Origin of the sequence: Pyxidicoccus caerfyrddinensis (assembly GCF_010894405.1) — a bacterium.
Taxonomy (GTDB): Bacteria; Myxococcota; Myxococcia; order Myxococcales; family Myxococcaceae; genus Myxococcus; species Myxococcus caerfyrddinensis.
In genome coordinates this window covers 1-56,756 of record NZ_JAAIYA010000019.1, presented here as the reverse complement: position 1 = coordinate 56,756, position 56,756 = coordinate 1, and the positions used below count along the sequence as shown (strand labels likewise).

Annotated in this window: 47 protein-coding genes and 1 tRNA gene (1 of these 48 running past the window's edge); 24 read left to right on the top strand and 24 right to left on the bottom strand. The window is 70.6% G+C overall.

The genetic code is table 11. From position 1 onward, the window contains the following. Positions 1-1,031, bottom strand: the 5' portion of a protein-coding gene (locus G4D86_RS35760) for an endo alpha-1,4 polygalactosaminidase (protein WP_163998611.1). It extends 475 nt beyond the left edge of the window; the window shows 1,031 of its 1,506 coding nt (coding positions 1-1,031); its start codon is at positions 1,029-1,031; the stop codon falls past the left edge of the window. A 250-nt stretch (positions 1,032-1,281) separates the two neighbouring features. After that, positions 1,282-3,654: a serine/threonine-protein kinase gene (locus tag G4D86_RS35755; protein ID WP_240360643.1), complete on the bottom strand. Its 2,373-nt coding sequence runs from the start codon at positions 3,652-3,654 to the stop codon at positions 1,282-1,284. Positions 3,655-3,956: 302 nt separating this feature from the next. Here G4D86_RS35755 and G4D86_RS35750 point away from each other — a divergent pair, with 302 nt between their 5' ends. Continuing rightward, positions 3,957-5,291 carry a DUF2254 domain-containing protein gene (locus G4D86_RS35750; protein ID WP_163998609.1) on the top strand — a complete coding sequence of 445 codons (1,335 nt, stop codon included), beginning with the start codon at positions 3,957-3,959 and terminating at the stop codon, positions 5,289-5,291. 12 nt (positions 5,292-5,303) lie between these two features. On the opposite strand, the gene G4D86_RS35745 is transcribed toward G4D86_RS35750, so the two are convergent. Together G4D86_RS35745 and G4D86_RS35740 are read right to left on the bottom strand one after the other, a co-directional pair. After that, positions 5,304-5,492, bottom strand: a complete 189-nt coding sequence (locus tag G4D86_RS35745) for a hypothetical protein (protein WP_163998608.1) — start codon at positions 5,490-5,492, stop codon at positions 5,304-5,306. Positions 5,493-5,545: 53 nt separating this feature from the next. Next, positions 5,546-6,265: an alpha/beta hydrolase gene (locus G4D86_RS35740; RefSeq protein ID WP_163998607.1), complete on the bottom strand. Its 720-nt coding sequence runs from the start codon at positions 6,263-6,265 to the stop codon at positions 5,546-5,548. Positions 6,266-6,552: 287 nt separating this feature from the next. Here G4D86_RS35740 and G4D86_RS35735 point away from each other — a divergent pair, with 287 nt between their 5' ends. Next, positions 6,553-8,946, top strand: a complete 2,394-nt coding sequence (locus tag G4D86_RS35735; protein ID WP_163998606.1) for a glycoside hydrolase family 31 protein — start codon at positions 6,553-6,555, stop codon at positions 8,944-8,946. A gap of 44 nt (positions 8,947-8,990) precedes the next feature. Here G4D86_RS35735 and G4D86_RS35730 read toward each other — a convergent pair whose 3' ends face one another. Next, a complete protein-coding gene (locus G4D86_RS35730; protein WP_163998605.1) occupies positions 8,991-9,485 on the bottom strand; it encodes a hypothetical protein in 495 nt (164 codons plus the stop codon). Positions 9,486-9,494: 9 nt separating this feature from the next. Next, positions 9,495-10,418, bottom strand: a complete 924-nt coding sequence (locus G4D86_RS35725; protein WP_163998604.1) for a DUF2381 family protein — start codon at positions 10,416-10,418, stop codon at positions 9,495-9,497. Positions 10,419-10,636: 218 nt separating this feature from the next. Here G4D86_RS35725 and G4D86_RS35720 point away from each other — a divergent pair, with 218 nt between their 5' ends. Then, complete coding sequence (locus G4D86_RS35720) at positions 10,637-11,950, top strand: monooxygenase (protein WP_163998603.1); 1,314 nt, start codon at positions 10,637-10,639, stop codon at positions 11,948-11,950. Between the two features lie 25 nt (positions 11,951-11,975). On the opposite strand, the gene G4D86_RS35715 is transcribed toward G4D86_RS35720, so the two are convergent. The 3 genes from G4D86_RS35715 to xth form a co-directional block, all read right to left on the bottom strand. After that, positions 11,976-13,148 (bottom strand): threonine synthase, encoded by a 1,173-nt coding sequence (locus G4D86_RS35715; RefSeq protein WP_163998602.1) that lies wholly within the window; start codon positions 13,146-13,148, stop codon positions 11,976-11,978. Positions 13,149-13,239: 91 nt separating this feature from the next. Continuing rightward, complete coding sequence (locus G4D86_RS35710) at positions 13,240-15,255, bottom strand: PAS domain-containing sensor histidine kinase (protein WP_163998601.1); 2,016 nt, start codon at positions 15,253-15,255, stop codon at positions 13,240-13,242. A gap of 140 nt (positions 15,256-15,395) precedes the next feature. Then, entirely contained in the window at positions 15,396-16,166 is a 771-nt protein-coding gene (gene xth, locus G4D86_RS35705; RefSeq protein WP_163998600.1) for an exodeoxyribonuclease III, read from the bottom strand. Between the two features lie 198 nt (positions 16,167-16,364). Between xth and G4D86_RS35700 the strand changes: the two genes are divergently transcribed. The 6 genes from G4D86_RS35700 to G4D86_RS35675 all read left to right on the top strand — a co-directional run bounded on the left by G4D86_RS35700 (position 16,365) and on the right by G4D86_RS35675 (position 25,168). Beyond that, entirely contained in the window at positions 16,365-17,438 is a 1,074-nt protein-coding gene (locus G4D86_RS35700) for a tetratricopeptide repeat protein (RefSeq protein WP_163998599.1), read from the top strand. A gap of 121 nt (positions 17,439-17,559) precedes the next feature. Continuing rightward, entirely contained in the window at positions 17,560-20,193 is a 2,634-nt protein-coding gene (locus G4D86_RS35695; protein WP_205519992.1) for a penicillin-binding protein 1A, read from the top strand. Further along, positions 20,190-21,557: an FG-GAP repeat domain-containing protein gene (locus tag G4D86_RS35690; RefSeq protein WP_163998598.1), complete on the top strand. Its 1,368-nt coding sequence runs from the start codon at positions 20,190-20,192 to the stop codon at positions 21,555-21,557. The genes G4D86_RS35695 and G4D86_RS35690 overlap by 4 nt, the downstream gene beginning before the upstream one ends. Then, positions 21,554-22,924 carry a periplasmic substrate-binding domain-containing protein gene (locus G4D86_RS35685; protein WP_163998597.1) on the top strand — a complete coding sequence of 457 codons (1,371 nt, stop codon included), beginning with the start codon at positions 21,554-21,556 and terminating at the stop codon, positions 22,922-22,924. Before G4D86_RS35690 ends, G4D86_RS35685 begins: the two co-directional genes overlap by 4 nt. Before the next feature lie 10 nt (positions 22,925-22,934). Beyond that, the gene (locus G4D86_RS35680) at positions 22,935-24,614 is read left to right on the top strand and encodes an ATP-binding protein (protein WP_163998596.1); all 1,680 of its coding nucleotides are present in this window, start codon (positions 22,935-22,937) and stop codon (positions 24,612-24,614) included. Positions 24,615-24,748: 134 nt separating this feature from the next. Then, positions 24,749-25,168 carry a response regulator gene (locus G4D86_RS35675; protein ID WP_163998595.1) on the top strand — a complete coding sequence of 140 codons (420 nt, stop codon included), beginning with the start codon at positions 24,749-24,751 and terminating at the stop codon, positions 25,166-25,168. Between the two features lie 133 nt (positions 25,169-25,301). Here G4D86_RS35675 and G4D86_RS35670 read toward each other — a convergent pair whose 3' ends face one another. Both G4D86_RS35670 and hpf read right to left on the bottom strand, forming a co-directional pair. After that, the gene (locus G4D86_RS35670; protein ID WP_163998594.1) at positions 25,302-27,305 is read right to left on the bottom strand and encodes an MXAN_5187 family protein; all 2,004 of its coding nucleotides are present in this window, start codon (positions 27,303-27,305) and stop codon (positions 25,302-25,304) included. A gap of 143 nt (positions 27,306-27,448) precedes the next feature. Next, positions 27,449-27,808 (bottom strand): ribosome hibernation-promoting factor, HPF/YfiA family, encoded by a 360-nt coding sequence (gene hpf, locus G4D86_RS35665; protein WP_163998593.1) that lies wholly within the window; start codon positions 27,806-27,808, stop codon positions 27,449-27,451. A gap of 164 nt (positions 27,809-27,972) precedes the next feature. Here hpf and G4D86_RS35660 point away from each other — a divergent pair, with 164 nt between their 5' ends. Both G4D86_RS35660 and G4D86_RS35655 read left to right on the top strand, forming a co-directional pair. Continuing rightward, positions 27,973-28,368: a response regulator gene (locus G4D86_RS35660; RefSeq protein WP_163998592.1), complete on the top strand. Its 396-nt coding sequence runs from the start codon at positions 27,973-27,975 to the stop codon at positions 28,366-28,368. A gap of 85 nt (positions 28,369-28,453) precedes the next feature. Next, positions 28,454-28,903: a putative signal transducing protein gene (locus G4D86_RS35655; RefSeq protein WP_163998591.1), complete on the top strand. Its 450-nt coding sequence runs from the start codon at positions 28,454-28,456 to the stop codon at positions 28,901-28,903. Between the two features lie 7 nt (positions 28,904-28,910). On the opposite strand, the gene G4D86_RS35650 is transcribed toward G4D86_RS35655, so the two are convergent. Both G4D86_RS35650 and G4D86_RS35645 read right to left on the bottom strand, forming a co-directional pair. Then, the gene (locus G4D86_RS35650; protein WP_163998590.1) at positions 28,911-29,888 is read right to left on the bottom strand and encodes an N-acetylmuramoyl-L-alanine amidase-like domain-containing protein; all 978 of its coding nucleotides are present in this window, start codon (positions 29,886-29,888) and stop codon (positions 28,911-28,913) included. Next, on the bottom strand, positions 29,885-30,868 hold the full coding sequence (locus tag G4D86_RS35645; protein WP_205519990.1) for a HEAT repeat domain-containing protein: 984 nt from the start codon (positions 30,866-30,868) through the stop codon (positions 29,885-29,887). Before G4D86_RS35645 ends, G4D86_RS35650 begins: the two co-directional genes overlap by 4 nt. 151 nt (positions 30,869-31,019) lie before the next feature. Between G4D86_RS35645 and G4D86_RS35640 the strand changes: the two genes are divergently transcribed. After that, complete coding sequence (locus tag G4D86_RS35640) at positions 31,020-31,334, top strand: DUF4398 domain-containing protein (protein ID WP_163998589.1); 315 nt, start codon at positions 31,020-31,022, stop codon at positions 31,332-31,334. 32 nt (positions 31,335-31,366) lie between these two features. After that, positions 31,367-32,794 (top strand): OmpA family protein, encoded by a 1,428-nt coding sequence (locus G4D86_RS35635; RefSeq protein ID WP_163998588.1) that lies wholly within the window; start codon positions 31,367-31,369, stop codon positions 32,792-32,794. Between the two features lie 138 nt (positions 32,795-32,932). On the opposite strand, the gene truD is transcribed toward G4D86_RS35635, so the two are convergent. The 3 genes from truD to G4D86_RS35620 are packed head-to-tail and all read right to left on the bottom strand — an operon-like array spanning position 32,933 to position 36,329. After that, positions 32,933-33,970, bottom strand: a complete 1,038-nt coding sequence (truD, locus tag G4D86_RS35630; protein WP_163998587.1) for a tRNA pseudouridine(13) synthase TruD — start codon at positions 33,968-33,970, stop codon at positions 32,933-32,935. After that, on the bottom strand, positions 33,967-35,313 hold the full coding sequence (locus tag G4D86_RS35625) for a DUF4388 domain-containing protein (protein ID WP_163998586.1): 1,347 nt from the start codon (positions 35,311-35,313) through the stop codon (positions 33,967-33,969). The genes truD and G4D86_RS35625 overlap by 4 nt, the downstream gene beginning before the upstream one ends. Before the next feature lie 8 nt (positions 35,314-35,321). Next, positions 35,322-36,329 carry a DsbA family protein gene (locus G4D86_RS35620; protein WP_163998754.1) on the bottom strand — a complete coding sequence of 336 codons (1,008 nt, stop codon included), beginning with the start codon at positions 36,327-36,329 and terminating at the stop codon, positions 35,322-35,324. A 74-nt stretch (positions 36,330-36,403) separates the two neighbouring features. Here G4D86_RS35620 and G4D86_RS35615 point away from each other — a divergent pair, with 74 nt between their 5' ends. Beyond that, a complete protein-coding gene (locus tag G4D86_RS35615; RefSeq protein WP_163998585.1) occupies positions 36,404-37,465 on the top strand; it encodes an asparaginase in 1,062 nt (353 codons plus the stop codon). Between the two features lie 69 nt (positions 37,466-37,534). After that, a complete protein-coding gene (locus tag G4D86_RS35610) occupies positions 37,535-38,446 on the top strand; it encodes a GGDEF domain-containing protein (RefSeq protein WP_163998584.1) in 912 nt (303 codons plus the stop codon). A 63-nt stretch (positions 38,447-38,509) separates the two neighbouring features. Here G4D86_RS35610 and G4D86_RS35605 read toward each other — a convergent pair whose 3' ends face one another. Next, the gene (locus G4D86_RS35605) at positions 38,510-40,099 is read right to left on the bottom strand and encodes a HEAT repeat domain-containing protein (protein ID WP_240360641.1); all 1,590 of its coding nucleotides are present in this window, start codon (positions 40,097-40,099) and stop codon (positions 38,510-38,512) included. Between the two features lie 132 nt (positions 40,100-40,231). Between G4D86_RS35605 and rpsU the strand changes: the two genes are divergently transcribed. The 8 genes from rpsU (at position 40,232) to G4D86_RS35565 (ending at position 47,970) form a co-directional block, all read left to right on the top strand. Next, on the top strand, positions 40,232-40,426 hold the full coding sequence (gene rpsU, locus G4D86_RS35600; protein WP_002614080.1) for a 30S ribosomal protein S21: 195 nt from the start codon (positions 40,232-40,234) through the stop codon (positions 40,424-40,426). A 91-nt stretch (positions 40,427-40,517) separates the two neighbouring features. Further along, complete coding sequence (locus G4D86_RS35595; protein ID WP_163998583.1) at positions 40,518-40,976, top strand: GatB/YqeY domain-containing protein; 459 nt, start codon at positions 40,518-40,520, stop codon at positions 40,974-40,976. 343 nt (positions 40,977-41,319) lie between these two features. Beyond that, positions 41,320-43,131: a DNA primase gene (gene dnaG / locus G4D86_RS35590; RefSeq protein WP_205519988.1), complete on the top strand. Its 1,812-nt coding sequence runs from the start codon at positions 41,320-41,322 to the stop codon at positions 43,129-43,131. 92 nt (positions 43,132-43,223) lie between these two features. After that, complete coding sequence (gene rpoD / locus G4D86_RS35585; RefSeq protein WP_163998581.1) at positions 43,224-45,356, top strand: RNA polymerase sigma factor RpoD; 2,133 nt, start codon at positions 43,224-43,226, stop codon at positions 45,354-45,356. Between the two features lie 84 nt (positions 45,357-45,440). Then, a complete protein-coding gene (locus G4D86_RS35580; RefSeq protein WP_163998580.1) occupies positions 45,441-45,821 on the top strand; it encodes an MGMT family protein in 381 nt (126 codons plus the stop codon). 72 nt (positions 45,822-45,893) lie between these two features. Then, positions 45,894-45,966: transfer RNA gene (locus G4D86_RS35575), tRNA-Ile, on the top strand. A gap of 316 nt (positions 45,967-46,282) precedes the next feature. Further along, the gene (locus G4D86_RS35570) at positions 46,283-47,122 is read left to right on the top strand and encodes an SGNH/GDSL hydrolase family protein (protein ID WP_163998579.1); all 840 of its coding nucleotides are present in this window, start codon (positions 46,283-46,285) and stop codon (positions 47,120-47,122) included. After that, positions 47,119-47,970 (top strand): NmrA family NAD(P)-binding protein, encoded by an 852-nt coding sequence (locus G4D86_RS35565; RefSeq protein ID WP_163998578.1) that lies wholly within the window; start codon positions 47,119-47,121, stop codon positions 47,968-47,970. The genes G4D86_RS35570 and G4D86_RS35565 overlap by 4 nt, the downstream gene beginning before the upstream one ends. Before the next feature lie 4 nt (positions 47,971-47,974). Here G4D86_RS35565 and G4D86_RS35560 read toward each other — a convergent pair whose 3' ends face one another. Both G4D86_RS35560 and G4D86_RS35555 read right to left on the bottom strand, forming a co-directional pair. Beyond that, a complete protein-coding gene (locus G4D86_RS35560; protein WP_163998577.1) occupies positions 47,975-48,580 on the bottom strand; it encodes a TetR/AcrR family transcriptional regulator in 606 nt (201 codons plus the stop codon). A gap of 249 nt (positions 48,581-48,829) precedes the next feature. Then, entirely contained in the window at positions 48,830-48,976 is a 147-nt protein-coding gene (locus G4D86_RS35555; RefSeq protein ID WP_163998576.1) for a hypothetical protein, read from the bottom strand. A 249-nt stretch (positions 48,977-49,225) separates the two neighbouring features. Between G4D86_RS35555 and G4D86_RS35550 the strand changes: the two genes are divergently transcribed. Next, the gene (locus G4D86_RS35550; protein ID WP_163998575.1) at positions 49,226-49,486 is read left to right on the top strand and encodes a hypothetical protein; all 261 of its coding nucleotides are present in this window, start codon (positions 49,226-49,228) and stop codon (positions 49,484-49,486) included. Positions 49,487-49,539: 53 nt separating this feature from the next. On the opposite strand, the gene G4D86_RS35545 is transcribed toward G4D86_RS35550, so the two are convergent. The 5 genes from G4D86_RS35545 to G4D86_RS35525 all read right to left on the bottom strand — a co-directional run. Then, positions 49,540-49,698 (bottom strand): helix-turn-helix domain-containing protein, encoded by a 159-nt coding sequence (locus G4D86_RS35545; protein ID WP_240360663.1) that lies wholly within the window; start codon positions 49,696-49,698, stop codon positions 49,540-49,542. Positions 49,699-50,019: 321 nt separating this feature from the next. Continuing rightward, positions 50,020-50,481 carry a VOC family protein gene (locus G4D86_RS35540; RefSeq protein ID WP_163998573.1) on the bottom strand — a complete coding sequence of 154 codons (462 nt, stop codon included), beginning with the start codon at positions 50,479-50,481 and terminating at the stop codon, positions 50,020-50,022. A 484-nt stretch (positions 50,482-50,965) separates the two neighbouring features. Next, positions 50,966-52,672, bottom strand: coding sequence for a thiamine pyrophosphate-binding protein (locus G4D86_RS35535; protein WP_163998572.1), 1,707 nt, complete (start codon positions 52,670-52,672; stop codon positions 50,966-50,968). A gap of 25 nt (positions 52,673-52,697) precedes the next feature. Continuing rightward, complete coding sequence (locus G4D86_RS35530; protein ID WP_163998571.1) at positions 52,698-53,720, bottom strand: hypothetical protein; 1,023 nt, start codon at positions 53,718-53,720, stop codon at positions 52,698-52,700. Positions 53,721-53,728: 8 nt separating this feature from the next. After that, positions 53,729-56,756 (bottom strand): non-ribosomal peptide synthetase (locus G4D86_RS35525; protein ID WP_163998570.1); only part of this gene is annotated, 3,028 nt, incomplete at its 5' end.

Below are 56,756 nucleotides of genomic sequence, written 5' to 3'. Positions count from 1 at the left end.
CGGTCGATGCGCCCCTGGACGATGGGCCACCAGCGCTCGTCCCAGTACTTCACGTACTGCTCGTCCGGCCACCCGTCCACGGGGCCGAGCTTCAGGTCCGCGGGCACCTGAGACCACTCGGGACGGTACTCCTCGATTGCGCCAATCTCGAAGTACGCGAGCACCTGCTTGCCCGTGGCCTGAAGCGCCGCGATTTCGTCCGCGCGGAAGTAGTCGCTGTTCCCGTCGCGCGACAGCTCGATGATGGCCAGGTCGAACTTCGAGCCGGCAAGCTGGTTCAGGTTGCTGTTGGCGTAGTTGGTCAACTGGTACGTGAAGCTGCTGACGCCCTCCCAGGGCACGGGCGTGCCCGCGTCCCCGGGCGTCCCCGCGTCTTGCGGCGAGCCGGCATCCACGGAGGTGCCCGCGTCGGCGGGAGGAGTGCCGGCGTCCTGCGGCGAGCCGGCATCCGCGCTCGCGAGTTGCACGCGCACCACCCACAGGTCGAGCAGTGACGCGTCGGCGGAGGAGTCGGTGCGGTAGCGCAGCTTCACGGGCCCGCCGCTCAGGAAGCGTCCCACCGGCGCGGGCAGCGCCAGCGACGTCGCCGTCCACTTCCAGGAGAGGGCGAAGGTGTTGTCCCCCACCACCACCCAGGCGCCCGCCGCGTAGTCCCAGGCCTCGAACACCCAGCGCATCTCCGCCTTGAGGGGCCCGCGGTAGTTCACCCCAATCTCAGCGGCCTGCACCGTCGCGGCCGTCACTCCGGCGGGCAGCGGGTAGCTGCACGTGGCCGAGGTGTTGGGCGCGAACTCCACGTACTCCGCCCACCGGTCCTGCGTCCCCGTGAGCGTCTGCGTCGCCAAGCCCTGCACGCCCTGCCCCGCGCCGATGCTTCCGCGAATCACCTGCAACGTCGAGCACGTGAGCGTCTGGGGATTGACCAGCACCGCGCCCTGCTGCTCACCGAGCACGTCCGGAGGCGACGAACCTCCGCAGGCGGCGAGCACGGCGAGCAGGACCCATGACACCCGGGCGACGAAGACTTTCATGTGGGGCTCCCTGGAGAAAACGCACGCCGGGAATCCTTCCGGCGGGCTCCGCTACAGGGGCAGGCATAGAGCATCCACGCGCGGCGGCGGCAAGCGCTCATGCAACGCCGTTGTATCTCCGCGCACTTCGCGGCGCCGCATCCGCAATCACATCACAGAGGAACAGGCACATGGGAATGCTGACGGGCAAGGCGGTCAGCGCCACGCTGATGCTGAACGCGCGCTGAGCCACGTCAGACGGCGGCTCGCCTCACGCGGACCAGATGGCCTCGACGCGGGCGCGCACCTTGCGCCGGGCCTCGATGAAGCCGGGCAGGGCCCGCAGCGGCGTGAGCGCCGGGCAGCGGTCCAGCCACTCCAGGTCGATGAGCGACATGTCCGCCGCCCGCTGGAGGTAGCGCAGCGCGGGCTCAGGGGCCTCCCGCAGGCAGAGCTGCTCCGTGGCGAGCTGGCACAGCATCGACGCGAAGCGCGGGCTCAGCCGGCGGGACAGGAGCGCGTCCATCTGGGTCATCATGCTGGCGGGCTCCACCTCCCCCAGCACGACGGAGCAGTAGTTGGCCGCATGGTTCGCGATGGGGTCCAGCTCGTCCGACAGCAGCGTCCGGCACCGCCGGACCTCGTCGTGGTCTCCGTTCCACGCGGCCACGCGCATGCGCAGGGTGAGCGTGGCCAGCCCCAGCAGGGGCTGCGCCTGCAGCCGCGCCAGGGACGCGCGGTACCCTTCCTGGTCCCCGCGCAGCGCGCTGCAGCGGGCCACTTCAAGCAGGGCGACGACGAGCGCGGAATCCAGCGCATACGCGAGCTTCAGCCGCTCCATCCCCTCGCCGGCCCGACCCGCCTCGCACTGGAGGTTGCCGAGGCCCTGCAGCGCCGGTGCGAAGGTGGGTGCCTGGTCCAGCGCGCCGCGCAGCGCCACCACGGCATCGCGCCACCGGCCCTCGTGCGTGGCCAGGATGGAGCGCGCCAGCTGCGTCTCCACCAGCTCGGGCGCCACGCGGAGGGCGCGCTCCAGGCTGGCCCGGGCCACGGCCTCCCAGTCGCGCTCCTTGTCCGACACGCGGAGGAACCAGGCCCTCAAGGTAGACACGGCGTGCAGCGCCACCGCGGGCGGGAAGTCCGGTGCCAGGGAGAGCACCTGCTCCAGCGGCCCAACGAGGTCATCGCTCGGCCCCCGGGGCACGTGGCTCTGCCGGGACAGCACCTGCCGGTAGAGCGCCAGCGCCTCCTCGGGGACGGTGTCGCGGTAGGGCAGCAGGAGCAGCTCGTTGCGCAGCGCCTCCGCCATCCGCTGCGCCAGCCGGTCCTGGAGGGCGAAGACGTCGTCGTCCGTCTCGTCGAGCCGGCCGCTCCAGAGCTGGGTGCCGGACGCGCCCTCCACCAGCCGCAGCGTGGCCCGCACCGTGCGGCCCATGCCCTGCAGCGTCCCGTCCACCAGCAGCCCCACGCCCAGCTCGCGCCCCGCCACCCGTGGGTCTCGCTCCTGGCGGAAGCGCGCTGTCGCGCCGCTGCTCTGCACCCGCAGCCCGCGCGTGCGCGACAGCAGGTCGATGAGCGAGTCCGTCACGCCATCTCCAAGCGGGTCCAGCTCGCGAGCCCCCACGAAGCGCAGCGGCAGCACCGCCAGTGCCTGCTCCGCCTGTCGCAGCAGGGTGCGCGGCGTCTGGCGCTGCGCGGTGGGCGTCGAGGGTGTCACGGGCGTAAGCGCCCTTCCCGTGGACGTGGTGGCGCCGGGAAGGGGCGTGGCCATCACCTCCACGGGCTCGCCCACGGAGGTGAGCCAGTCCCGCAGCGCCGCCGCCACCACGAGCGCCCCACCGGGCCGCTCCGCGGGGTCACGGGCGAGACAGGCCAGGACCAGCGCCGCGAGCGCATCCGGCACCGGGGCGCGCAGGCGCGGGTCCGGCGGGGGCTGCCGCAGCCGGGCGAAGGCCACGGCCATGGCCGACTCCCCGGTGAAGGGCGGCTCACCGGTGAGCAACTGGTAGAGCACCAGCCCCACGGCGTACAGGTCCGCGCGCGCGTCCACCTCGCCGCTCTCGAGCTGCTCCGGCGCCATGTAGAGGGGCGTGCCCACCAAGCCCTGCGTGTGTGAGGCCGCCTCGCCCGCCACCGCCCGGGCGATGCCGAAGTCGGTGAGCACCACCCGGCCTCCGGACTCCACCAGGACGTTGGCCGGCTTGAGGTCTCTGTGCACGACTCCTGCGGCGTGCGCGGCGGCCAGCCCTTCGCAGAGCGCCAGCACGATGCGCGCGGCCCGTGCCGGCGCGAGGGCACGCTCGCGTTCCAGCAGCGCCTGGAGGTTCTCTCCCTCCACATACTCCATCGTCAGGAAGAGGCGCCCGGTGTGCTCGCCCAGGTCGAAGGTCCGCGCCACGTGGGTGTGCGAGATGCGGCGGGCGAGGCGAACCTCGCGGCGGAAGCGCTCCAGCCACTCCGGCGCCGGCGTGGGGCCCAGCTCCAGTACCTTGAGTGCCACCACGTCGCCCACCAGCGTGTCCCGCACGCGGTACACGGCGCCCATGCCGCCCCGGCCCACGAGGCCCATCATCGCGTAGCGCCCGGCGAACAGCTCCGCGTCTCCAGTCGCCTCCGGAACGACGGGCCGATTCGGAGTGAGCACTGTGGCATCGATGCCGTCTGGCGGCGCGGTGGGGTCTTTCTCCTCGGACAAAGCGGCCGGAGTGTATCCCCACCTGCTCCCTCGCGCGCGGCAATCTCCAGAGCAGGACTTCCGGGTTTCCGCCTGTGCGCGGCGCGTCGGGAGATGGGGCCGGTGCTCACCCGTCGGCAGGGTGAAATCGGAGCGCATGAGGCTGCCTGGTCGCTCACGGGACGGGCGCGGGGCGGGCTCCTCCTGCCAGGGCGAGCGAGCGGCCCTAACTTCATGGCGTGTCCTGGCACCCTCGTCTTTCATTGCTGGTCATGCGGGGCCGGGCGCTCGCCAACCGGCTCGGCGAGAGCCTGCTCCTCATTCCCGGCGTGATGGTGCTGGGAGCCATCCTCCTGGAGCTCGTCCTTTCGCGAGTGGACCGCTCGTTGGAGCCGGGCACGCTGCCCCGCATCCTGCGGCTGTCTTCCGAGGCGAGCATCCAGCTGCTGAGCACCATCGCGGGTGCCACCATCACCACGGTGGGCGTGGTCTTCTCGCTCATCGTCGTGTCCATGCAGCTGGCCAGCGGACAGTTCTCCCCGCGCGTGCTGCACACCTTCTTCCGCGAGCGCATGGGCAAGGTGGTGGTGGGCCTGCTCACGGCGGTCTTCACCTACTGCGTGCTCGCGCTCAGGGCACTGCCGGAGGACCTCGGCTCGAAGACGTCGGAGGTGCCGCACCTCACCGTCGACGTCGCGGTGCTGCTCACGCTGGTGAGCGTCCTGGCGCTGGTGATGTACCTGCACCGGATTGCTCGGCGGCAGTACGTGGGCGGCATCATCGCCTCCATCACCGGGGAGACGCTCCGGCGTGTGGACGACCTGTCCCGGGCGGGGCGCGCGCTCCGTGCGAAGGACGTCCCGGACGTGTCCGGGCTCGGGCCGCCGCTGGTGGTGAGCGCGCGGGACAACGGGTGGGTGCAGCAGGTGAGCACCCCGGGGGTGCTCGCGGCGGTGCCTCCGGGCAGCGTGCTGCGGCTGGAGACTCGCGTCGGCGCCTTCCTCGCGCGTGGAATCCCGCTGGCCACCATCTGGCCCCACCCCGGGAAGGAGGAGACGGTGTCGCGCGCGCTCCAGGCGGCAGTGGTGGTGGGCGACCGCCGGACGACGTACCAGGACGTGGACTTCGGGCTGCGGCAGCTCACGGACATCGCGCTGCGCTCGCTGTCTCCGGCGGTGAATGACCCCACGACCGCCATCGAGGTGGTGCTGCGTCTGGCGTCCATCCTCCGGCCGCTGCTGCTCGCCGAGCTGCCTGCGCAGGTGCTCGTGGTGGAGAACGGCTCCACGCTGTTGCGGCCGTGGGACCTGGACCATTCGGAGTACGTGCGCCACGCGTTCGACCAGCTCCGTCTCTATTCGGCTCCGCACCCGCAGGTGGCGGTGGCGCTCGTGCGCACCCTGCGGATGCTCTGGGAGGCGGTGGAGGGCATGGACCGCCCCGAGGCGCGGACGGAGCTGGAGCGGCAGCTCGCGCTGACACTTCAAGGCTGTGAGCGCGCGAACCTGCTCCCCGCCGACCTGGAGACGGTGCGCGAGGCGGCGGCACATGCGCAGAATCCCCTTCAACGGTTCGAGCACGGGCCCACGCTTCCGCAGCTGCACTGAGGCGACGGCGCGCTAACGGGCGGGGCTCTCCGCGGGACGGAACAGTGCGCAGGCGCGCACCGGCTGCGGCGGGTACTTCTGCGGCAGCAGCGGGCACATGATGAACGTGCTGGTCCGCGACTCCACATAGCGCGGCGGCGCGGCGCAGCGGTGGCAGATGCTGTCCGGGAAGGGCAGTGGCTTGGGCGGGGGTGTCGTCATGAGCGTTGCCCATGAAGCATCTCACGAGTCGACACGCCCGCCCTCAACCATCCTCACCGCCCGCCGACCGCGGACAGCCACTCCACGGCCTCGCGTGCCACCTCGGGCGGAATCACGTGGCCACCCTTGAACTCGTGGTAGCGCACGTCCAGGCCCGCCGCCTCCAGCTGCGGAACGATGCGCCGGCTGCACCGAGCCACGGGCAGCACCGCATCCTTGTCCCCGTGCGAGACGAACAGGCGCGGCGAGCCATGCGAGTCCCTCGGCGCCGCGAAGCCCGGCGAGAAGGCGATGACGTGCCGGAACAGGTCGCCGTTCATGATGCCCAGCGACAGCGCATACGACGCCCCGTCCGAGAACCCCGCGAGCACCACCCGCTCCGGGTCCACCGCGTAACGCTCGAAGACGTGCTCCAGCACCTGATCCAGGAACGCCACGTCCTGCCCGTACTCACCCATCACCAAATCCCACGAGGGAGCCCGCGACTCGGGCGCCAGGAGGAGGAAGCCGTACGCGTCCGACAGCTCCTGCATCCAGCTCATCGAGTGTCGGGCATTGCCTCCCGCGCCGTGCAGCATCACCACCAACGCGGCCGGCTGCTCCGGCCGGTAGCCCTCCGGCACATACAGGAGCCCATCCCGCTTGCCGCCCAGCCCCAGCGGGTGCAGCCCGCGCGGGCCCGGCTCGCCCTGGGGCGCGTGCGCCCTCACGCGCAGGCGTCCATCACTTCTCAGCGTGTGCAGGGCATCGCCCCGCGGTCCGTCGAATGACATCGTCTTGCGTCCTGTATCCCTGGTGCGTTCACACCCGGCGCCTGACAGGAGCACCGCCGAGACTCCCACCGCCCATCCAGCGCGCGGGAGCCACCACGGGCCTGCTCGGGAAGTCCGCTGCCTCACGCTTCCTCCACCACGCCCGCGTCCCTCGAAGGGAACACCGGCAGGGTCCAGGAAGCCGCATCGCGCGCGAGGGCAATCGGGTGTCCGCGAAGAACAATCTCCCAGGCGTCTGACATTCTTCGAGTGACGCCTGCTCGAATGCCCTCCGTAGTATCGGGCTCATGCGCATCGAAGACCTGGCCGTCGAGCCTGCCCGCCTGCGGCTGTGGGGACCTCGGGCCGCCCTGGAAATCACGTGTCCCCTTCCGGGCGTGCTGCGACTGCGTCACGCGCCGACCGCGTCCACCGTCGGCTTCCTGCACCCGGAGCTTCCGGCGAAGCGCTCGTGGGCCGTGGTGTCCGAGGACGGGCTCCGGCCGCTGGAGGTGACGCACGACGAGGGCCGCGTGCGCGTGCGCGCGGAGGGCGTGTTGCTCGAAGTGGCGAAGGACCGCGGAACGTGGAGCTTCCAGGACGCGCAAGGGCGCGAGCTGGCGCGCAGCACGCGCGTGGCGGGCGAGACGAAGTCCGGCTACCCGATGAGCACGCACCGCTCGTGGCTGACGCTGCACGCGCCCCCGGGCGAGGCCTACCTGGGCTTCGGCGAGAAGGTGGGCCCGCTGGACAAGCGCGGCATGCACTTCACGTTCTGGAACACGGATGTGATGCCGCACCACCCGGACACGGACCCGCTCTACCAGTCCATCCCCTTCTTCATGGGTCTGCGCGGCGGCGTGGCATGGGGCCTGTTCCTCGACGAGACGTGGCGCTGCGAGGTGGACGTGGCGCTGGCGGACAGCGAGACGCTGGCCTGGGAGTCCTGGGGACCGGAGCTGGACTGCTACCTCTTCGCGGGCCCAAGGCCTGTGGACGTGGTGCGGAGCTACACGGCGCTCACCGGCCGCATGCCGCTCCCGCCGCTGTGGAGCCTGGGCGCGCAGCAGAGCCGCTGGGGCTATGAGAATGCGCGGGACGTGCAGGGCGTCATCCAGGGCTACCGCGCGCGGGACCTCCCGCTCGACTGCGTGTACCTCGATATCGATTACATGGACACGTACAAGGTCTGGACGTGGGACCGGACGCGCTTCCCGGACCCGGCGGCGCTCGTGCGTGACGCCGCGGCCGAGGGCGTGCGCGTGGTCACCATCATCGACCCGGCGCTGAAGCAGGAGCCGGGGTGGTCCGTGTACGAGCAGGCTCGAAGGCGCGACTACCTGGTGCGCTACGACCGGGGCGACGTGCTGGTGGGCGAGGTGTGGCCGCGCCCCGCCGTCTTCCCGGACCTGACGCGCGACGAAGTGCAGCGCTGGTGGGGCGACCTGCATCGCGAGTTCGTGGCGCAGGGCGTGGCCGGCTTCTGGAACGACATGAACGAGCCGTCCTGCTTCGCGGTGCAGCCGGACGTAGGCCTCTTCACCATCTCCAACGAGCGCGCCGAGGGCGTGGGCACGGTGGAGGGCAAGACGCTCCCATACGACGCCCGGCACGGGGACAAGCGGCACCTGGAGGTGCACAACGTCTACGCCATGGGCATGGCGAAGGGGGCCTGGGAAGCACTGCGGGAGATGCGGCCGGAGGCGCGGCCCTTCCTGCTGACGCGCGCGGGCTCGGCGGGTATCCAGCGCTACGCGGCGGTGTGGACGGGGGACAACTCCAGTCACTGGACGCAACTGGAGACGTCCATTCCCATGCTGGTGGGGCTCGGCGTGTCGGGCGTGCCCTTCACCGGCGTGGACATCCCCGGCTTCATCGGGATGCCCAGCGGCGAGTTGCTCGTGCGGTGGATGCAGACAGGCACCTTCTACCCGCTGATGCGCAACCACGCGGGCAAGGGCACGCAGCCGCAGGAGCCGTGGCGCTTCGGTGAGCCGTACCTGTCCCTGGCGCGCGACGCGCTGAAGCGGCGCTACCGGCTGCTGCCCACGCTCTACACGCTGATGCATGAGGCCTCCGTGACGGGCCTGCCCGTGCTGCGCCCGCTGGTGATGCACGCGCCCGGGGACTCGGAGGCGGTGGCGGCGTTCGACCAGTTCCTCTTCGGGGAGGACCTGCTGGTGGCGCCAGTGGTGCGGCCCGGGCACTCGAAGCGGCTGGCGTACCTGCCGCAAGGGATGTGGCTGGAGTGGCCGGGACTGGAGCGCCCGGGGGCGATTCACGAGGGCGGGCGGCACGTCATCGCGGAGGGGCCGATGGACACGGTGCCGGTGTGGCTGCGCGCGGGCGGCGCGGTGACGCTGACGCGGCCGGCGAAGCACACCACCACGGCCAACTGGGAGGAACTGGAGTGGCACCTGCACGCGGCGCCGGAGGTGCACGGCCGGCTCTACGAGGACGCGGGGGACGGGTATGGGGACTCGCGCCTCACGGTGGTGGAAGGGACGCTGGGGTTGGGTGAGTTCAAGCTGACGCGGCGGATGGAGGGAAAGCTGCCGCTGTCCCGCACGGAGGAGACGGTGCGCGTGTACGGGCTGCCCTATGCGAGCGGGGTGAAGGGTGCGCTTTCGTTCCGGGTCGAACGCGGCGTGCTGGAGATGCGCGTGGCCGCGGACTGGTCGGAGGTGACAGTCGCCACGTGAGGTGATTCAGGCAGCGCGGGGTGAGTTCGGCTCGTGGCCGTTCCTCACCTGAAGCTGTCCACGATGTAGACCCCTGCCCGTGACGAGCCAAGGATGGCGGTCCCCGGCTTGGAATCAGGCCGCTTCCGGAGCTGGTTCATTCCGAGGCGGGCGACGGCACAGATGGGCACCTTGTCGCCCCCATCCAACGGCTGGGCCTCGTAATACCGGATGACGGCCTGCGGGCCGCTCGTCCAGACCCGCCCGTAGAGCCGAGCCGGTGCATCCAGCAAGCCCAGGTCATCCTCGAGAATGCTCTCGATGGGCCCTTCGTACAGGGTGACGGAATCCGACAGGCTCTGGTTCGCGTCGAGCTCGACCCACGCAGACTCTCCGACGAACAGGCGCAGATAGCGCATGACCTCGCGAGCCTTCTTCGAGCATTCCTCCGGCCCGGGAGTTCCGTCCGCCCGGAGGGCGACTCCACCGGCGGTCGTGCACCCAGAGGACGTCATGAGCAGGACGGCGCAGCACACAGGCGCAAGTCGCAAGGAGCGCATGCCCCGCTCTTACTCCCCGGTCAGTTGGTGAGCCAGTGGAACGAAGGCCTGTTGGGCTCCATCGTGGCGATAGACGTACAGAAGGAGGTTCGTCAGGGTGCCCTCCTCCACGAACGCGCTCCTGTCCGCGACGATGGCAATCGTCCCGGAGGAACCTGGGGTGATGGAAGAGGCTGTCGCGCGGAAGGCCACTGCCCGGTCGATACCGGTGGACTCTGTCACCAGGCGGACCGTCTTCATGCTCCACGATTGCTCCGGGTCGAGGTTCTTGACCTTGAGCACGACCGCCGCCTTGCCCTGGCCTCGGAACAAGATGACATCGAGGGTGGCACCGTCGTCCCGACCCGAGATGCGATGCGCGACCTTGAACGGCGTCTGCTTGACCGCACCCGAGGCCAGCAACGCGGCGAGAGCATGGTCTTCAGAGGTCTCTTCCTTGCGATAGCGCTCGACCTGCTCTTCCAGGCGCCGCTTGTCCTTGAGCGCATCGTTCAAGGCCGAGGAGACGGCGTCGTAGCTCCCTCGGTCCTTGAACACGTTCACCTGCTGGTCCGGCCACCGTCTCCCTTCAAGCGCCACGGGTCTCAGGAGGAAGGGAACCTCCATTCCATCCACGAGCGTGACGAGAAGGGGAATCGCTTCCTCGTCGGCAAGATCGCGGAGGGGCTTCAGGAGCACCATCCGTCCGACCACGCCCACCGGCTCGAACCTGCCTTCCCAGCCCAGCAGCTTCGTTCTGACCGGATCGCAAAGCTGGTCGAACTGCAGGACTGTGACCACCTGCCCCTTCACGTAGAGCCGGTGGGTGGCATCGTCCGGGTGCTCGGAAAGCAGCAGGGTGCGAACATTCGCCTTGTCCCGGTCCTGCGCGGACGCGACGACTGCGGCGAGGCACAGAAGAAGGACACAGCGACAGGTTGGGAGCATCCGCATCGGGCATCGAACCTACCAGTGGGGTCATCGCGCAGACAACCTGCTGGAGCAGGGACAGCCAGGTTCGATATCGATGAGGAACTGAAGCTCGGAATGGACAGAGAGAAGCTCCGGCGCTTCGCAAGCGGGCAACAGTCGCGGCGCAACCTGAACCAGGGAGCCGTGTTGAGGCATGATGCGGGGGCCTGTGCCCCGGGCCCCGCGTCCTCGAGGTCTCCATGCCCCGCCCTTCCCTCCTCCGCCTGCTCCCGGGCGCGCTCCTCGCCGCCCTCACCGCGTGCAGCGGCGACGACCCGACCCCCACGCCCACCGAGCCCGTGCCTCGGGCCACCTGGCACAAGGACGTCGCGCCCGTGGTGCAGGCGAAGTGCGCCAACTGCCACACCGAGGGCGGCATCGGCCCGTTCCCCCTCCAGACGTACGCCGACGTCTACGCCCACCGCGACGTCCTCAAGGCCGCCGTCCAGGCCCGCACCATGCCGCCCTGGCCCCCGTCGTCCGAGTGCAACACGTACGCGCATGACCGCTCGCTCGACGAAGCGCAGCAGGCCCTGCTCACGCGCTGGGTGGACGAAGGCGCCGCCGAGGGCGACCCGGCTACCGCCACCGCCATCTCCGCGCCCACCGGCGGCCTGTCGCGCGCGGACGTCGTCCTGAAGATGCCGGAGTCCTACCTCCCCACCCAGTCCCCGGACGACTACCGGTGCTTCCTCATCGACTGGCCGGAGACGCGCACGCGCTACATCACCGGCTTCCGCGCCGACCCGGGCAGCCGCGCCACCGTCCACCACGTCATCGCCTACCTCGCGACGCCTTCCGAGGTGCAGGGCTATGAGGCGCGCGACGCCGCCTCCCCGGGCCCCGGCTACACCTGCTTCGGCGGCCCCGGCGGGCCGGACGCCACCCGCGCCACGTGGCTCGGCGGCTGGGCCCCCGGCAGCCTCGGACAGGACTTCCCCGCGGGCACCGGCCTGCGCGTCGACCCCGGCTCCAAGGTCGTCCTCCAGGTCCACTACAACGACCACGGCCAGTCCGCCGTCGCCGACCGCTCCGCCGTCGCCTTCAAGGTCGACGACACCGTGAACAAGGTCGCCTACGTGCAGCCCTGGTCCAACCCCTCATGGGTGAATGGCACCATCCCCATGCGCATCCCCGCCGGCAACGAGGACACGAAGCACCTGTGGTCCATGGAGCTGACGCCCTTCCTGGGCTTCATCACCGGGGGCGTCCTCCATAACAACGTCCCCGTCACCATCCACTCCGCCGCCCTCCACATGCACACCCGGGGCACCCACGCCCGCGCGGAAATCCAGCGCCAGTCCGGCGCCCGCGAGTGCCTCCTCGAAATCCCCCGCTGGGACTTCCACTGGCAGGGCAGCTACAGCCTCCAGAAGCCCGTGCAGCTGTGGAACGGGGACAAGCTCAACGTGGAGTGCCACTGGGACAACAGCGCCCCCGGCTCCACCGACCGCGAGTGGGGTGAGGGCACCGACGACGAGATGTGCCTCGGCGTCTTCTACCTCACCCAGTAGCGCAGCCCGGCCGCACGGCCCCGCGTCACCAGAGCGGGGCCATGTTCTCCACGTACTTGAAGCCCGTGCCCGTGTTGAACACCACCACGGACTCGTCGGGCGTCACCTGCCCCGCGGCCTGGAGCTTGCGCAGCGCCGCCACACAGGCGCCGCCCTCGGGCGCGACGAAGAGCCCCTCCGCGGCGGAGATGTCCTTCACGCCCTGGATGATTTCCGCCTCCGTCACCGACACCGCCGTGCCGCCGCTCTCCTTCACCGCGCGCAGAATCAGGAAGTCGCCCAGCGCCTTGGGCACCCGCAGGCCGTGCGCGTGCGTCGTCGCGCCCTGCCACATCGGCGCGTCCGGCTTGCCCTCGGCGTGTGCCTTCACGATGGGCGCGCAGCCCTCCGCCTGCACCGCCACCATGCGCGGCCGCTTCGAGCCGATGAGACCCATGGTCTCCATCTCCTCGAACGCCTTCCACATGCCGATGAGGCCGGTGCCGCCGCCCGTCGGGTAGAGGATGACGTCCGGCAGCGTCCACCCGAGCTGCTCCGCGATTTCGTAGCCCATCGTCTTCTTGCCCTCCACGCGGTAGGGCTCCTTCAGCGTGGCGCACTCGTACCAGCCGTGCTCCTTCGCCAGCCCCGCGCAGATGCGGCCCGCGTCGGTAATCAACCCGTCCACCGTCTCCACGTGCGCGCCGTACGCGCGCGTCTCCATGAGGAACAGGCTGGCGATGTCCTTGGGCACGAAGACGTGCGCCTCCAGCCCGCCGCGCGCCGCGTAGGCCGCCAGCGCGCTGCCCGCGTTGCCCGCGGAAGGAAGGCACACCGCCTTCGCGCCCAGCACCTTCGCCATGGTGACGGCCGCCGACAACCCGCGCGCCTTGAACGAGCCCGTCGGGTTGCCGCCCTCGTCCTTCACCCACACGCGCTTCATCCCCAGCTTCGCGCCCAGCCGGGGCGCCTGCAGCAGTGGCGTCCAGCCCTCGCCCAGGCTCAGCCGCTGCGCCGGGTCCTCCACCGGCATCACCTCGTGGTAGCGCCACATGGAGCGCTCGCGCGTGGCCAGCGCCTCCGGCCGCAGCGTCTTCGCCGCGCGCTCCAAATCGTAGCGGGCGAACAACGGCGCGTTGCACGCGGTGCACAGGTTCAGCACGGCGCCCGGCGCGTACGTCCGGTCGCACTTCGTACAGTCGAGTCGGGTCAGGGCCATGGGCCGCGGAATCTACGCCAACGTCCCGCGCCGTGCCGCCACGCGCTGAGCGCCGGGGGTGTGCCACTGACGCATCCCAGTAGCACGGCCTTCAGGAGGCCGAGGCGGGCGGCGTCAGTGGCAGCTTCATGGTGAAGACGGAGCCCCGGCTCAGCTCGCTCTGCGCGCGGATGGTGCCGCCCAGCGCCTCGACAATCTGCCGGGTGATGTAGAGCCCCAGCCCCAGGCCGCCGTAGTGCCTGTCGCTCACCGCGCGCTCGAACTTCTCGAAGATGCGCGGCAGCGCCTCCGGAGCGATGCCGATGCCCTCGTCCCGGACCTCCAGGCAGGCCAGGTGGCCCTCGCCCCACACGCGCACGCGGACGGGCTGGCCTCCGCCGTACTTGAGCGCATTGGACAACAGGTTCGTCATCACCTGCTCCAGCCGCTGCCGGTCCCACACGCCCACCAGCGGCTCCGGGACGTCCACCGCCAGCCGGCCGCCCAGTCGGAGCACCTCGGGCTCGAAGCGGGACGCCGAGTCGCGCACCAGCGCGCAGAGGTCCACCACCTCCAGCGTCAGTGAGAAGCGCCCGGAGTTGATGCGCGAGATGTCCAGCAGCTCGTCCATCAGCGACGACAGGCGCTGCACCTGCTGCTTCATCATCTCCAGATCGCCGGACAGCCGGGGGAAGCGCTCTCGCGGCAGGGACTCCGCCGAGCGCGCCAGCATCTGGAGCTTGAGGGACAGCGGTGTGAGGGGCGTCTTCAGCTCGTGGCTGGCGACCTGGAGGAACTCCTCGCGCACGCGCACGGCCTGCTGCGCCTCGCGGTACAGCCGGCCGTTGTCCACCGCGAGGGCGGCACGGCGGGCCAGGTCCTCGGCCGTCTCCAGGTCCGACTGCGTGAAGCGCCTGCCATGGTTGATGGCCAGGAAGGTGATGACGCCCAGCGTCCGGCCCCGCGCCACCAGCGGCACGGACATCAGCGACTGGAAGCCGATGGCGCGCATATGCGCCAGGTGCTCCGGGCTGAAGGCCACCTGCTGCTTGTACGCGTCGCCCGCGTCCTCGACGAGCCGGGCCCGGCCCTCCCGCAGCGCCTGGCTGGGCGAATGCGATGGATGGCCCGAGACGACGGGCGGGAAGTTCACCGTCTCCCGGACTTGCGGCGCCAGCGCGGGGTCCGCGCAGACGACCTTCACCCGCTTGATGCCACCGCCCTCCTGGAGGATGTCGACCATGCACCAGTCGCCCAGGGCGGGCACGGACAGCTCGGTGGTGCGCGCCAGCGTGGCCTCGTAGTCGAGCGACTCGGACAGGATGCGGCTCGCCTCGGACACGAAGGAGAGGCGCTCCTCGCCGCGCTTGCGCTCGTGGATGTCGATGACGGAGCCGATGTACCCGAGGAACTCGCCGGAGCTGTCCAGCCGGGGGCTCGCGGAGTCGATGGCCCAGCGGTACTCACCGTGCCGCGAGCGAATCCGATACTCCACGCGGAACGCGGAGCGGCTCGCGTTCGACGCGAGGAACAGCGCCTCCGACCGCTCGCGGTCCTCGGGGTGGACGACCTCCAACCACCCGAGGCCATGGGCCTCCTGCTCCGTCTGACCGGTGAAGTCGTACCACTGGCGGTTGAGCCAGACGCAGGCGCCCGTCTCATCCGTCATCCACAGCATGACCGGGGCGTTGTCCGCCATGTTGCGGAAGCGCGCCTCGCTCTCGCGAAGGCGGTGCTCGCGGTCCTTCAGGTCCTGCGCTGCGCGGCGCCGCTCCGTCACGTCCCGGATGAAGAGGATGAGCCCCGTGGCCGAGGGCGACGCGCGCGCCTCGAACCAGGCATTGGAGATGGGGACGAAGTCCTCGTGCACGACTTCGACACCGTCGCGCATCGCGCGCTGGTAGGCGTCACCGAAGGAGCTGGTCTTCAGGTCCGGGAACTCGGTCCACAGCTCGCGGCCCAGCAGCTGCTGGCGGGAGCGGCCGAGGATGCGCTCCATCCACGCGTTGACGAAGGACAGGCGCCACTGGCGGTCCACCGCGACGACGCCATGGCCCACGCCGTCCAGCATCGCCGCGAACGCGGCGGCCGTGGGCTCCAGCGAGGTGTCCGGGCCGCTCGAATCCATGGTGTGCTCCAGCCCTCCGAGGCCTCCGGAACCCTACGGAAAAGCCAGGCACCCCGTCTGCTCGCGGAGCATGCTGGCATCACCTGCACGCGCCCTGGACGTGCCCTCCACAGGGCTTGAACAGGGCCGCGCGCCGCGGGTCATCCGCGCAGCTCCAGCCATACCGGGGCGTGGTCGGAGGGCTGCTTCCCCTTGCGCTCCTCGCGGTCCACGTCCACCTGCGCCAGGCGCGGCACGAGCGGCGCCGTCACGTAGAGGTGGTCGATGCGCAGGCCCCGGTTCTTCGGGAAGGCCAGCATGCGGTAGTCCCACCACGAGAACTTCTGCACGTCCGGGTAGAGCTCGCGGTAGGCGTCCTTCAGCCCGAAGTCACACACCCGAGCGAGTGCGTCCTTCTCCTTCTGGGTGAAGAGCGTCTGGCCCTCCCACTCCTTCGGGTCGTAGGTGTCGATGTCCCTGGGCGCCACGTTCCAGTCGCCGCCCAGAATCAGGGGCTCGCCCGGCTGGTGGCGCGCGTCCAGGTAGCGGCGCAGCCGCTCGTACCACTGGAGCTTGTAGTGGTACTGCTCCGAGTCCACCGACTGCCCGTTGGGCGCGTAGGCGCTCACCACGCGGATGCCGCCCACCGTCGCGGCGATGAGGCGCGAGTGCGTGTCATCCACGCCGTCGGACAGCCCCTTCACCACGTCGCGGGGCTCCTCCTTCGCGAGGATGGCGACGCCGTTGTACGTCTTCTGCCCGTGGATGGCGGCGTGGTAGCCGACCTCGCGCACGGCCTCCATGGGGAAGTCGGCCTCCGAGCACTTCAGCTCCTGAAGGCACAGGATGTCCGGCTGCCGGGTCCTCAGCCACTCGAGCAGGCGCTCCTGCCGGGCCCGCACCGAGTTCACGTTCCAGGTGGCGATCTTCATCGCGCGGACCGTCGCATGACACCCGCGCCCCCGCCACGCTTTTCCCCGTCCCTGTGGCCGGGGGGACACACCCCTTCCCGTCCCCCCGGGCACGGGCCCTGGCACGGGCGTCGCAATGCCCTCCGGGTGGGAGCCCATCACACGGCTCCCGCAGGCGCCCTTCCCGGGCGCACCGCCGGAAGTCGAGGTGTCGTCGCCATGAGCCCCACGAGTGCCAGGACCCGCAAGGCCGCAGCCCCCACTCCCTTCACCCTGCCCGCCGCGTTGAAGAAGACGCTGCTGCCCGCCTGCCTCGCCGCGCTCGGACTCGCCGCCTGGGACGACGTCCCCCTGCCTCCGTCGTGGCGCCCGTGGGTGGCCGTGGTGCAGCAGGCGCGGCCGCACGAAGCTCCCGTGGGCAATACCGCCGCTCCGTCAGTGGCCCCGCTCGCGGACGATGTGACGCCGGACGTGGCCTCGCCGGGTGATGCGGAGCCGGTGGTGGCTCGCGCGCCCGCGGTGGACGCGCTGCTGCCGCTGCCCCACACGCACGGGCGGCGCGTGGACCACCTGGCCCGGGCGCGCACGCTGCGCGAATTGGGAGACCTCTCCGGTTCCCTCACCGAGTGCCGGCGCGCCCTCCATGACGACCCGGCCGACACGGACGCGCTGACGCAGGCCGCGCGGCTCGCCCGCCTCACCGGACAGACGGAGGTGGCGGTGCGGGCCTACGAGCAGCTCGGCCGGCTGCTCCCCGAGGACTCCGATGCGCTGGTGCAGCAGGCGCGACTGCTGGTGTCCCTGGGCCGTCACGCGGAGGCCGTGCAGGTGGGCGAGGAGGCCGTGCTTCGCAGCCCCGAGGACGCGGAGGTGTACCAGGTGCTCGGCCGGGCGCACCTGGGTGCGGGGCAGTTGTCCGCCGCCATCCTCCGCTTCCAGCAGGCCGTGCACCTGGAGCCGGAGCACGGCTACGCGCTGAACAACCTGGGCTTCGCCTACCTGCGCGCGGGCGAGGATGCGAAGGCGGCGGACGTGCTCGCCCAGGCCGCCTCCCTGCTTCCCCACGTGGCCTACGTCCACAACAACCTCGGCGTGGCCTACGAGCGGCTGGGCCATGTGGAAGAGGCCCGCGCCGCCTACGCCAACGCCACCCGGCTGTCCCCTCGCTACGTGCAGGCGCGCGTCAACGCGGACCGCGTGAATCGGCTGGCCCGCGTGGACGTCGCCCGGCCCGGGGGACTGGAGGCCCCGGCGCCCCGGCCCGAGGAGGTGCCGGCGCCCGGCATGCCGTAGCGCCTCCCCGCCTGGAGGCCGTCGCCGGAGCGGCCTTCAGGGCGGCCTTCGGGGCGGCCTTCCGCGCCGGTTCCCGTTCCCGTCCCCCCGGTCTAACGTGCAGGCCCCTTCCGAAAGCGCCATGACTCCGGCTCCCGAGATGCACACTTCGCCCGAATCCTCCACGCCCCCTTCCGTGCCGCCTCCGACTCCCGCGCGTCCCGGGCTCGGGGCCCGGCTCTGGCGGTGGACGAAGCGGCTGCTCGTCGTCGGCGTGGTGTGTCTGCTGCTGGGCGTGCTCGCCGCCGTGGGCGGCTACTTCTATTACAGCCGGGACCTGCCCTCGGTGGATGCGCTGCGCAACTACCAGCCGCCGCAGGTGACCAAGGTGACGTGCGGTGACGGCAGCCTGTGCGCGGAATTCGCCCACGAGCGCCGCACGCTGGTGCGCGTGGAGGACCTGCCGCCGCACGTGCGCTACGCCTTCCTCGCCGCCGAGGACGCGGACTTCTACAAGCACCAGGGACTGGACCCGTTCGGCATCGCCCGCGCGGCCATCAAGAACCTCATCCCCGGCAGCCGCAAGTCCGGCGCGTCCACGATTACGCAGCAGGTGGTGAAGAACCTGCTGCTCACGCCCGAGCGCAGCTTCACGCGCAAGGCCCGCGAGTGGATTCTCACGCCGCGCGTGGAGGAGGCGCTCACCAAGGACCAGATTCTCGGGCTCTACATCAACCAGTCGTACTACGGGCAGCGCCGCTACGGCGTGGAGGAGGCCGCGCTCTTCTACTTCGGCAAGCACGCGAAGGACCTGGCCGTCGGAGAGGCGGCCGTGCTCGCGGGCACCGTGCAGATTCCCCACCGCATCAACCCTGTCACCAACATGACGCGGGCGAAGTCGCGGCAGACGTACGTGCTCCAGCAGATGGCCAAGAACGGCTGGGTGACGGCGGAGGTGGCGCAGACGGAAATCGCGAAGCCCATCGTCCTGGCGCCGCGTCAGCAGAAGCCGGTGGGCCTGTACTACTCGGAGGAGATTCGCCGCACCCTCGTCGAGCGCTATGGCGACAAGGCCGTCATGGAGGGTGGCCTGCGCGTGGACATCGCCATGGTGCCGAAGCTGCAGGCCGCCGCCGAGCAGGCGGTGCGCGAGGGCCTGGAGGCGGTGGACCGGCGCCAGGGCTACCGGGGCCCGCGAGGCACACTGACGGACGCGCAGTGGGAGCGCTACCGGGCGCTCGTCGCCACGCGCATCGAGGAGGCCGGGCGCCGGCAGAAGGACCAGGGCTACGTGGCGGACTTGTCGCCGCTGGCCCAGGCGGAGAAGGAGGAGCCGAAGGCGCCGCAGGCGGCCGTCGGCAGCACCGCCGAGCTGGAGGAGGACGGCGCCGAGGAGCAGCTGCCGGACCTGACGCCCGAGGAGGAGGCCGCGCGCACCGAGGAGGAATTGCTGGCGCGCACCGTGCGCCTCAAGCCACTGGAGGAGGGCCTGCGCCTCACCGGCTACGTCACCGAGGTGGACGAGAAGCGCAACGTGGCGAAGGTGGACCTGGTGGGCCGCACCGCCGAGGTGCCCTACTCCACCGCGACGTGGGCGCGACAGAAGGGCAAGGGCGCGCCCAAGGGCATCGCCGACGTGTTCGCCAAGGGGCAGCTCGTCTACGTGCGCGTGCTGAAGGCCCCGCCCGCCCCGGCCTTCGTGGAGGCCGCGCTGGACCAGGTGCCCGTCGTGCAGGGCGGCCTCGTGGTCATCAATCCGGCGAATCGCAACGTGGTGGCGTTGGTGGGCGGCTATGACGCGGAGCGCTCGTCCTTCAACCGCGCCACGCAGGCGAAGCGGCAGCCGGGTTCGTCCTTCAAGCCCTTCCTGTACGCGGCGGCCATGGGCAGCGGACGCTTCACGCCGCTGTCCAAGGTGAACGACGCGCCCGAGGCCATCCGCGACCCGTACACGGGCAAGACGTGGAAGCCGCAGAACTACGACCGCCAGTTCGAAGGACCGATGACGCTGCGCACGGCGCTCACCAAGTCGAAGAACACGGTGTCGGTGCGCCTCATCGAGGCGCTCACGCCCGCCACCGCCATCGACTTCGCACGCCGCGCGGGCATCCACTCGACGCTGCCGGAGAACCTCACGCTGGCGCTGGGCACGGGTGAAGTCACGATGCTGGAGGCCGTCAACGCGTACGCGACACTCCAGGCCAACGGCCGCTACGCGGAGCCGCTGTTGCTGCTGCGCGTGCGCGACGGGAAGGGCAAGACGCTGGAGGAGCACCAGCCCGCCTTCGAGGAGACGCTGCCCCCCGCGGTGGCGTACCTCGCCACGTCGCTGATGCGCAGCGTGGTGGAGGAGGGCACGGCCCGGGCGGTGACGGAATTGAACCGCCCCGCCGCCGGCAAGACGGGCACCACGCAGGAGTCCAAGGACACGTGGTTCTCCGGCTACACGGCGGACTGGGTGGCCAGCGCGTGGGTGGGCTTCGACGACAACTCGCCGCTGGGTGGCAGCGAGACGGGTGGCCGCGCGGCGCTGCCCATCTGGCTCAAGTTCATGCGCGTGGCGCACGAGGGGCTGCCCTCTCGCGAGTTCGAAGTGCCGCCGGGCGTGGTACAGGTGCGCATCGACCCTGCCAGCGGCCTGCTGGCCGGCAACTCCGTCCCGGGCCGGCTGGAGCCGTTCCTGGAGGGCACGCAGCCCACCGCCGAGGCACCTCCGCCGGGTCAGGTGTCGCCTGACCAGTTCTTCCTCGAGGAAGGCAACAGGAAGGGATTGTGAGCCGAAGCCGAGCCCTGCTCCTCGCCCCGCTGCTGGCCGCGCTCATCGCCGCCCCGCGGCCCGCTCCCGCCGCTTCCGCCCCGCAGGACGCCTCCGCCGTCGACCGCCTCGCGCAGTCGCTGGCGGAGGCGGTGCGCGCACTCCCCGCGGAGGCGCCCGTGGCCCTGCACCTCTCCGGAGGCACCGCCGAGTTGCGGCGCGCCGTGGGCAGCGTGCTGGCGGCGCGGCTGTCCGCCCTGAACCTGGCGCCGGTGGTGGTGGATGCGCCTTCGGCCGAGGCCGCTGAGGGCGCGGCCCGCGCGCAGGGGGCCCGCACGCTGGTGCGGCTCACGCTGGACGTGGAGGCCGGTGAGTTGCGCGCGCGCGGCGACGCGCTGGGCACGTGGGTGAACTTCTGGTCCGGCCGCGCGGCCACCCGTCCACCGAAGCCCGCAGGCGCGTTGGCGCAGGCGGTGGAGGCGGACGCGGCCGTGCTGGCGCTGGCGTCCATGGGGGGGCCGGCAGTCCCCCCGACGAATGGCACGGCAACGCGGGGCGTGCGCCTGCTGGGCGCGGTGCTGGCGCGGCTGGAGCATCCGCTCGCGGCGCTGGCCTCGGGTGACCTGGATGGGGATGGACGGGACGAGATTGCCGCCCTCACCGAGTCCGACGTGTCCGTCTTCGCCGCGGACGGGCGGCTGCTGGCCCGGCGCGAATTGGATGCGCTGCCCCCCGGCAATGCCACCACTCGCGAGCCCTTCGGCGCGCTCGCCGTGCTGCCAGGGCCTCCGCGTCTGGCCGCGTGGAGCACCCGGCACGCGCACGGAGAGGTGCTCACGCTGGACGTGGCGCGCGGCATGCTGAAGCCCGTGGACACTCCGGACGCGGCGCCACTGGGCCCGGGCGAGCGTGGGAGCTTCGTGCCCGGGCAGACAGCCTTCGTTCCGGAGGTGCGGCTGGCGGATGGACGCACGCTGACGGTGACCGCGCCCTTCACCACCGCGAGCCTCTCCGCGTCGCGGCTGCTCTTCGTCCACCCGGACGGCTCCGCGTCGCTCTACGCGCGCGCGGGTGCGGCGCCCTCGCGGCTGACGGGCCTGGGCGCGGGCAGTGCGCTGGGCGACGTGGACGGTGACGGGCTGCCGGAGCTGCTCACCACCTCGCCGCAGCTGCAGCCCTCGCCGGATGTGTTGCGGGTGTTCGCCTCCAACGGGGATGACCCCACCGCGCACGAGCCATTGTGGCAGGGGGCGCTGCCTCCGGGCCGCGCGCTGTACGTGGTGACGGCCGACCTGGACGGCGACAAGCGCCGCGAGGTGGTGGTGGGCCTGTCGAAGCCGGACGGCACCGGCGAGCTCTTCCTCCTGCGCCACGGTGCGCCATGACGTTGCGCTCTGCTCTCGCGAGTCTGCTGCTCCTCTCCTCCGCGTCCGCGCTGGCGGCCGGTCGCCCTCGCTACGGTGGCGAGCTGCGCGTGGCGCATGACGGTCCTCCCGAGGTGGGAGAGCCCGCGCTCGCCGACACGCCCCTGGAGGCCACGCTGCTCGGGCTGCTGTCGCGCCCGGTGTGCCGCGCCATGCCGGACGGAACCGTCCTCCCCGCGCTCGCCCGCGAGCTGTCGCGCCCCACGCCCCAGTCCGTGCGCCTCACGCTGCCCAACGCCGCCACCGCCGGCGCGCTGGCCCGCGCGTGGATGCGACTGGCCAGCGCGGAGAACGCCTCGCCCTACCGCGCCCTGCTCTACCCGGTGCGAGGCGAGGCGCGACAGGTGAACACCCAGGGCGCCACGGTGGAGCTGATGCTGTCCTTCCCCTGGCCGGACCTGGAGCGCGCGCTGTGCCACCCCGCGCTGGCCGCGCCCGCGTCGTCCCCCGGCCAGGGCCCCTTCAGCGCCGCGGGACGGGGCACGCTGGAGGCGCAGCTCGCCTGGCCCCAGGGCCGTCCGTACCTGGACCGGCTGCTGCTCACCGGCACGGATGAGCGGGGCCTGGCGCGCCTGTGGTCCTCCCGGCAGGTGCAGATGGAGCTGGGCGTCTCCACGGAGACGGACACCACGGCGGGCACGCCCTTCTACGCCACCTTCCTGGCCTTCTCTCCCCGGAAGCTGCCCGCGGACTTCCGGCAGGCGGTGGAGAGCGCCATCGACCGCGAGGACCTCACCCGCCTCTTCGTCCACGCTCCGGCGCAGCCCATGCCGCACCTGCTGCCGCCCGCGCTGATGCCGCAAGGCCCCCGGCCTCGCCCCGCGCCTCCCGCCGCGAGCACGCCGCGCACGGTGACGCTCCTCTACGACGCCTCGCTGGACGACCAGCGCGCGGTGGCGGAGCGCATCCAGGTGAAGCTGCACGAGCGCGGCTACACCGTGGCGCTGGAGCCGATGCCGCGCTCGGCGCTGCGCGCACGCTGGGCGAAGGGCGACTTCGAGCTGATGCTGCACGCCCTGCTGCTGCCGCCCGTGCCCGGCCCCGCGCTCGCGGTGGTGCTGGACGCGGGCGGGCGCAGGGATTTGCTCGGCGTGGAGCTGCCGGCCATCGGCGCGCTGGCGGACTCGGGAGCGCGGGACACCCGGGCGCGCGAGCGGGCCCTGGCGCTGGCCCCGTCCGTGCCGCTGGTGCCGCTGTACGCGCAGGGCCTGGGCGTGCGCCTCGTGCCGGAGGTGGGCGGGCTGCGCTTCGACGCGCAGGGCCTGCCATGGGTGGACGGGCTGTACCTGGCGCCGCAGGAAGGCACGGCCACCGGAGGCCGTCCGTGAGGAGAACGCCATGCGCCTGAGGACGCGGCTGGCGCTCGCCTTCACGCTGCTCGCGGTGGTGCCGCTCGCGGTGGTGGTGCCCCCCACCCTCACCCGGCTGCGCGACACGCTGTCTCGCGAGCTGGACGCGCGAATGGAAGCGGCCATCACCTCCGCGCAGGAGTCCCTCGAGCGCTCCGGCGCCAACGCCCGCCGCGCGGTGGAAGAGCTGGTGGACAGCCCCGCCATGGAGGACCTGGCCCGCGAAGCGCGCGAGAGCCCCACCCGCGCGATTCAGGCCGGCACCGCCGAGGGGCTGATGCGCAGCCGCGGCCTGACGGTGCTCGCCCTCTTCGACCGGGGCGGCACGGTGCTGTCCTCCGGCCACCTGCCCGCTCGCCGGGGAGACCCGGACCCCGCCCTCTTCGACGTCACGCGCGAGAAGTCACCGAAGCCCGTGCCGGTCCGCGTGGAGGTGCGCACACCGTCCGGCCTGCGCCAGCTTCCCGCGCTCGTCACCGCGCGCCCGGTGGACTACGGCGACCTGCGTCTGTGGGCCGTGGGCGGCGTGCTCCTGGACGAGGGACTGGCGCAGCACCTGGCGCGCCTCACCCAGGCCCGGGTGTCGCTGATGTCCGGTGACACGGAGCTGGCCCGGGCCGGCGAGGCCGAACCTCCCACGGTGGAGCGGACGCTCCCCCTGGGAGAGGCGGCCACCGTGCGCCTCGTCTTCAGCCGTGCCGCCGCGAACGAGGCCGAGCAGGGCGTCATGCGCGCCTTCCTCCTGCTGGCGGGACTGGGCGCCGCCTTCGCGGTGCTGCTGGGCCTCCTGGTGTCGCGGTGGATGACGCGCCCGGTGGAAGCCCTCACCGAGGGCGCTCGCCGCGTGGCCGAGGGCGCGCTGGACGCGCAGGTCGCCGTCGAGGCCAGCGGCGAGGTGGGCGAGCTGGTGCGGACGTTCAACCGCATGACGGGAGAGCTGAAGGCCACCACCGAGCGGTTGGTGGCCAGCGAGCGCATTGCCGCGTGGCAGGAGGTGGCGCGGCGGCTGGCGCACGAAATCAAGAACCCGCTGACGCCCATCCGCATGTCGCTGGAGACGCTGCTCGCCGCGCAGGAGGCCCGGCACCCGCGCTTCCCGGACATGTTCAAGGAGAGCGCGGGCGTGGTGCTGGAGGAGGTGGACCGGCTGCGGCGAATCGTGGACGAGTTCAGCCGCTTCGCGCGCATGCCCAAGCCGCAGCTCGCGCCGGTGGACCTGGGCGAACTGGTGCAGAGCGTGCTGTCGCTGTACGCCGCGCCGCCCGAGGGCATCCAGATCCTCCCGTCGCTCCAGACGGGCGTGGTGGCGAAGGTGGACAGGGACCAGCTCACCCAGGTGCTGGTCAACCTGGTGAAGAACGGCGAGGAGGCGATGAAGGAGAAGGGCGGCGCGCTGCGCGTGCGCGTGAAGGGCACGGAGGCGGACGCCATCGTCGAGGTGGAGGACAGCGGCCCCGGCATTCCCCCCGAGCACCGCGCCCGCATCTTCGAGCCCTACTTCACCACCAAGGAAGGCGGCACCGGCCTGGGGCTGGCCATCGCCGCGCGCATCCTCCAGGAGCACGGCGGCAAGCTCGACGTGGCCGGCGAGCCCGGCCAGGGCGCGCGCTTCATCGTCGTGCTCCCCCGCGCGGAAGGCCTCGGCCCCGCGCGGTTGCGGGCGGAGTAGCCGCAGGCGGGTAGGTTCCACCCCAGCCGCAGACGCGCCGCCTGCACTCGGGGTGATGGCGACCCCACCGCGCGCGCGGGGTGGCTGCCATCGCGATTCCGATGGCAGTCGCAATCTGGCTACACTGCCCCGCCATGCAGTCGCCGCGCCCTCGCGCCCTCATCGTGGACGACAACGTCTTCTTCGCCCGAAACCTGGGCGCGCTCCTCGAGGCCGAGGGCTGGGACGTCCAGATTGTGAACCATGCGCTGCACGCGCTCGGAACCCTGAAGTCAGGCCCGCCGCCGCATCTGCTCCTGCTGGACCTGGACCTGCCGGACATCAGCGGCTGGGGCATCTACGGGGAGCTGCTGCTCAACCCGGCGTTTCCGAAGGTGCCCGTCATCATCGTGTCGCGCGCGACGTGGCTGCCGCAGGACGTGCCCCTCTCGGGCATCCTCGCGATGCTGGAAGCGCCCTCCAGCCCCAGCGCCTGGGAGCACTTCCGCGGCGTGGTGCGCCCCATCCTCCAGGCCCGCGCGGAGCAGGTGCGCTCCAGCGAGGGCCAGGCCTGACGCGGGGCGCTGTCGCGCGCGCGGCGGCGCCGGCAGGCAGGCCGCGAGCGCATCACCGCTGACGCAAGAAGGCCCGCGACCTCACGGAGGAGATCACGGGCCTTCGTCACCGCGCGGGTGTGCGCGCCGCGCGTCAGTCCTTGACGGGCGTGGCCTTGAGGGCGGCCTTGCCCTCCTTCACGTAGACCTGGAAGCGCACCGTCTTGCATGCGTACTTCTGGACGAGCTGTTCCTTGTTCTTGCGGAGCTTCTGCACGAACTTGTCGTAGGTCAGTCCGTCGGCCGGCTCACCGCACCGCTCGCGGGTGGTGAGGAACTCGCGGAAGACCTCCTGGAAGTGCTGCTCCTCGGAGAGCGCCACCGCGGAGTTGCCCAGGCCGGGCAGCGGAATCGCGGCCGGGGGCGGCGCCACCGACGAGCGCGGCGCGGGCATGGGGATGGCTTCCGACGTCTGCGGACGGGCGCTGGCCTGGAGCAGCTCGCGCGGAATCGCCGCCACGCGCGTCGTCTCCGGGTTGTCCGGCGTCTGCGCGGACGCGAGGGCGAACGGGTCCGCCGCCTGCTGCAGCGAGTACGCCGCCGTGGGCTGGTCCTCGAAGGCGAACGCGCCACGGCGCGGAGACGCCGGGGTCAGGGGCTCCACGGGAGGGAAGGCCGCGGGGTCCGGCTCGAAGGGCATGGACGACGCCGCGGCGAACGGCGCGGGCGCCGAAGCGGGAGGCGGCGCGGGGAACGGGAACGCGTCGGGCGCGCCGAACGGGTCCGCCGAGGAGAACGGGTCCGACAGGGGCGCGGAAGCCACCGGAGCGGCGGCCGGAGGCGGCAGCGAGAACATGTCCCCCATGGGCGCCTGGGTCGGCGGGGACATGGCGAACGGGTCGCCCATGGGCGCGGGGGCCGGGGGCGCCATGGCGAACGGGTCCGCCGAGGGAGCCGGCGCGGGCGCGGGCATGGAGAACGGGTCCGCCAGGGGCCCCGGCGTCGGGGCCGGAGGAGACCTGGCGAACGCATCCGCGCCCTGCAGCTGCTGCGGCGCGGCCTGCATCGGCGGCGCGGCGGCGGCCATGGCGGCCGACAGGCTCAGCGTGTCGGAGTTGCCCTGGACCTCATCGCCCGAGCGGCCCGAGCCCATCAGCACCGTCCACACCAGCGAGAGGGCCAGCAGGCCCGCCAGGCCCATCAGCGCGTTCTGCTGGTAGCCGGCCAGCGCGCCCATCACCGCGCGGGTGTCGGCCACCGCGAGCACCTCCACCGGGGTGCCCTCGAGCGCGCGACGCGAGCCCACCATCAGCGGCGCCTGGCCGCCCATGAAGTCGCCATTCGTGAAGGCAGGCAGCTTCACCGGACCGAAGTCCTGGAGCTGGCCGCTGCGCAGCACCACGCCGCTCGCTCCGGCCGCCACTTGCGCCAACGAGCCCTCCGCCAGCGCCTTCTCCGCGCCAGCGGCGCCCACCACCGCGTCACCCTTCACCAGCGCGAGCGCCGCGACGCCGGACGCATCCACGGCGGCCTGCAGCAGGCCCTCGTCCATCAGCGGCGCGCCCACCACCAGCGTGGCCAGCGGCCCGGTGCGCGAGTCCCCATTCCACATGAGCGGAACGGACGCGAACACGTGCGGAGCACCGAAGGCATCCAGCACCGTCGTGCCGGCCTTCGCCACCGCCGCCACGTCCAGCTTCGTGGTGTCCGAGGACGGCTCGCCAGCGGCGACGGCGTGGAACTGCGCGTCCTGCGCCACCACCGCCACCACGGCGTTCTTCAGCTCCTTGGGCAGCACGGCCTGGGCGGCGGTGCGCACCGCGGCGAAGCGCTCGGCCGTCAGGGGCTGCGGACCGGCCGGGCTGTCGTCATCGCCTCCACGGTCGCGAGGGTTGCGAGGCGCGGTGGCGCGAGAAGCCGGCTGCAGCGCGGCCACCGCGGAGAGGACGTCCGGCGTGGCGGCCAGCTTCAGGGCCAGCGACTGCACTTCGGCGCGGCGGGCGTCCACGCGACGCGCCACCTCGGCGGCGCCACTGGCGGCCTGAGACGAGGCTCCCGCCACGGCGCGCTCGCGCAGCGGTCCCGACAGCATCGGCAGGTGAGCAACGCCCAGTCCGATGACCAGGAATGCGAAGACGAGGAACTTGAGGCGGACCATCGCCATCCTTTAGCCCGAGGGTGAAGGGTTCCGCTTATAGCGTTCACCATTCGGGACCAGCAAGATTCGGGCAATGGACACGCCGAGCCCGGTCGCCAGGTCGACGACCTGGGAGACCGGGCCCGTACTGCTTCCCATCCCGGTTAGTAGGTGGGCACGTCTACCGTCGTATCCTGCGGCAGGCCGTTGGTCTGCACGTCGCGCCGCCGCTCCAGCGTGCGCTTGAGGGTCTTCTCCAGCCGATCACGCGATGCGTCGATGGCGGGGAACAGCGAGTCCGCCGACTCCGTCACGTGCACCGCGGACAGGCCGGGCAGCCGCACCGTCACCCGGCACTCCTTGTCCACGCCGCCCTTGGGACCATTCGTGTCCACGAGCGAGATATCGATTTCCGCCGCCTCGTCATCCGCGAACCGCTCGATGCGGCTCACCAGGTGCTCGTCCACATACGCCTTGAGGGCATCCGTCAGGTCCAGGTGCACTCCACGCAGCAACACCTTCATGGCATCACCTCCGGTGTCAAAGATGGACAGCCCGACACCTTCCGGTGAGAGGGGGCCCCGCTGCTCCCCTGCTCCCCTGCTCTCCTGCCCTCCTGGCGGAAGGGCGCGGGGGCGACCGAGGGGGCGGAGGACGATTCACTCCGACACGTGGGTTTCCCAGGCACATGGGTGACGAGCGAATCAAGGTCCTGCTGGTAGAGGACGACGGGGACAGCCGGGAGCTGCTGGCCGAGCTGCTGGAAGCCGAGTTCGACGTGAGGACCGCGCCGGACGGACTCGCGGGGCTCAAGGCCTTCGAGGCCGAGCACCCGGACGTGGTGGTGACGGACGAGTCACTGCCCGGAATGCTCGGCACCGAGCTGGCACAGCGGGTGAAGGAGCGCGAGCCCCGCGCCCGCGTCATCCTCGTGTCCGGCTACACACAGGTGCAGGGGGCGGAGTTCTGCGACGTGGTGCTACGCAAGCCCATCGACGTGGAGCGGCTCAGCGCCGCCGTGGGCCGGCTGGGCGGAGAGGCCCGGCGGTGGATGGGCGGTGGCCCCGAGGAAGCCCGCCACTGAACGAAGTGTCTGGACGGGGGTGCCGCTCGCGGGCGTCGGCCCTACCATGACCCTCCAGACACCACACGGGCAGGAGGGACCGTCGATGAAATACTGCGCCAGGTGCGGCTCGGAGTACCAGGACAGCGTGCAGGACTGCGCGGACTGCCCAGGCAACCCGCTTCTCGTGAGCGAGGCGGAGATGCGGGCACGGGGGCTGCCGCTGCCTCATGAGTTGGACAAGCGCGTCTTCGTGCGCGCGGCCACCGCGGAGGACCCATTCACGGCGGAGGCCTTCGTGGAGCTGCTCCAGGAGGCCAACATCCCCGTGCTGGTGCGTGCCGGCCGCTCGGGCGTGGTGGACACGCTGACCACCGGCAACCTGCTGCCCTGGTGGGAAATCCTCGTGCCCGAGGACGCGGCGGCCCGCGCCATTCCGCTCCTGGAGCAGGAGCGGGTGCAGGAGCTGGCCACCACCGACGAGGCCGTCCAGGCCGCGGAAGAGGAGGAGCGAGAGGGCGAGCTGCAGTCTTCCGCTCCGCCGCCCGCTCCCTGAGCAGGCGTCAGGGCGAGCGCATGGCGCTGGCCGGAGCGTCCGGCCGGCGCACCTCGAAGAGGCTGACGCCCGTCACCTTCCACTTCGCGTAGCGCGCGTTGCGGGCGAGGAACGTCTCCAGGTCCTCGTCCACCACGCGGTTGTAGCCGCCGCGCGAGGCGTGGCGCAGGTACGTGCGCTTCTTGCGCTGCACCACGAAGCCCAGGTGCGTCACGCGGGTGGCCTTCAGCGGCAAATCCTCGCGCAGCACCACGAGGATGGTGCCCGAGGGGATGGAGCGCGCGTGCGTGAGCACCCGCTCCAGCGGGAGCATGTTCAGCGGGTACGTGCCCACCGGCCGCCGCTCTTTCGGCAGTGCCAGCGCCGCCGACGAGCGCGACTGCCAGGTGAGCGGGGTGAGCGTCTTGGTGACGCCCACCGCGTCCTCACCGGCGTAGCGCCGCGTCACGTCCACGAGGAAGCCCTTGCGGATGTTGTTGGGCAGCCACTGCGCCTCCATGAGGTGGTTGCGGTCCTCGTAGGAAGGCGAGCTCGCGTAGCGCAGGTGCTCCAGCAGCGGGGCGACTTCCGGCTCGCTGCGCGCCAGCCCCAGCGCCACGGACTGCTCCACGAAGGTGAGGCAGTCCACCGCGTCCAGCCGGAAGGTGGGGTCCGGGTCCACGCCCTGGCCCTCGCCCAGGGGCGACAGCACGTAGGGCGTGTTGATGAAGCGCTCGCTCATCCGCAGCACGCGCTCGGGCAGCGGCGCGTCCGGGTCCTCGGCCACGAGCGCGGCCCGCTGCTCCGCGGTGAGCCCCTCCCAGCCATTGGGCCGGTGCGGGGTGGACGTCGCCGCCTGCGCGGACGCGGCGGGGGACTCGAGAATGGCCTCGGCGCCGGGGTGGGTGTCCGCCGCTTCGGCCGGAGGCGCGGAGGCCGGAGGCGGTGAGGCGGCGAGGGAGGCGCGGGACAGCAGCGCCAGGGACAGCAACGTCACGGCCTTCATTTCGCGACACCCGCCTTGCGGAGGATGGCCTTGCGCCGGTCGTCCTGGAGCTGGAGCGTCTCCAGCTCCTTCTCGTACGCCAGCTTCTCCTCGCCCTTGGCGTTCCACGAGGCCAGCACGAGCCAGTCCAGCATGGCTGCCTCGCCGCCCTGGTAGAGGATGCGCGCCGCGCCGGCGGCGAGCGCGCGGTCCTTGTCCTCCAGCAGCGGCTTGAGCGCGGGGGCGGCCTTCTTCGCGCTGACGCCCTCGTACAGCTCCAGCCCCTGGCGGCGCACGAAGCGGTCCTGCGAGCCCAACAGCTTCCCCGCGAAGGCGAAGCCGTCCTGCGAGCCCAGGCGGCACAGCCCCCGCGCCGCCGCGAAGCGGGTGCTCTCCGAGTCGCTCGTGAGGAAGGACTTGAGGGCCGCCGCCTGCTTCGCGTCCCCGGTGTCGCCCACGGCGGCCAGCATGACGGCGCGCACCTCCAGCTCCGGCTCCGCCTTGGCCGCCTTCAACAGCGGGACGCCCATCTTCGCGTTGCGCGAGGCGCCCAGGGCCCGCGCGGCCTCCTTGCGCACCCCGCTGCTCTTGTCCTGGAGGAGCGGCAGCAGCACCCCGGTGTTGCGGCTGTTCAGCCGGGCCAGGCCCTGCGCGGCGTACATGCGCACCGCGCTGTCGTCGTCGCCGGCAAGGCGCGCCAGGGTGTGCTCGGCGGCGCGCGTCTCCAGCCCCGCCAGCACCGCGACGAGGTTGCGGCGGGGCCGCTCGTCCAGCACCTTGCGCAGCACCTCCGCGATTTCGTCCGCCGCGTAGGCCTCCTCGCGCAGGAAGCGCAGCCGGGAGATGGCCGGGGGCACCGCGCCCCCCTCGGCGACGCTCAGGATGACCTGCTCCGTCTCCGCGCGTCGCTGGCCGCGCTTCGCGGAGGACGGCGAGGCGGACAGGGCGAGCAGCGGGAGCAGCAGCGCGAGCAGGAGGGCTGGGAGGACGGGCGGGCGCACGGGGGCGGAACGATGGCAAGCACGGCGCCGGCCGTCAAAGTCCCGCCTCCACGCCCGGCCCCCCGGCCGGCGCGGTCTGCCCGATTCTTGACCCCCCAGGGTGTGATTGATACGACCGATGGGTCCTACCCCTCTCTAGAGGCGCCACCCTATGAAGAAGCTGATGGTGCTGGTGGCGGTGGCGGGGGCGCTCGCCGCGTGCGGCCCCGTGAAGTCCACCGCGAACATCCTCGACGCCGAGGTGCAGATCCAGGCCGCGCGCACGGCCGGGGCCGACAAGCTCGCCCCGTACGAGTGGACCGCCGCCAACCTGTACCTCTCCAAGGCTCGCGAGGAGGTGGGCTACTCCGACTACCAGGCCGGCGTGGACTTCGCCGTGAAGGCCTCCCGCTTCGCCAACGAGGCCCGCGAGAAGGCCATGGCCACCTCCGGCAGTACCCCCGAATCCGGTGGCCGGAACCCGTGACGCCCGAACCCGTGACGCCCGAGCGCTCCCAGATGACGCGTCCTTCCCTCGCCGCGCTGCTCCCCCTGCTCCTCGCCGTCGCCTGCGTCAGTGGCAGCAAGATTCGCGCTGACACCGAGGTGCTCGCGAACGACGTGGAGCGCGCCCGCCGCAGTGGCGCCCTCCGCTGTGCCCCGGTGGAGCTGGCCACCGCCGAGGCCCACCTCGACTTCGCCCGGGGCGAGCTGAGCCAGGGCAACAGCAGCCGCGCCGCCAGCCACGTGCGCACCGCCGACACCGCGGTGGACCGCGCGCTGGAGCTGTCCAAGAACTGCGGCCCGCGCCAGGTGCTCGTCCGCGAGCGGCCCGAGGCCCAGCAGCCGAAGCAGCCCCAGCCGCAGCAGCCCCAGCAGCCGCAGCCGCCCCAGGTGGTGGTCCGCATCGAGGAGACGGACAACGACGGGGACGGCACGCTGGACAAGGACGACCCCTGCCCGGACCAGGCCGAGGACAAGGACGGCTTCCAGGACGAGGACGGCTGCCCCGAGCCGGACAACGACAACGACGGCGTGCTGGACGGCAACGACAAGTGCCCGCTCAACCCCGGCGTGCAGGACAACCAGGGCTGCCCGCAGGAGGCGCCGAAGGACCGCGACGGCGACGGCATCTTCGACCCGCAGGACAAGTGCGCGGACCAGGCCGAGGACAAGGACGGCTTCCAGGACGAGGACGGCTGCCCCGAGCTGGACAACGACCAGGACGGCCTCGTGGACAGCGCGGACAAGTGCCCCACGGAGACGGGCCCGGTGCAGAACGTGGGCTGCCCCATCCTCGACAAGGACGGCGACGGGCTGAACGACCCGCAGGACAAGTGCCCGGACGAGCCGGAGGACAAGGACGGCTTCCAGGATGACGACGGCTGCCCGGACCTGGACAACGACAGCGACGGCATTCCGGATGGTCAGGACAAGTGCCCGCAGGAGTCCGGCCCCGCGGAGAACGGCGGCTGCGCCGACAAGGACGGGGACAACGACGGCATCGTCGACCGGCTGGACGCGTGCCCGGACCAGCCCGGCGTGAAGGAGGAGCGCGGCTGCCCCAGGCAGTACAAGACGGTCGTCATCAAGAAGGACCGCATCGAAATCAAGAAGCAGATCCTCTTCGGGGCCGGCTCGGCGAAGATTGTCGGCAAGCAGAGCACCGCCATCCTCGACGACGTGGCCGCGGCGCTCCGCGACGCGCCGTGGATCAAGAAGATCCGCGTGGAGGGCCACACGGACTCGCTGGGCAAGGATTTGTCGAACCTGCGGCTGTCGCAGAAGCGCGCGGACTCGGTGAAGGCGCAGCTGCTGCGCCGGGGCATCGACCCGGGCCGCATCGAAGCCGTGGGCTTCGGCGAGACGAAGCCGATTGGCCCGAACAACACCAAGGCCGGCCGCGCGCAGAACCGCCGCACCGAGTTCAACATCATCGAGCAGTGAGCCACCCTGCCCCGCTCCGGCCTGGCCGGCCGGAGCGTCAGGCGGGATGAAGCAAAGCGCCTCCGCGGGCCGTAAGCCCCCGGAGGCGCTGCTGTTTTCAGGGTCTGGGTGCGCCGGAGGGCGTGGCGGAGCGGCCGCTCAGCCGTCCTTGAGCAGCTCGTGCAGCACCTCGGTGGCGTACGCGCCCCGGGGCAGCTCGAAGGTGAGCCACACGTCCTCGCCACCCTCGGAGGACGGCTCGGGCACCAGCTCGGGCGAGCCCAGGCGGACGCGGTAGGGCCTGCGCCCGCCTTCCGTCTCGCCGCCGCCGCGCTTGAAGTCCTCCAGCGTGATGCCCTCCGCGACGAGCAGCCGCGCCTCAGCCTCGGCGACGTCCCCGGCGGACGCCGGCATCTTCGGACCGAAGAGGGGCCCGGCCGGGCTCACCTCGAAGGCGGCCACGCGCGGGCCGTCCACCTCGGGCGCCTCGCAGACGAAGAGGCCGCCCGTCTCCTCCTTGCGCAGCACGTCCCCGCGCAGCGCGGTGGCCAGCGTGCCCGCGCGCAGGCGTTCGACCAGGGCGCGGTTGAAGAGGCGGGACTGGAAGGCGGACAGGTACAGCTTGCGCTGGAAGCGGTCTGGCCGCTTCGCCAGCCGCTGGCCCAGCAGCAGCAGCTTGCCCTGGTCCGCGTTGTCGCCCGCGCGGCCGAAGCGCTGCTCGCCGAAGTAGTTGGGCAGGCCCCGCTCCACCAGCCGGGAGAACGTCTCGCGCGCGGCGCCCAGGTCCTTCACGCCGCGCAGCCGCAGCCGGAAGCGATTGCCGCGCAGGTGCCCGGTGCGGAGCTTGTTGCCGTGGCGCTTCGTCCACAGCACGCGCACGCCCTCCAGCGCGAAGCCCTCCACCTTGGGCTCGGCCCGCGCGGGCACGGAGATGAGCTGCCGGGTGACGGCCTGCCGGTCCTTCATCCCCGCCACGCCCACGTCGTCCTCGGACACGCCCAGGGCCAGGGCCAGCGCCTTCACCACCTCGCGGGTGTCCCGGCCGCGCTTCTCCAGCCAGAGGTAGAGGTGCTCGCCCTCACCGGAAGGCAGGTACGCAGGGACCTCCTCCACCTCGAAGTCCTCGGGCACCAGCTTGAACGCGCCGCCACACCCGGGCACGTCCGCCGTCAACCGCGGCAACTCTGAATCCGTCACGGCGCCTCGAGCGTGGCCAGCAATTCCTTCACGCGCCGGGCGAGGTCCTCGTCCGCGCGAGACTCCAGCAGCTCTCCGGCCTGGAAGAGCAGGAAGAACATCACGTCGCTGAGCGCCTGCTTGAAGGACGCCAGCGGCTCGCTGCCCAGCTGCGCGCGGTGCCGCTCGAAGGCCTCAATCAGCTTCGGCTCCGGCAGGCTGCCGTCCGCCAGGAAGGCCAGGCCCTCCAGCACCGGCGACGACGACAGGGCCTGCCCGGAGAGCGCGGCGTTGGCGGCGGCGATGAACTCGCGGTCCATGCCCTGCTTGGCCACCTCGTCGCGAATCTCGCGGAAGATGAAGTTGAAGACGCGCGCCACCGGCCGCGGGTCCACCGTGGGCAGGGCGCGCACCGCGGGCGGGGCGGCCGGCGTGACGGCCACGGCCGGCTTCACCTGCGGGACGGGCGTGGGGGTGGACGCGGCCGCCGCGGGAACCATCAGCGGCTTGTCCGTCGTCGACGCGAAGCCACCCTCCAGCAGCCGGAACACCACCTTGGTGATGTCGAACTCGGACAGCCGCGCCGCGTGGCCCAGCTCCAGAATCGTGCGCCGGCCGTCGAGCATGGCCAGCACCCGGTCCTCGTCCTCCTCCAGCTTCCCGTCCGACGGGCGCTTGCGCGTCACGTACAGGCGCCCGTGCGGGATGCGCTTCCGGAAGTGCGCCATCTCGTCGATCTTCCGGATGCTGTCCATCAGCAGGCTCTGCGTGGAGAGCTGGATGATGTGGCCCGTCTTCTCGTCCACCGGCTGGTCCACGAGGAAGAAGCTCCCCTCGCGGCACAGGACGATGGCGTGGAAGATCTCGCTCACCTGGTGGGTGACGCACTTGAAGAGGTCATGCGCCTGCAAGAGCCCCTTCTCCACCAGCGCGCGACCCACCTTGGACGGCGGCTGCTCGCGCAGCACGGCCTCCACCTGGGGGCGCTCCACGTAGCCCAGCCGCACCAGCACCTCGCCCAGCCGGTCCGCCGGGTCGTCGGAGGACGCGCCGCGCACCTCGCCCTCGCGGAAGGTGACGGAGCGCTCCCCGCCCGGCGAGCTGACGCGGATGACGCCGCTCCAGCGCGACTGGCTGAGGAAGGCGATGAGGTCCGACAGCGGGAAGCCGCCCGCGTCCCCGGACAGCACCACGCGCGGCAGGGGGATGGAGCCGCCCTCCGCGGGGGTGCGCGAGAAGACGAGCAGGTCCGGCGCCGTCGGCACCAGGGCGTACGTCCCCGAGCGCCCCGCCAGCGGCGACGGAGCCTGTCTATCTTCCGGGGCGAGCTGGCCCGACCCCTCGATGCGGAAGCGAGACGTCATGCCCGGCGTCAGTCAGCCGCCCAGGCGTTGTTGTTGGTGCGCCACTCCAGCTCGTCCTCGAGGCTGTGGGCGAGCAGCTCGTCCTGGATGAAGCCCAGGTCGATGGGGCGCCCGTTGAAGTAGACGGACGGCGTGCCGGTGAGGCCGGCCGCGCGGCCCTGGTTGCGGAAGCCCTCCAGCTCCTGCTTGTAGGACTCGGACTTGAGCACCGCGGCCAGCTTGTCGCCGTCCAGCCCCACGCTCTTCGCCAGCGCGGGCAGCGCCTCCGGCTTGAGGTTCTCCTGGTGCTCGAAGAGGGCGTCGTGCATCTGCCAGAACTTGCCCTGGTCTCTCGCCCACAGCGCCGTCTGCGCCGCGGGAATGGCGTTGGCGTGGTTGGACAGGGGGAAGGGCAGGTAGCAGAAGCGCACCTGCTGCGCGTTCTTCTTCGCGAAGGCCTCCAGCACCGGGCGGGCCTTGGCGCAGTACGGGCACTCGAAGTCGGAGAACTCCACCAGCGTCACCGGGGCGCTCGCGCTCCCGACGCACATGCGGTCGTCCACCTTGAACTGGGCCCGCGGGTCGCGAAAGGCGGCGTAGTACTGCGACAGGGAGACGATGACCTCGGTGGCGGGGTTGCCCTCGGCCACCATGCGCGCGGCCAGCCGGGCCATCCGCTTCGCGTGCTTGCAGGGGGTGTGCTGCTTCAGGCAGGCGCCCAGGGTGTGGGGGCAGCCGCAGTAGCAGAACTCGTCGCTGAGGACGGTGGCCAGCTCGCGCTTCGCCGCCGGGGGCAGCGAGGAGAAGTCCATGCCCGGGATGCCGCTGAGCACGGCGGCGGGGTCCGACGACGGCGCCGCGGAGGGGGCCGGGCCAGGCTGGGCGGCCGGGGCCGCGGCGGGGGTGGCGGCTGGCGCGGAGGCGGCGGGCGCCGGGGACGCGGCCGGAGTGGCGCCCTCGGGGCTCTTGCAGCCGGGCCCCGTCAGGACGGCGGCGGCCAGCAGGGGAATGACACGCTTCCAGCAGGAAAGGAGCACGCGGCGGGTCTTAGCCATGCGCGCGGGGCTTGTAAAGGAACGCCAGCCTTGGCAGGGAAGCCCCCTTGCCCATCATGCCCAGAGTCCTGCTGCTGCATACGGGGGGCACGCTCGGAATGGCCGGTGGTCGGCCGTCCGCCCTGCGCCCCTCGGCCTTCTTCAAGACGCTCAAGGCCCGTGCCCCGGAGCTGTTCCGGCTCGCGGACATCGAGCTGGAGCTGTTCAGCAACCTCGACAGCTCGGAGATGCAGCCGGAGCTGTGGAGCCGCATGGCCGCCCACCTCCACCACCGGCTCCCCCACTTCGACGGGGCCGTGGTGACCCATGGAACGGATACGCTGGCCTACACGGCGAGCGCCCTCTCCTTCATGCTGCGCAACCCGCCCTGCCCGGTGGTGCTGACGGGCTCGCAGCGGCCGCTGGGGGAAATCCGCTCGGACGCCCGGCTCAACCTCATCGACGCGGTGCTGTCCGCCATCCAGGGCCCGCGCGAGGTCACCATCTGCTTCGACTCGCACCTGTACCGGGGCAACCGGACGCGGAAGGTGAAGGTGGCCGAGTACGACGCCTTCGACAGCCCCAACTGCCCCGTGCTGGGCACGCTGGGCGTGGATGCCACCTTCGAGCCGGGCCTCAAGCCGCGCGGCGCCTTCCGCCTCTTCGAGAAGCTCGACTCGCGCGTCTTCCTCCTGAAGGTGTTCCCCGGGCTGGACCCGGCGCTGCCGCTGCAGCTGCTGCCGCACGTGCACGGGCTGGTGCTGGAGGCGTACGGGGCAGGCAACTTCCCCATCGACCCGGAGCTGGGCCGCTCGCTCAGGCCGCTGTTCACCCAGGCCCGCGAGCGGAACGTGCCTGTAGTCGTGGTGAGCCAGGCGTACCGCAACGGCGTGGACCTCTCGCTCTATGAGTCCGGGGCGGAGGCGCTGGCGGCGGGCGCGGTGGGCGGCGCGGACATGACGCCCTCGGCGGCGCTGGTGAAGCTGATGCAGGGGCTGGCCTACCATCCGCACTCTCCGGAGGCCCTGGCGCGCTTCATCCGGACCCCTGTAGCAGGCGAGCTGACCGTCGGACGGCCGACAGTCCCCCCACCCGCGCCCAAACGCCGCCGGCCCGCGCGGCGGGTGCGGGCGGAGTGACGGACATGATGGGGAAGAGGGCAGCATGCTTGCCGTGGCGAAAAGGCGGCCCGTAAGATGGGTGACGCGATGTCCGAGGAGAAAACTTCCGTCCATTCCATTTCGGACCTGCTGGGCAGTGCCCAGCAGCAGAGCGCGTATCTGATCGTCATCAGCGCCAAGTCCGCGGCGGGCATTGGACGGATGTTCAAGCTGGACCGCTCTGAAGTCGTCCTGGGCCGCAGCTCCGAGGCCCAGTTCCAGGTGGAGGACGACGGCATCTCCCGCAAGCACGCCAAGGTGGTGGCGCTGGGGGATGGGCGCTTCCAGCTGGTGGACCTGGCCAGCACCAACGGCACGTACCTCAACGGCCTGAAGGTGAACGCCGCGCCGCTCTACGACGGCGACAAGATCCAGATCGGCTCCAACACCGTCCTCAAGTTCTCCATCCAGGACGCGCTGGAGGAGCAGTACCAGCGCAGCATCTACGAGTCCGCCACGCGCGACGGCCTCACCCGCGTCTACAACAAGAAGTACTTCCTGGAGACGGTGCGCAAGGAGTTCAGCTACTGCCTGCGCCACCGGGTGCCGCTGTCGCTCGTGCTGTTCGACGTGGACCACTTCAAGAAGATCAACGACGCGTACGGCCACCCGGCGGGTGACTACGTGCTGACGCGCATCGCCCAGCGCGTGAGCGACACGGTGCGCACGGAGGATTTGCTGGCCCGCTACGGCGGCGAGGAGTTCGCGCTGATGCTGCGCGAGTCCGCCGAGGACCAGGCGCTGGCGTGCGCGGAGCGCTGCCGCTACGCGGTGGACAAGGCCGACTTCGTCTTCGGCGGCACACCCATCAAGGTCACCATCAGCCTGGGCGTGGCCACGCTGCTGGACTCGGACTTCTCGCAGCCCGAGGACCTCATCGCCGCGGCGGACAAGTACCTGTACCGGGCCAAGCGCGCGGGCCGCAACCGCGTGGACGCCAAGGCCGTCAGCGGCCTCTGAGCCAGGGCCCGAGGCTCGCCGCGTCTCGCCTCGCGCGCCCCCGCTGCACCGGGGGCCGCGTCGCTACAGCCCGAAGCCCAGCCGCCTCAGCCCCTCACGGGACACGTGCTGCACGTGGGTGTCCGCGTCGCGCGCCGCCGCGTCGGACAGCGCGGCGGCGGCCTGGGGCCCGCCGATGCTCCCCAGGGCCTGCGCCGCGGCCACGCGCACGGAGGCCACCGGGTCCTCGCGCAGGCACACGGACAGCTCCTTCACATGGGGCGACCGGCCGATGTGCTCCAGCGCCTTCGCGGCGGCCGCGCGCACCACCGGGTGCTCCGAGCCGAGCAGCCCCGCCGCGTCGTCCCCGCGCGTGGACTGGCGCTGGTTGCCCACCGCCTCCAGCGCGGCGGCCACCACCTCCGGCGCCGGGTCCTCCAGCGCGCGCGAGGTGGCCTCCGCCACGTCCGTGCGGCGCGCCGACAGCAGCCCCAATGCGCGCACGGCGCCGGCCCGCACCAGCGCCTGCGAGTCATTCAGGTAGAGCGCCAGCGAGGCGAAGCGCTCGCGCGAGCCCTCGTCACAGTCCGCCAATTGCGCCAGCGCGTCGCCGCGCAGCGCCGCGGGCAGCTGCGTTTGCCGGGCCGCGCCCAGGAGGAAGGCCGCGCAGCCCTTCTCATGCACCATCGCCTCCAGCCACGGCCGCGCCACCGTGGCGTCCCCCGCTGCCAGCCGGCGCTCGGAGGCCAGGCGCAGCGACACGCCCTCCGCGTCCGCCAGCCCGCGCGCGGCGGCCTCGCGCACCCACCGGTCCGCGTCCTCCAGCGCGTGCTCCAGCTCCCTGCGCGCCAGCGGGCCGTAGACGCGCAGCGACTGCACCGCCTTGCGGCGCTGGAGCGGGTCCGGCCCGGCCAGGTCCACCTGCAGCGTCTCCAGCTCGCGCGAGTACACCGCGAAGAGCCGGTTCACCCGCGCCTCGTCCGCCGGCCGCGCTTCATCCAGCAGCAGGCGCCCCACCGAGGTGCGCTTGCGCTCGGCCACCACCTTCAGCGCGCTGGCGGTAATCCCATCCCCCGCCTCCGGCCGCGAGGCGAGCGCGTCCAGCACCACCCGCGCGGGCCGCCGGCCCAGGAAGCCGGACAGGTGCGCGAGCGCCGTGCCCCGCACCGTCATGTCCTCCGCGTACAGCTCCAGCTCCAGCGCCTTGCGGATGCCCTCGCGCCGCGCCCACACCCGGGCCGCCGCCTCCGGCCCCCGCGCGCCGGCATCCTTGAGGAAGTCCGCCGAGGACTGGCCCGCCTCGACGGCGGCGCGGGCGGCGGTGAGACACGCGTCCAGATCCGACGAGGCCGGCGTCGCGGCCACCCACTCCGCCAGCAACCGGCGCTCCGTGACGCCGCGGAGCCGGGCGTCCGCGCGCACCGCGGCCCACCGCACCCGCCAGTCCGCGTCCTTCCGCGCGGAGACGAGGGCTTCACGATTCGACGGTCGCATGCCCTCCAGGGCACCTACCCAGGCGTCCACGCGTCCGCCGGGGAGGCACGCCCTGCAGGCCCTCGCGCGCTGCGCGGTGTCCGTCACATGCCGCTGACACGACATCCAGCAGTCCTTCGTCCCGGTGCCGGCGCTCTGGCCGGTCGCCAGGAGCACCACCAGGAGGAGGGCAGGGCTCACGATGCGGCCACTCTAGTGCATCGGCACTAGCGTTTCCCTCCAGCGCCCTTGCGTTTTACCCGGCACTGGGACATACCCGCTGCCCCTTTAAAGTCACACCCACATCTACGCATGGCGGAAGGAGGTGACAGTATGCCCGGTATCCGAGTTAAGGAAGGAGAGTCCATTGAAAGCGCCCTCAAGCGCTTCAAGAAGGCCACCGAGAAGGCCGGAATCCTTTCCGAGATCCGCAAGCGCGAGCACTACGAGAAGCCTTCCGTGAAGCGGAAGAAGAAGGCCCTCGCCGCCAAGAAGCGCGCGGTGAAGAAGGCCCGCAAGTCGTTCTAAGCGAGGCCCGCGCGTGGAGCCGGGGCCCCGTCAGGTGCCCTGGCTCCCGTCGTCCAGTCCCCGAACACCCCTTGCTGAAGCGGAGTCGCGAATGGCCACCCTGAAGGAGCGGATCGACGCGGACCTGAAGGACGCGATGCGGTCCAAGAACGAGCTCACCCTCCTCGTCCTGCGGATGCTCAAGAGCGCGGTGAAGTACAAGGAAGTCGAGCCCGGCGCCTCCGCCCTCGACGACGCGGGCGTCCAGTCCGTCATCACCGGCCTCATCAAGCAGCGCCGCGACTCCATCGAGCAGTTCAAGTCCGGCGGCCGCCCGGAGTTGGCGGAAAAGGAAGAGGCCGAGATCGGCGTCCTCCAGAACTACCTCCCCAAGCAGCTCACCGCCGACGAGCTCACCGCCGAGGTCCAGGCCGCCATCGCCGAGGTGGGTGCCAAGGGCCCCAAGGACATGGGTGCGGTGATGAAGAACCTCAACCCCAAGCTCCAGGGCAAGGCCGAGGGCCGCGCCATCTCCGACGCCGTGAAGGCGCAGCTCGCCAAGCTGTCCTGAGCCGCTTCCAACGCGTGGAGCACCGTGCGGCGCTGTCGGGAAACCGGCGGCGCCGTTGCATTTGGGGCTGCCGAGGGGGCGGAAACTTGCCCCCCTGCCCCCCCGTCATTAAGTGCCAGGGCCGGCCCCCACCCGCTTCCGCCCCGTCCAGCGGAAAGCCGTTGTCCAGGGGGCCCGCAGGAGTCCCGTCCGTGCCCCATCCGCCCCCGCTCTTCTCCCGCTCCCCCTCGGCCACGGCCGCGGGCAGGATCCGCCAGGTCGCCTGGCGGACGGGAGACGTCAGCCCGGGCTGCGATGATGTCAGGCGTGCGCCCACCTGTGCGTGGGCCAGGGGGTGGGAGCCGTGATTCCGGAACACAAAATCCAGGAGATTCTCGACCGGGTCGACCTCGTGGGCCTGATTTCACGCCACGTGGAGCTGAAGAAGTCCGGGCGCGAGTGGAAGGCCTGCTGCCCCTTCCACCAGGAGAAGACTCCCTCCTTCTACGTGGTGCCGGAGAAGCGCTTCTATTTCTGCCACGGCTGCCGCGCGAGCGGCGACGCGGTGTCCTTCGTCCAGCGCTACCTGGGCAAGACGTTCGTCGACGCGGTGAAGGACCTGGCCCGTGAACTGGGCATCGACGTGGAGGCCGAGGAGGACCCGAGCGTCCGCGAGCGGCAGCGCGTGAAGGAGGCCACGGACTTCGCCGCCGAGCACTTCCGCACCCTGCTGTGGCAGCAGGACGAAGGCCGCGCCGCGCGTGCCTACGTCGCCAGCCGGGGCGTGTCCGAGGAGACGGCCATGGCCTTCGGGCTGGGCTGGGCACCCAACTCCTGGAGCCTGTTGGCGGACCGGCTCCAGAAGCAGGGCATGCTCGAGTGGGGTCAGCACGCGGGCCTGGTGACGCCGCGCTCCACCGGCGAGGGCTACATCGACTTCTTCCGGGGCCGGCTCATCGTCCCCATCCGCTCGCCAGAGGGGCGCGCCATCGCCTTCGGCGGCCGGCTGGTGGGCTCGGATGACGGGCCCAAGTACCTCAACTCGCGCGAGTCCCGCATCTACAACAAGAGCGACACGCTCTTCGGGATGAACCAGGCCCGCGACGAGGTGCACAAGCGCAAGGCCGCCATCCTCGTCGAGGGCTACTTCGACTGCATCGGCCTCTACCAGGTGGGCGTGCGCCACTCGGTGGCGCTGTGCTCTACCAACCTCACGCCGGGTCACCTCCAGGTGCTCAAGCGTGCAGAGGCAAAGCGGCTGTTCCTCCTGCTGGACGGCGACAAGGCCGGCCTTGCCGCGGTCGAGCGACTTGCCGGTCCCCTGCTCGCCGCGGGAGCGGACGCCCGAGTGGCGCTGCTGCCCCAGGGAGACGACCCGGACACCTTCGCGCGCCGTGAAGGGTTGGAAGGAGTGGAGCGGCTGCTCGAGAGCGCGCAGCCGCTCACCTCGCACCTGTTCTCCACCGTCCTCCCGGACGGCACCCGCTCCCCCTTCGAGGAGAAGATGGCGGCGCTCGACAGGATCAAGCCCATGGTCGCCCAGGTTCCCCCGGGGCTGGTGCGCAAGGACCTCTTCGAGGCCCTCGCGTCCCACTTCGGCTGGACGGCCTCCATCGTCGAGGACTCCCTCAAGAACCTGCGCCCCAAGCCCACCACCGTGGGCCCCCAGCAGCACGCCACGCCCGCGCAGCAGCAGCCCCGCCCCACCGAGAAGCCGCCACCCTGGCTGGAGACGCTCTACGTCGCCTCCGTCCTCAGGGACGCCCGCCTGCTCGCCCGGGACACCTTCCGCGTCTGTGACGAACTGTCCCACATGGGCCTGCGGATGGCGCTTGCTCACGCCACGTCCGGCCATGGCACCGAGGATGCGCTCTACGAGGCGTCCGAGGCAGTGAAGCGCGCCGTCGAGGAAGCCTGGCGCCAGCTCCCCGAGCAGGGGATGACGCTGGAGCATGACTTCTCGAACATCTGCAGGGAAATCATGGTGCGGCGCATTGACGAGCGCCTCATTTATATAAGGCGGGCGACGGAGCAGACGGCGGGGGCGTTCGACCTGACAGAGGAGACGCGCCAGCTCCTTTCGGAGCGCGTGGAACTGTTGGCCCTCAAGAAGCGTGTCCTGGAGGAGCTGAAGCCCGCCTCCTCGGGAACAAAGGCGCCCATGCAACCGGTTTGAGTTCGCGTTTGTAAGAAACCCTGACTTTGCGGTAGATCGGCCGGCTCGCCCCTGGCCTCAAGCCCCTGAATTTCCTAAGGAGAAGTACCCGAATGCCGACGCAGAAGCCCTCGAAGGCGTCCGTGAAGCCCACCAAGAAGAAGGTGGATCCGGTGATCCGCAAGAAGAAGGCTCCGGAGAGCTCCGCGACCTCGGCGAAGGGGACCAAGGCGAGCACGGAGGAGAAGGAGGCACTCGCCGCGAAGGATGCGGTCATCGCCGAGGCCACCGAGAAGCTCAAGAAGAAGAAGGGCGTCACCTCCACCATGTCCGACGACGTGGACCCCGAGGAGGCCGCGGAGGAGGCTGCCGCCGCCGTCCAGGTGGACCCGGACGCCGTCGAGGACGACGTCGAGGAGGATCCGGTCGCCGAGCGCAAGGAGGTCAAGGACCTGCTCGCCGCGGGCCGTGAGAAGGGCTTCCTCACCTACGACGAGGTGAACGACGCGCTCCCCGCCGACATCGTGTCGTCCGATCAGATCGACGACGTGATGAGCATGTTCGGCGACAACGACATCGAGATTGTCGACGCGCAGAAGGCCGCCCAGAACAACGAGATCAAGCCCACCGTCACCGTCGAGGAGGAGAAGGAAGACGCCGACGAGGACGAGAAGGACGAGGACGACGAGCCGGGTGGCAAGTCGAACGACCCCGTGCGCCTGTACCTGCGCAAGATGGGCAGCGTCAGCCTGCTCACGCGCGAGGGCGAAGTCGAGATCGCCAAGCGGATCGAGGAGGGCGAGAAGGAAGTCCTGCGCGCCCTGCTCGCCTGCAAGGTGGCCGTGGAGGAGATCCTCGACATCGGCAACAAGCTGAAGACGGCCAAGCTGCGCGTGCGCGACGTCATCAAGGACGCGCCCGAAGAGGCCCAGGCCGAGGGCGCCGACGAGGCTCCCGAGGAGGTCGGCGAGGGCGACGCGCCGGCGCAGCTCGCGCAGAGCGAGCTGAACAAGATCGAGCAGATCTGCAAGCAGATCGAGCGCTTCCGCAAGTTCGCCAAGGACTGCGAGGTGCTGGAGGAGGAGCTCGCCTCCAAGAAGAAGCTGACCGAGGTTCGCAAGAAGGAACTGAAGCAGGAGATGAAGGACCTCCGGACCAAGATGATGGAGGTCTTGGAGGAGATGCGGCTCAACAAGAAGCAGGTTGACCGCATCGTCATCAACCTGAAGGCCCTCATCGAGCGCGTGGACAAGGCCGAGGACGAGCTCCGTGATTTGGAGCGTCGCTACGGCATCTCCATGAAGGAGCTTCGCCCGCAGCTGAAGGAGTCGCGGGAGAACCCCAACATCGGCAAGAAGCTGCAGAAGCAGCTCAACCTCACGCCCGAGCAGCTCGAGGTCCTGGACCGCGACGTGCGCACGGCGGTGCGGAAGATCAAGAAGGTCGAGGAGGAGGCCAACCTCCCCGTCGAGTCGCTGCGCCGCAACTACGACGCCATCCGCCTGGGTGAGCGCCGCGCCGAGCGCGCCAAGAGCGAGCTGGTGGAGGCCAACCTCCGCCTCGTGGTCTCCATCGCGAAGAAGTACACGAACCGCGGCCTGCAGTTCCTGGACCTCATCCAGGAGGGCAACATCGGCCTGATGAAGGCCGTGGACAAGTTCGAGTACAAGCGCGGCTACAAGTTCTCCACGTACGCCACGTGGTGGATCCGCCAGGCCATCACCCGCGCCATCGCCGATCAGGCCCGCACCATCCGCATCCCGGTGCACATGATCGAGACCATCAACAAGCTCATCCGCACCAGCCGCTACCTCGTGCAGGAGATTGGCCGCGAGCCGACGCCGGAAGAGATTGCGGAGAAGATGGAGCTGCCGCTCGACAAGGTCCGCAAGGTCCTGAAGATTGCCAAGGAGCCCATCTCCCTCGAGACGCCGATTGGCGAGGAAGAGGACAGCCACCTGGGCGACTTCATCGAGGACAAGAGCCTCGTGTCGCCGGCGGACGCGGTCATCAACATGAACCTGGCGGAGCAGACCCGCAAGGTGCTGGCCACGCTGACGCCTCGCGAGGAGAAGGTCCTCCGCATGCGCTTCGGCATCGGCGAGAAGAGCGACCACACGCTGGAAGAGGTGGGCCAGGACTTCGAGGTGACGCGCGAGCGCATCCGTCAGATCGAGGCCAAGGCGCTGCGCAAGCTGCGCCACCCCAGCCGCTCCAAGCGCCTGCGCTCCTTCGTGGAGAGCTGAGCCCGCGCTGAAGCGTTGAGCACTGAAGGCCCCCGCTCCCATTCGTGGACCGGGGGCCTTCGTGTTTCTAGAGTCTCAAGCGCCATGGCCGCGCGCGCGAAGAGAGTGAAGCCCGAGTCGAAGGTGAAGCCCGAGTCGAAGTCCGGACCGGAGCAGCGACCGCCCTTCTCGGAAGCCGTGTTCCGGGCGACGCGCGCGATTCCGCGCGGGCAGGTGCGCTCGTACGCACAGGTGGCGCTCTACGCGGGGCGTCCCGGCGCGGCGCGCGGCGTGGGGCATGAGCTGACGGGGTTGCCCCCGGCGCGGCAGCGCGACGTCCCCTGGTGGCGTGTCATCCGCTCGGACGGGACGCTGGCCCCCATGGTGGCGCACGAGCAGGCGAAGCGCCTGCGCGCGGAAGGGGTGGAGGTGCGGCAGCGCGGCGAGGTGTTCCGCGTGAAGGTGGACGAGGACGGGCGCGGGTGAAGACCGCCCCCCTTGCCAGCAACGCGCGCGGAGGGTTATTCACCTTGCTCGCGGTGGCTGTTGTGTCTTTGGGGGCCCTTAGCTCAGCGGTTAGAGCTGTCGGCTCATAACCGATTGGTCCCTGGTTCGAATCCAGGAGGGCCCACTCCCCTACCCCGCGCACCGACGCTCGAATCACCTCCGAGGCATCGGGGCGAAAATCCGCCGCCACGAAGTTCCGCACCACCGGCGCACCATGCGGGCCGCCCACGGCCAGCGGGAGCACCGCTGCATGGGACTCCCCGGCGGGCAGCAGCGTTGCCGTGGTGTGGCGCAGGTCGTGGAAGTGGAACCTGAGCAAGTCACTCGCCGCTGCGTAAGGAAGGAGTCATTTCAAGGGTTTGGCCGCGGGGCAACGCGAGCTGACCGTGCGGCCCCTGTCCGGTACCTCTATGCCTCCCCAATCACCGGAGATGGAGCACATGGAATGGTCAACTGAACAGAGGCGCTGGCTCGTGAAGGTCCTTCAACCGGAGAGGACCGTCTCGTCGCTTCCGGGCGGCGGCAAAGTATCTGCCGAGACGTGCGCCGCCTTGCTCGGCCTCGAGCCGGAGACGTACCGCGCCGAGCTCGCTCAGAGCCAGAAGGGCGCAAGAGAAGCCGCACAGGAGCTGCTCGCGGAACCCGAGTTCAGCCGGATGCTGGAAGAACTACCGCTGCGCAAGAGCGCACGCATTGTCACGTTCGGCGACAGTCACACGGCAGATCCTCAATCCTGGGCGGTCATTCTCCGGGAGCTGGTGGCTGCTCAGCGTCCCCAGGATGAGGTCTCAGTGGCCATCAACGCTGTAGGCGGTGAGACGACCACGCATGGGTTGGTGCGGATGGGGAACACCCTCATCCAGGAGCCGGATTGGATCATCTTCTTCATCGGCGTGAATGACGCGCGGACTCAAGGCCCGAACGCGGGCAAGACTCTCGTTGACGCCCGTGAGACTGCGCGCAACCTCGAGGAGCTTCGCTCCCGTGCTGCACAGGGGACGCAGGCACGTCGCCTGTGGATTACGCCTCCCCCGGTCCTTGAGGATCGCGTGTCGAAGCACTGGGGGCTGTCCCGCTTCGGAGTCCACTTCCGCAACGAGGACGTCCGCCGTGTCGCGGAGGCCATCCGTGCCCTCGAGGAGCCCACGGTTGACCTCTTTGCGGCCTTCGGCGCAGCTCCACCGCCTGAGCTCTTCGCGGAGGATGGCCTGCACCTTTCGCTTGCCGGTCAGCGAAAGGTCGTCCTTGAGCTCATGCGAACCTGGAGCCGCGTTCAATGACATTCTTGGTTACTGGCGCGACAGGCAATATCGGCTCTCTCGTCACCCATCGCCTCATCAGAGGTGGGCATCGTCCCCGCGTCTTTGTCCGGGATGCAGCCCGAGCACGGGCGCTGTTCGGCGACGAGGTCGACATGCACGTCGGCGACCTGGCCAGGCCAGGCCCCGCTCTACGGAAGGCACTCGCCGGCAGCGACGGCGTGTTTCTCCTCAACAGCGGGCCACGCCTCGCCGGTCGGGACCGGGTCGTCGTTCAGGTCGCTGTGGATGCGGGTGTCAAGCACATGGTGAAGCTCTCGACGCTGGACGTCCGGACCGGGGTGGGAACCGGCCCATGGCACGCGCGCGGCGAGGACGCGGTCCGGCAGAGCGGTATGCCGTACACGTTCATCCAGTCAGCCGCCTTCATGTCGAACGTGCTCGGTTGGGCTCAGTCGATTGCCACGGAGGGGGTCCTCCGTTCCTCTACCGGGCAGGGGAGGATCGCATTCATTCATCCCGACGACCTCGCCGACGTCATCACTCACGCACTCACGACGGGCGAGCACATGGGAGAGTCACTGGTGGTCACCGGACCCGAGGCGCTGAGCTACGCAGCCATGGCGGCCAAGATTGGCGCGGTCATTGGGAAGGAGGTCCGCTACGAGGAGCTCTCAGACGAAGAAGCCCACGAGGCTGCACTCGGATACGGGGGTGGCCGGCAGTATGCGGACGCGCTTGTGGACATCTGGCGTGCCATCCGAGACGGCAGACTGACGACTGTCTCTGACAGCGTTGAGCGGATCCTCGGCCGCAAGCCCCTCGCCTTCGACCGCTGGCTCAATCAGAACGCCGAAGCCTTTCAGTGAGGGGTCATGGCCGGTCCAGGTAATGGAGGACCGTCCGGATGACTTCGCCCTTGGCGCGATCAACCGTGAAGGGAGGGCGCGCCTGGGGCACAGCGTGTACCAGCGCCTCGACCAGGTGAGGCAGGACGAACAACCTCCGGTCGCCCGCATGCGGGCGGGACGTGCCGACCTCGGGCGACGGAATCACCAGCTCGAATGCCATCTGAAGGGCTTCCTTGAACCCGAGCGAGGAAGCCGGGACTGCGGCGGAGATCATCTCGTGGAGCTCAGGCTCTATGATGTGGGCATCCGCCAGTCCTTCCACCAGGCAGGCCGCAAACTCGTCGATGGTGCTCGAGGCGCATTGGGCCACGGCACGCTCCATTCGGTGCTTCACATCCTCCACATGGCGCTCATGAAGGGCATTGAAGATGGCCTGCTTGTCCGGGAAGTACTGGTACAGAGAGCCGATGCTGACCCCCGCCACCTCCGCAATGCGGTTGGTGGTGACCGCTCCGGCTCCGTGCCTCTTGAGCACTCTGGGGACGGCATCGAGGACGGCCTCCACCGTCTGCCGCGAGCGCTCCTGCCGCGGCTGGCGGCGGCTCTGCATGCTCTCTTCGTTCTTCATCTGCGGACCTGTTCAGGGACTCCCACGCCAGGGACAGCTCAAGCCACCGAACGCCAGGCGAACAGGACTTGGAACCATGTGAATACTTGAAAGTACGATCCGAAGTATAGGGCGGATAGGAGCCCTGTTGAGGGCGGCGGGAAGGTGAAGAGGGGCCAGGAAGAGCCGCTGGAGGGCCCCCTTGTGAGGACACCCGTGACAGGGCTTCAAAACGGCCCTGGAGGTACGGCCCTGGAGGTCTCCGGAGGTTCATCCGGGCGGCGTCCCCTGCGCGTCGCAGTACACGTACTTCGTCCCGGTGGAGCACCCCGCCATCGCGCACTGGGGGGCCTTCGCGGCCTTCTGGTCCGCGTCGATGAGGGCCTTCAGGTCGTCCCCTTGGCGCAGGAGAGGCATTGCACCTTCGCCGACTCCGCCCCGCCGCAGCAGCCGCAACCACAGGCGACGTAGGTCGCGCTGCAATCCAGCGCCTTCGGCGCGTCCTTCGCCATCTCCCGTTCCCCGCCCCGGCACCCCAGCCCCACCGCGCATACCCACAGCAACGCCAGGCTCTTCCGCATGCGCCAGAAGATGCCGTATCCCTGGCCCTCCTCGCTCCCGGTGCTAGCCTTGCGCGGCGGTCAAACCCTGGAGTCGGGAGGACGTGTGCGCTTGGTAATCATCGCGGGACTGACGTCGGTGGGACTGATACTCGGCTGTGGCGGTGTCGAAGCGGAGCCGCGCCAGGACGTGGCGCAGCAGGCACTTCCGCCGTGTGAGCAGTCCTGCCTCAACGCCTACAAGCTCTGCCTGAAGAACAACCCGCCGGAGTTCCACTACATCTGCGAGGAATCGGAGAGCGCCTGCTACTACAACTGCCCCGGCGGGCACGTGGCCCCGGAGAAGGAGGCGCTGGCCTTCCCCTGAGCAGACCCGAGGAGACGGGGCCGGGAAACCCTCCCGGCCCTGTCCCCGGAGCATCAGCACCGCCCTCGGGCAAGGAGCGCCTCCAGCGACGCGACCGGGATGAGAATGGACCGCCCAACCCACACCCGCTCCCGTTCCCCGCGTTCAAGGAGCGCGTAGACGGTGGCCCGGCAAACGGCCAACTCCTCCGCCACCTCGCGCACCGTGAGCATCGGCGAGGCCACCGGCCGCACCATGTTCCGCACCACCGGCGCACCACGGCGAGTCGAAACCGTGGAAACGGTGCCAACCGGCGCCGCCCCCGCGCCCTGGGAAGCCTCAGTCCTTTCCGCAGCTTTGCGCGCCAGTGCCAGGGCCTGCGAACCCCTGCCAACCGGCCCCACCCCGGCTCATGACCGATTGGCCCCTGGTTCGAATCCAGGAGGGCCCACTCCCCTACCCCGCCTGGCGCCTCGGGAATCTCTCCAGCGGCGTCTGCGCGATGGGCGGCATGGACGTCCTCGGTGACGTCGCGCACCACCAGCGCTGAGTGCTCAGCTCTCGCGCGCCGCGGCTTCCAGCGCCGCGATGTCCATCTTGATCATGCCCATCATGGCCTGCATGGCCTTGGGATGGCTCAACAGCTCCTCGACATTGCGTGGCACCACCTGCCAGCACAGGCCGAAGCGGTCGGTCAGCCAGCCACAGGCCATGGGCTTGCCACCCCCCGCCATCAGCTTCTCCCAGTACGCGTCGAGCTCCTTTTGCGAATCGCAACGCACGAAGAACGAGAACGCGGGCGTGAGCTGGTGCGCGGGCCCGCCGTTCATGAATGTCATCTCCTGGCCCTCGAGCTCGATGACGATGGTCGCGATCTTCCCTTCCGGCCAGGGCCCGACGCCCTTCGAGCGCAGCTCCTTCACCTTGCGCGCATGCGGAAAGACGCCGAGGTAGAACTCAGCGGCTTCTTCCGCGTTGTCGTTGAACCAGAGAAACGGTGCGAGCTTGCTGGGCATGATTGCTACTCCGTGAGCGCGAGGTTGAGGAAGCTGCCGTTCGCTTCCATACCGCACTGGATGGACTGGCTGGCGGTGGTTCTTCCCGCGCCGTTCAAGGGCACACACGCCCCGAGGCGAGGTCAGGGCGCCCCGAAGGTCCACAGCTGCGAGGGCGTCAGGCTGCAGTTGCCCACCTGGACCGCGTCGCCGCTCAGCCCAAGGCACAGGCCCGAAGGAGCATGAGACGGAAAGGGACTCTGTTGAGGGTGGCGGGCTGGAGCAGAGAGGACGAGGAGGGCCGCTGACGGGGTCGTCCGAGTTGTGTGCCAGGCCGGTGCAGAGGCCGCTTGAGCCCACTTGGGGACACGCCGGCCCTGGCCACGCTCCCATGAGGTGCGCTCCGCCCACTCCAGGTACCGGGCGCGCCTCGACCCGGAGGGCCTGGGCCTGTCCACCGGGGGCCGCGGTTCGAACCACGGCCCCCGGCGGACGCGCCTCCGGCTCAGAGCATGATGTCCTTGAACGCCTTGCCGGGCGGAATCAGCGGCAGGCAGTCCTCGTACGGGGTGACGAGCTCGATGAAGTGGGGGCCCCGGTGGGAGACCGCCCTGTCGAGCACCCGGCGCAGGTCGGCGGGTGACTCCACGCGGTCGACGTGGGCGTCCGTGAAGCCGTTGCCCCGCGCCAGCGTGGTCCACTGCTTGCCCTGTTTGACGACCCCTGTCTTCCGGCCCTCATAGAAGTGGTTGTTCCACATCCGGACGATGCCGTACCCGTCGTTGTTGAAGAGCAGCACCTTCACCGGCAGTCCGGACTCCCACGCCGTCTCCAGCTCCGCCTCGGAGAAGCGCAGGCTCCCATCTCCAGCCAGGCAGATGACGAGCGCGTCGGGGTCCGCGATCTGCGCCCCGAGCGCCAGGGGGAGCCCGGAGCCCATGCACCCCAGTCCACTCGAGGTGAGGAACTCGGAGCCCGGCCGCATCTCCACGTGCTGCGCGGCCCACATCTGATGGCTGCCCACCTCAGTCGTGTAGACCACCCGCTGGCCGCTGCGCGCCGTGTGCTCCCGGACCGCCGCGTTGAGCTGCTCCAGCACCCGCTGGCACTGGAGCGTGTCCGGCCGGGACTTGTAGGTGGACGGGTACTGCTCGCGGACGGCGGCGATCCGCGCATGCCACGGCGCGTAGCTCCGGGGCTCCCCCACGAGCAGGGTCAACAGCTCACGCAGGGTGTGCTTGAGGTCCCCGACCACGCCCAGCTTCCGCTCCGGCATCACCTTCTGGACCTGCTCCCGGGCGATGTCGAAATGGATGAGCCGCTTCGCATGCGGCGCGAAGGTGCCCGTGTTGCTGGTGATGCGGTCGTCGAACCGCGAGCCCAGGGAGATGACCAGGTCCGCGTTGTCGACGATCCAGTTCGGGACATAGAACCCGTGCATCCCCACCATCCCGTAGCAGCCTGGGTGGGTGCTCGGCAGCGCCGCCTTGCCCGGCAGCGTGTGCACCACGGGGATGGGCGCGAGTTCCAGCAGTTGCAGCAGCTCATTCCGGGCCCCGGCAATCACCACGCCATGGCCGGCGATGATGACCGGACGCTCGGCCTGACGCAGGCACGCCATGACCTCTTCCAGCTCCGGGGACGAGGGCCGCGGCTTCGCCGCCGTGGCGGGCGGCGCGTGGGGCGGCGGCGGGGGCTGGCGCTGCTGCTGCAGGTCCCTGGGGAAGTCGATGAGCACCGGGCCGGGCCGGCCGTCGAAGGCCACGCGGACCGCGTCGGCCAGCACCTCGGCCGCGTCCTCCATGCGCTCCAGGTAGGCCACCTTCTTCGCCACCGGGGCGGCGACCTCGGTGATGTTGAGCTCCTGGAACGCGTCCGTGTTCCGGGCGGTGCGCGCCACCTGTCCCGTCACCACGAGCAGCGGGATGTTGTCCCGCAGCGCGTCCGACAGAGGGGTGATGAGGTTGGTCGCGCCCGGCCCGGAGGTCGCCGTGACGACGCACAGCTTGCCCGTGAGCTGGGTGTAGCCCATCGCGGCCCAGGCCGCGCCCTGCTCGGTCTGGAAGCATTGCAGCTCAATGCCAGGGCAGGCTTCCAGCGCATCGACGAAGTCCATGACCGCGCCGCCGGTGACCGCGAAGGCGCGCTCGATTCCCGCGCGCTTGAGGAACTCCACGAAGGTGTCGGAGCCCGTGTTCCACGTGCGCTTCATGGGATGATTGCCTTTCGCGCCGTCCTCAGCCATTCACCACCGCGTAGTGCCCTGGCACGTATTCCTTGTAGTGCTGCCGGTGCTGCTCCAGGTCGGAGACATTGACCGTCTTGATGCTCCAGCGGATCTTGTGCTGGTACGCATCCCGGATCTCCCCCACGTCCTTGCCGTGCAGGCCCGTGTTGTTGGAGCTGCTCACGAAATCCCCCGGGCGCATCAGCACCCGCCCCTTGAGGGCGTGCAGGGCCTCGTTCAGCTTCACGATCGCCGCCTTGCCCTCGTCCGAGTACGCGATGGTGCGGTTCTCGAAATAGACGAAGTCGACCTTGCCCTGGACGACGGGGTGCATCGCGGCATCCCCCAGGCGCGCGTCCTTGTCGTTGTACGTGGTGAGGTCGTCGTACGGGGTATAGAAGTTCGGCTCGCGCAGGATCCGCTCGATGTCCGGCCCCAGGTACTGGAGCAGGTCGCTGTTGCGGACGAAGGTCGTGAGGATCTCGTTCTCCGCGTGGCTGCGCATCCCCAGGATGTTGACGAAGTCCGGCCGGACGAAGTGGTTGGCCAGGTCCTTGTGGAAGCCAATCGGCAGGAGCGTCTTCTGGGACTGGCTCTTGTAGAGGGCCTTCTGCGGGTAGATGTCGTGCACGATGTCGCCCGCGTTCACGTTCGTGTAGCCAATGGACGGCGTGCCCATGAGCTCCGCGTAGGTGATGAGGAAGCCCTCACCGATGAACGTCTTCTTCAGCTCGTACTTGGACTGGACCGGCCGCTCGAAATCGAAGGGCGGGACGCCCTCGTCGATGGGGCAGTTGGTGAGGAAGTGGAAGGGGTGCGCCACCAGGTCCCGTGCCCGGGCCTTGCGGCAGACGTCGACGAAGCTGTGAGGCACGCGCTCCTGCGCGATGAGCTGGCGGACCGCCAGTTGGAACGCGGGGAACGCGGTGTAGGGATTCGCGGGGATGGAGGAGAGGGCCTCGGTGAAGCGCTGCTTCTCCTCGGGCGTGAACTCATAATCGACGGCGACGGCGGGCTTGAAGGCAGGGGTCATGTGTGGGTCTACCTTTGTGGGGATGAGAGGGATTGCCGCGCCGGGGACGCGATGCGCGCCCGGGGCGTGGACAGGTGGTGTTCAAGAAGTTCCAGGTAGCGTGCGACCTGCTTCTCCACGACGTCGCGTGGGAAGAGGCTTCCGCGGTACCGGCAGTCGAGGACCATGCCGTCGCTGTATTCCACCGCGTACCACATGGCATCGAAGCGGACCTCGGTGGGCAGGACCTCGTGCGCCGAACCCGCGGCCCTGAAGCCGGGGTTCACCGGCTCCTCGACGCTGAGCGCACTGAAGAAGGACGTGGTGAGCGCGAAGCTGTCCGCGTCAGGCTCGAAGCCGAGATCCGCGAGGATCCTGTCGTTCTGATAGCTCTGGTGTTGCATCGCCGAAAGCAGCGCGCCCTGCACCTTGGCGGCGCAGGAGGCGAAGGTGTCGTCGTCCGCGAACCGGACGCGAAGCATCACCAGGTTGATGGCCAGACCGATGAGGGAGGGGAAGTGATTCGCGTCACGTCCGTTGACCGGCGTGCCGATGATGATGTCGCGGCTCCCGTCCTGGTCGTGGATGAGCGTGAAGAATCCGGTGAGGAGCACGACGAAGGGACTCACGCCGAGCACCCCGGCCGCGTGCTTGACCTGCTCCCACTGGGGGGCGGGAAGCAGGACCCGATAGGCGGCGCCCGTCCGGTCTCCGCCGCCTTCCGCGTGGATGAAGTCCGCGAAAGGGATTGGCGGAAGCGGTGGCGCGAGGTGCTCCAGCCAGTATCGCCGGTCCGGCTCGAAGGCCCCTTGCGCGAGCAGCCGGTTCTGCCACTCGGAGAAGTCCTTGTACTGGAGCTTCAGCGGTTCGAGCATGCTGGGGCGCCCCGTCGCGCACTCCGCATAGAGGGCCGCGAGCTCCTGGCGCATGAGGAACAGCGACCAGCCGTCCACGATGAGGTGGTGGCCCGTCATGAACAGGAGGGAGCGCCCATCGCCGGCCTGCACCAGGTGCGCGCGGAGGAGGGGCGCGGTCTCGAGGTCGAACAGGCGGTTCGCCTCCGTGTTTCGGATGTCGGCGAGTGCGCTCGCCCGGAGCCCTGGCTCGAGTGGGGTCAGGTCGGTGACGGCCAGGACGCAGCGTGCCTCGTCCGCGACGACCTGCACGCGCTCGCCCCCTTCCAGCGGGAAGGCGGTGCGGAGGCTCTCGTGGCGCGCGATCAGCAGGTTGATCGCGCGTTCGATGGGCTCCGCGAGGAGCGCTCCGCCGAGCGGGACCACGGCGGAGATGTTGGACCAGGTCCGCTGGGGAGTACGGACGTAGTCGCGCCAGTACCTTCGCTGTGAGGGGGAGAGCGGATAGGAGGCTCGGGCCGGAACCAGGACCGGCGGCTCCAGGACCCGGGCGGACCAAGGGGATTCAATGGCCCCCGCGTCATCCTTCGTGCCCAGGGCGGCCTCGACGTGCTGGGCCAGCGCGGCGAGGGTGGGCCCCTCGAACAGGGCCCGCAGAGGCACGTCGACACCGAAGGCCGTTCGCACCCGGCCGATGACCTTCATGGCCAGCAGGGAGTGGCCCCCGAGCGCGAAGAAGCTGTCGAAGACGCCCACACGTGGCACGCCGAGCAACTCCGCCCAGAGGGCCCCCAACGCCTCTTCCACCGGCGTGCGGGGGCCCACGAAGGTCCGCTCTGGGTCGGTGGTGGACAGGTCGGGTGGCGGCAGGGCCTTGCGGTCCACCTTGCCGTTGGACGACAGAGGCAGGGCGGGAAGCTCCACGAACGCCGCCGGCACCATGAACTCCGGGAGCTTGCCTTGCAGGTAGCCGCGCAGCTCACCCGCACCGGGCAGTGCTCCCTCGTGCGCCACGAGGTACGCCACCAGCCGCTTGTCGCCGGGCACGTCCTCTCGCGCCAGCACCACCGCTTCGCGAATCGACGGGTGCCGCCCGAGCAGGTCTTCGATTTCTCCCAGCTCGATCCGGAAGCCGCGGAGCTTCACTTGATGGTCGAGCCGGCCCAGGAACTCCAGGTGGCCGTCGGACCTGACACGGACGAGGTCGCCCGTCTTGTAGAGCCTTGCTCGCGGATCGGCTGAGAACGGATGGGGAACGAACGCGCTGGCCGTGAGCTCCGGTCGGTTCAGATACCCACGCGCCAGACCCTCGCCGCCGAGGTACAGCTCGCCTGCGACGCCGAGGGGCACGGGCTGCGCATGGCGGTCGAGGACGTAGGCCTCTGTATTGGCAATCGGTCGTCCGATGGGGATGGACGTGATGCCATCCGCCTCGGTGATGGTGTGGCAACAGGCGAACGTCGTGCTCTCCGTGGGACCGTAGCCATTGATGAGCCGGACTCCGGGGAGGGCCTCCAGTGCCCGCCTCACATGGGGGACCGACAGCGCCTCGCCGCCTACCAGGAGCTGGCGCAGCGGCCGCAGCACCTCGGGCTGCGCATCCATCACCGTGTTGAAGAGGCTGGCGGTCAGCCAGAGCGTCGTCACACCCTCGCTGCGTACGACTTCGCCGATCGCCGCCAGCGTGGGTCGCTCGGCGGGAAACACGACCAGCCGGCCCCCGTTCAGCAGGGGCCCCCAGAGTTCGAAGGTCGAGGCGTCGAAGGAAAGGGAGGCCAGTTGGAGGAACGTCTCGGACTCGGAGAAGCGCGCGTAGGACGTCTCCCTGACGAGCCGGGCGACGCCCCGGTGCACCACGCAGACGCCCTTGGGACGACCGGTCGAGCCGGAGGTGTAGACCACATAGGCCAGACTGTCCGGCCCGGCCCCGCTCACTGGCGCGTCGACGCGCTTGCCATGGAAGGAGGGCGGCTCCTCGTCCAGGAGGAGCACCTGGGGGCGCCGCGCCGGGAGCCGGTCGACGAGATGGCGCTGCGTGAGCAGCAGGGGCGTGCCCGTGTCCTCCAGCATGAAGGTGAGCCGCTCCTCGGGGTAGCTCGGATCCAGCGGGAGATAGGCACCTCCCGCCTTGAGGATGCCGAGCAGCCCCACCACCAGCTCCAGGGAGCGCTCGACGCACAGACCCACCAGGACCTCGGGCCCC

What these genes read in the sequence shown, in the direction of transcription:
- G4D86_RS35635 (WP_163998588.1), top strand. Translation starts at nt 31,367, where the DNA reads ATGACGCGTCCTTCCCTCGCCGCGCTGCTCCCCCTGCTCCTCGCCGTC.
- G4D86_RS35710 (WP_163998601.1), bottom strand. Translation starts at nt 15,255, where the DNA reads ATGGATTCGAGCGGCCCGGACACCTCGCTGGAGCCCACGGCCGCCGCG.
- G4D86_RS35735 (WP_163998606.1), top strand. Translation starts at nt 6,553, where the DNA reads ATGCGCATCGAAGACCTGGCCGTCGAGCCTGCCCGCCTGCGGCTGTGG.
- G4D86_RS35715 (WP_163998602.1), bottom strand. Translation starts at nt 13,148, where the DNA reads ATGGCCCTGACCCGACTCGACTGTACGAAGTGCGACCGGACGTACGCG.
- G4D86_RS35745 (WP_163998608.1), bottom strand. Translation starts at nt 5,492, where the DNA reads ATGACGACACCCCCGCCCAAGCCACTGCCCTTCCCGGACAGCATCTGC.
- G4D86_RS35610 (WP_163998584.1), top strand. Translation starts at nt 37,535, where the DNA reads ATGTCCGAGGAGAAAACTTCCGTCCATTCCATTTCGGACCTGCTGGGC.
- G4D86_RS35565 (WP_163998578.1), top strand. Translation starts at nt 47,119, where the DNA reads ATGACATTCTTGGTTACTGGCGCGACAGGCAATATCGGCTCTCTCGTC.
- G4D86_RS35615 (WP_163998585.1), top strand. Translation starts at nt 36,404, where the DNA reads ATGCCCAGAGTCCTGCTGCTGCATACGGGGGGCACGCTCGGAATGGCC.
- G4D86_RS35660 (WP_163998592.1), top strand. Translation starts at nt 27,973, where the DNA reads ATGGGTGACGAGCGAATCAAGGTCCTGCTGGTAGAGGACGACGGGGAC.
- hpf (WP_163998593.1), bottom strand. Translation starts at nt 27,808, where the DNA reads ATGAAGGTGTTGCTGCGTGGAGTGCACCTGGACCTGACGGATGCCCTC.
- G4D86_RS35695 (WP_205519992.1), top strand. Translation starts at nt 17,560, where the DNA reads ATGACTCCGGCTCCCGAGATGCACACTTCGCCCGAATCCTCCACGCCC.
- G4D86_RS35545 (WP_240360663.1), bottom strand. Translation starts at nt 49,698, where the DNA reads ATGCTCACGGTGCGCGAGGTGGCGGAGGAGTTGGCCGTTTGCCGGGCC.
- G4D86_RS35700 (WP_163998599.1), top strand. Translation starts at nt 16,365, where the DNA reads ATGAGCCCCACGAGTGCCAGGACCCGCAAGGCCGCAGCCCCCACTCCC.
- G4D86_RS35655 (WP_163998591.1), top strand. Translation starts at nt 28,454, where the DNA reads ATGAAATACTGCGCCAGGTGCGGCTCGGAGTACCAGGACAGCGTGCAG.
- G4D86_RS35725 (WP_163998604.1), bottom strand. Translation starts at nt 10,418, where the DNA reads ATGCGGATGCTCCCAACCTGTCGCTGTGTCCTTCTTCTGTGCCTCGCC.
- G4D86_RS35680 (WP_163998596.1), top strand. Translation starts at nt 22,935, where the DNA reads ATGCGCCTGAGGACGCGGCTGGCGCTCGCCTTCACGCTGCTCGCGGTG.
- G4D86_RS35555 (WP_163998576.1), bottom strand. Translation starts at nt 48,976, where the DNA reads ATGCCTCTCCTGCGCCAAGGGGACGACCTGAAGGCCCTCATCGACGCG.
- G4D86_RS35675 (WP_163998595.1), top strand. Translation starts at nt 24,749, where the DNA reads ATGCAGTCGCCGCGCCCTCGCGCCCTCATCGTGGACGACAACGTCTTC.
- G4D86_RS35580 (WP_163998580.1), top strand. Translation starts at nt 45,441, where the DNA reads ATGGCCGCGCGCGCGAAGAGAGTGAAGCCCGAGTCGAAGGTGAAGCCC.
- xth (WP_163998600.1), bottom strand. Translation starts at nt 16,166, where the DNA reads ATGAAGATCGCCACCTGGAACGTGAACTCGGTGCGGGCCCGGCAGGAG.
- G4D86_RS35640 (WP_163998589.1), top strand. Translation starts at nt 31,020, where the DNA reads ATGAAGAAGCTGATGGTGCTGGTGGCGGTGGCGGGGGCGCTCGCCGCG.
- G4D86_RS35650 (WP_163998590.1), bottom strand. Translation starts at nt 29,888, where the DNA reads ATGAAGGCCGTGACGTTGCTGTCCCTGGCGCTGCTGTCCCGCGCCTCC.
- G4D86_RS35750 (WP_163998609.1), top strand. Translation starts at nt 3,957, where the DNA reads ATGCGGGGCCGGGCGCTCGCCAACCGGCTCGGCGAGAGCCTGCTCCTC.
- rpsU (WP_002614080.1), top strand. Translation starts at nt 40,232, where the DNA reads ATGCCCGGTATCCGAGTTAAGGAAGGAGAGTCCATTGAAAGCGCCCTC.
- G4D86_RS35540 (WP_163998573.1), bottom strand. Translation starts at nt 50,481, where the DNA reads ATGCCCAGCAAGCTCGCACCGTTTCTCTGGTTCAACGACAACGCGGAA.
- G4D86_RS35670 (WP_163998594.1), bottom strand. Translation starts at nt 27,305, where the DNA reads ATGGTCCGCCTCAAGTTCCTCGTCTTCGCATTCCTGGTCATCGGACTG.
- G4D86_RS35625 (WP_163998586.1), bottom strand. Translation starts at nt 35,313, where the DNA reads ATGACGTCTCGCTTCCGCATCGAGGGGTCGGGCCAGCTCGCCCCGGAA.
- G4D86_RS35730 (WP_163998605.1), bottom strand. Translation starts at nt 9,485, where the DNA reads ATGCGCTCCTTGCGACTTGCGCCTGTGTGCTGCGCCGTCCTGCTCATG.
- G4D86_RS35720 (WP_163998603.1), top strand. Translation starts at nt 10,637, where the DNA reads ATGCCCCGCCCTTCCCTCCTCCGCCTGCTCCCGGGCGCGCTCCTCGCC.
- G4D86_RS35535 (WP_163998572.1), bottom strand. Translation starts at nt 52,672, where the DNA reads ATGAAGCGCACGTGGAACACGGGCTCCGACACCTTCGTGGAGTTCCTC.
- rpoD (WP_163998581.1), top strand. Translation starts at nt 43,224, where the DNA reads ATGCCGACGCAGAAGCCCTCGAAGGCGTCCGTGAAGCCCACCAAGAAG.
- G4D86_RS35560 (WP_163998577.1), bottom strand. Translation starts at nt 48,580, where the DNA reads ATGAAGAACGAAGAGAGCATGCAGAGCCGCCGCCAGCCGCGGCAGGAG.
- G4D86_RS35595 (WP_163998583.1), top strand. Translation starts at nt 40,518, where the DNA reads ATGGCCACCCTGAAGGAGCGGATCGACGCGGACCTGAAGGACGCGATG.
- G4D86_RS35570 (WP_163998579.1), top strand. Translation starts at nt 46,283, where the DNA reads ATGGAATGGTCAACTGAACAGAGGCGCTGGCTCGTGAAGGTCCTTCAA.
- G4D86_RS35740 (WP_163998607.1), bottom strand. Translation starts at nt 6,265, where the DNA reads ATGTCATTCGACGGACCGCGGGGCGATGCCCTGCACACGCTGAGAAGT.
- G4D86_RS35530 (WP_163998571.1), bottom strand. Translation starts at nt 53,720, where the DNA reads ATGACCCCTGCCTTCAAGCCCGCCGTCGCCGTCGATTATGAGTTCACG.
- G4D86_RS35685 (WP_163998597.1), top strand. Translation starts at nt 21,554, where the DNA reads ATGACGTTGCGCTCTGCTCTCGCGAGTCTGCTGCTCCTCTCCTCCGCG.